Genomic DNA, 54,673 nt, shown 5'->3' with positions numbered 1-54,673 from the left:
GAGCCAGTAGGGCCGATGCGTCCAGCCGCCATAGCCGTCGCTGCCGCCGGGTTCGGCATCGCCACGCTGCTCGTCACCTTTGGCGGGCACAGATTGGCAGCCGTTGAAGCACCCTCAGTCGATGCCATCGATGAGGACGACCTTCCCACGGACGATGGCATCGCTGCGGTGGATCCATCACAGACTGAGCAGCAGGAGCCTGAAGCCACTGTCCCTGATACTGCCGAGCCGCCTTCGACGGCGCAGGGAGGCTTGTCGCGGGAGGCTCCTCGCGCTCCACTGAGCGACCTCAGCCTCGCCTTGCCGCCGAAGCCGAAGGCAGATGAGGGCACCACGCTGTTCCATCCGGTCGCTTCCGCTTCCGGGCTGATAGAGGCCAAGGGCCTGCACGTGGCGATATCTGGCGTTGCCAGGCTGGATGCTGGCGAAACTTGCTCTTTCGAAGGCAAGGAATGGAATTGCGGGACGCGAGCACGGACGGAATTTCGCAGCTTCTTGCGGAGCCGGGCCGTGGTCTGCGACGTGCCGGCTGACGCGGCTCAGGGCGAGGTTGTCGCCAAATGCCGGATCGGCAAGCAGGACGTTGGCGAGTGGCTGGCGGCAAACGGTTGGGCCAAGGCCGATGCAGGCGGACCCTATGCCGACATCGGCAAGAAGGCCGAGACCGAGAAGAAAGGCATCTACGGGCCACCGCCGGAATTGATCGAAATGACGCTCTCGCCTGACGGCACGAGCTTGCCCTCTGTCGAGCCGACGGTCGAGGCTCCAGCTCAATAGCCCAAGCGTCTTTGAGGCAAGTTCAGCTTTGTTGCGATCCGGGCCGCTACAGCCCCTTCATGGCGAGCCTATCGAACCATGGTTCGACAGGCTCGCCATTAGGGTTTTGGGGAAGCCTGGAAGGACGCGGTGCTCGGCTTACGCCGTCAGTTCGCCTTCAAGTGCCTTGCGGATCAGCGCGCGCGTTTCTTCGATACCGTAGAGCGCGGCGAAAGAGCCGAAACGCGGCCCGCGTTCCTGGCCGATCAGCACCTGGTAGATCATCTGGAAGAAAGCGCCCGATACGCCGGGACCACCTTCCGGGCTCTTCTTGGAATGATCCTGGTAGCGCTCGATCTGGCGGGCGATGTTGAGCGAGGCGTTCTGGATCGCTTCGCCGTCGGCACCTGCAGGCAGGGCGCCGAGTGTCTTTTCGAGCGTTGCCAACGCTTCGCGTTCGACCTCGTCGGCCGCACGGAAGGTTTTCGTCGGCTTCACGAAATCGTCGAAATAGCGGATCGCATAGCCGGTCAGCCTGTCGAGCTCGGGATGAGTTGCAGGCGTGATGCCAGGCGCATGGCGCGAAATGAAGCCCCACAAGACGTCCTTGTTCTGGGCATTGGAGGCGCTGACCAGGTTGAGCAGCATCGAGAACGGCACCGGCATGTCGATGGCAGGCGGGTTGCCGTCGTGCATGTGCCAGACCGGATTGCCCAGGCGCTCTTTCCACTCCTGACGGGGGTAGGCAGAGAGGAAGGTGTAATATTCGTCCACCGCCCGTGGAATGACGTCGAAATAGAGCTTCTTGGCCTGGCGGGGCCGCTGGTACATGTAGAGCCCGAGGCTTTCGGTCGGCGCGTAGGTCAGCCATTCGTCGATGGTCAGGCCGTTGCCCTTTGACTTCGAGATCTTCTGGCCGTTCTCGTCGAGGAACAGCTCGTAGACGAAATGTTCCGGCGCCCGCCCGCCCAGGATGTTGCAGATGCGGTCGTAGATGATCGCGTTGGTCTGGTGATCCTTGCCGAACATCTCGAAATCGACGCCGAGCGCTGCCCAGCGCATGCCGAAATCCGGCTTCCACTGCAGCTTGACCCTGCCGCCGGTGACCGAAAGCGTCGTTTCGGTGCCTTCGTCGTCGAAGGTGATGGTTCCGGCCTTGGCGTCGACATGCTTCATCGGCACGTAGAGCACGCGGCCACTCTTCGGTGAAATCGGCAGGAACGGGCTATAGGTCGCCTGTCGCTCTTCGCCCAGCGTCGGCAGCATCACCTTCATGATGTCGTCGTACTTCTCCGCGGCCTTCAGCAGCATCGCGTCGAACTTGCCCGACTTGTAGTAGTCGGTGGCGCTGGCGAACTCGTAGTCGAAGCCGAACGTGTCGAGGAAGCGGCGCAGCATCGCGTTGTTGTGGTCGCCGAAGCTGGCATAATCGCCGCCGAAGGGATTGGGCACCGCTGTCAGCGGCTTGTGCAGATGTGGCTCCAGGAAGGCGCGGTCCGGCACGTTGTCGGGGATCTTGCGCATTCCGTCCATGTCGTCGGAGAAGCACAGAAGCTTCGTCTTGACCTTGTCTTCGGTCAGCACGCGAAAGGCATGGCGCACCATGGTGGTGCGCGCCACTTCGCCGAACGTGCCGATATGCGGCAGACCCGAGGGACCGTAGCCGGTCTCGAACAGCACCGTCTCGGGGAAATCCCTGCCTGTGTAGCGCTCGACAATTTTTTTGGCCTCCTCGAACGGCCAGGCTTTGCTTTCAGCCGCTGCCGCGAGGATTTCAGAGTTGAGATCTGTGATGCTTGATCTCGTCATGTCGAGAGCCCTTTTTCGTTGGGCGGAATGTCCGCCGAAGACGGCATGCTCTATGCGCGCATGCCTCGGGCGTCAACGATTCCGGCCATTTTTCATTGCGGCGGCGCCGTCGCGTTCCTAAATTCGGGCGGCAAATCAACTGTCTGGAGACTTCGATGCCCTTGCCGACCGCCCACGAGGCGCTGATTTATCTGATGGTCGTCACGTCCGCCTCTGACCGTGACATGACCGATGTCGAGCTGGCGCGGATCGGCGAGGTGGTCAGGACGTGGCCGGTGTTCATGGATTTCGACGCCAAGCGGCTGATCTCGGTTGCCCAGGATTGCCAGCTTTTGCTGCACGCCGACAATGGCCTCGACGACATCATGGATACGGCGCGCAGGGTAATCCCAGAGCGACTGCACGAAACCGCCTATGCCGCTGCTTTCGAAGTCGCGTCGGTCGATCTCGAAATGCGCATGGAGGAGCTGCGCGTGCTGCAACTGATGCGTCAGAACCTGAGCGTGGATGCCCTGACGGTCGCCGCCATCGAACGCGCCACCAAGGCGCGCCACCGCACGCTCACCTAGCAGTTTCAGAAGAAACTGACCGGGAAGTAGCGCAGATAGAGCTCGGCGAAGGTACCCTTGGCCGAGATCTGGTGCAGCGCGTAGTCGAAGGCTGCGGCCAGCGGTTCATTGTCCGGCTTGGTTGCGATCGCCAGGCCGGTGCCGAGATATTCGGGCGCAAGATAAGGGCCGCCGGCAAAGCGGCAGCAGCCGGCTGCATCAGTGCCGCTAAGCCAGAACGACAGGCGCATGCCGTCGCCAAAGACGGCGTCGAGCTTGCCGTCCTTGAGGTCGGTATTGAGCCAATCTGACTTGGAATAGGTGACGACCTTCACATTGCCGAAATAATCCCTGAGCACGCGCTCATGCGCCGAGCCGGCAAGCACGCCGACACGCTTGCCCATGAGCTTGTCGGCGATTGGCTCGCTGACGGCCTGGGCTTTTTTCATGATGAAGCGTGCGGGGAACTGCAGATAGGGCCGCGAGAAGGCATATCTTTCGCGTGTCTCGGCCGTTGCCGGTACACCCGCTATGAGCGCTTCGCCTTCGCCGGAGTTCAGCGCGCCGTCGAGTTCGGCCCAGGGCAATGCCTGGATCTGGCATTTCTCGGCAATGCCGAGTTCAGCGCAGATGGCGCGTGCGAGATCGATGTGGAAACCTGACAGCCGACCGCTCTTGTCTATGAAGTTGAAGGGCGGAAAATCGGTCGTCGTCAAGAAGCGCAAGCGCGGCAGTGTTGAAAGGTCCGGCTTCTGCAGCCGCTCCTTGCTGTCCCATAGCACCGGCACCTGCGGTTCGGCAGCCTTGGCCGGGCCGAGCAGGGCTGCCAGCGACATGGTGATCGCGAGCATCAGCGGTGCGGGCTTCATGTTTGCTCTGGCCCTCGGTGGACGCGCCGCCAAAAAGGCGGCGACAGGCATTCAAGTCGTAAACTTGCAGAAGCTTTACCGTCGCGATGGCCATCAGGCAAAGCGATTGTGAAGCTTTGCACGACAAGGCGGGATAAGTCGGGGATGGGTATAATAAATTATATCAATTGGCCGATATCTCACCCATTCGGGGCATGGTCTCAGTGAGGGCGATATGCATTATTGCCCCGGGGAATTGCAGCATTTGGGGGTGTTGCAATGGAACTGGACCGGTCGCCTTGGGGAGGATGCACGTTCGCGTGCGAGCTGCATAATGCAGCTGGCGTGGCTTGGTTCGATTACTGTCGTAGTATCCAAATTTACGGCTCGCAGGCCGTGGGTGCGTGATGGTTACGCTTGACTCCAGTCACGTGACCATCCGCCCCGCTTTTTCCGAGGATCTGCTCCCCGAGCATCATCCAATCAAAGAAGCGAACGACAACAGCCTCAACGCCTATGAGCTGGCACTGGCGTCCGTGCCCGAAATGCAGTCGGCCCTCGACAGGCTTGGCATTTCCGAGGCCAACCGCCTTAGGCTAGGTTCCCGCGCGCTCTTCCATGGCACGACCTTCCAGGCTGAGTTGCTTGTCTCGGGGCTGGTTTCCGAGCAGGCATATTTTGCCGCTATGGCGCGTGAGATCGGTGTCGAATGGCTGAAGTCGATCGATCCGGGTCGGCTTTTGATGGACGAGAAGGCCTGCTGGGCGCAGTTCGATCGCTGCGGCCGCGCCATGTCTGCCAAGCTGTGCGAGGCGCCGGGGCAATACACCTGTGTCGTGGCGCCCGATCAGGCAGGCTGGGCCCTGCTGAAGAAGCATTGCCTGGCCAGCCCAGGCCTGGGTCGCCGCATCAAGGTCGTCGCCCCATCGGTGCTCAGGGCGGCATTGTTGATGAACGCGCAGCCCATGCTGACGCGGCTCGCGCTCAACAAGCTGCATGACAGCCAGCCGGAACACTCCGCGCGCGACGTGTTCTGGCCCTGGCAGACCTACAGCCTCGGCATGTTGACGGTGCTGCTGCCCGTGGCGTTTGCCACCGGACCCATGTTGGCGCTGTTTGTCGCGCACCTGGTCATGGTCATCTTTTTCATCGCATGCGCGGCCTTGCGAGCCGTTGCGGCGGTTTCGATACCTCCGTCGACAACTTCGCGGATTTCGCTTCCGCTTTCGCCCGACTTGCCGGTCTATTCCGTCCTCGTGGCGCTCTACAAGGAGTCCGAGGTCGTGCCAGACCTGCTGGTAGGGCTCAGCAAGCTGCAATGGCCACGCAGCAAGCTTGAGATAAAGCTGATCTGCGAGGCAGACGACACCGAGACCATCGCGGCGATCACCGCCCATCCGCTGCGTTCCTATGTCGAGGTTGTTCTGGTGCCGCCGTCGCTGCCGCGCACCAAGCCCAAGGCACTAGCCTATGCGCTGCCTTTGACGCGAGGCGAGGTGATCGTGCTGTACGATGCCGAGGATCGCCCGCACCCGATGCAACTCGCCGAGGCGTGGCAGCGCTTTCAAAGCTCCGGGCGCGATCTTGCCTGCCTGCAGGCGCCGCTTGAGATATCCAACCGCAGCGCGAACATGATCGCCAACATGTTTGGCTTCGAGTATGCGGCGCTGTTTCGTGGCCTGCTTCCCTGGCTCGCCCATAACCGGATCACGCTTCCACTCGGTGGCACCTCCAACCATTTCCGGCGCGAAGTGCTGGAAGAGATCGGAGGCTGGGATCCTTACAACGTCACCGAGGATGCGGATCTCGGGCTGCGTCTCGCCCGTCATGGCTATCGCTGCGAGACGCTGACTTGTCCGACCCGGGAGGAGGCGCCGGAAGACCTTGTGTCATGGCATCACCAGCGCGTGCGCTGGTTCAAGGGCTGGATACAGACATGGCTGGTGCATATGCGCGAGCCCCGCGCACTCGCTGCCGAATTGCCGACGATGTCCTTCATCGTCACGCAAATCCTGTTCGCAGGCATGGTGCTGTCGTCGTTGCTGCACCTGGTATTGATTGCGATGCTTGCCGGACTGGCCGTGCAGATCGCATTCGACGTGCCGATGGGGCTTTGGCAGTCATCACTGATCGCCCTGGATGTGATCAGCATCCTGCTTGGCTACAGCGCGTACCTGATGCTGGGCCGGCTCGCGCTCAAGCCCAAGGAAAAGCGCGGCTTCTGGAAGGTCTGTCTGTTTACCCCGGTCTACTGGACGATGCTGTCGGTTGCGGCATGGTGCGCCTTGTTCGAGCTGTGGCGGCGTCCGCACCACTGGTCAAAGACGCCGCATCGCAAGCGTACCATCCGGGCGACGGCTTGAGCGCCAGTCAATCCTTCAGGAACTTCATGCCTTCGGCGATGATCTTGCCGTCGGGCCGGCCGACCTTGTCGAGGTCGCGCCCCTCATAAGGCAATGCCCGCAGGATGTGCCTGATCACCGCGACACGGCAGCGCCGCTTGTCGTTGGCCTGGACGACGATCCATGGCGCTTGCTGGGTGTGGGTCTTTTCAACCATCAGCTCGATCGCCTTGGTGTAATCGTCCCACTTGCTGATGCCGGCTACGTCCATCGGCGAGAATTTCCAGCTCTTCAGCGGGCTGTGGCGCCGGTCGTGGAAGCGCTTGAGCTGCATTTCCTGGCTAATGTCGAGCCAGAACTTGAAGAAATGAACGTTCTCGTTGACGATCATCCTTTCGAATTGCGGCGTCTCGTCGAGGAACTGACGGTGCTGCTCGGGCGTGCAAAAGCCCATCACCGGCTCGACGCCGGCGCGGTTGTACCAGGAGCGGTCGAACGTCACGAATTCGCCCGATGTAGGGAATTGCGCCACGTAGCGCTGGAAATACCACTGGCCGCGTTCGGTTTCGGTCGGCTTGGTCAGCGCCACGTTGCGCGCCGTGCGAGGGTTCATATATTGGCGCAGCACGAAGATCGTGCCGCCCTTGCCAGCTGCGTCGCGGCCTTCGAACACCGAAAGGACACGCTTGCCGGTGGCTTGCAGCCAGGCTTGAAGCTTGACCAGTTCGACCTGCAACTGCTCGATGGTCTCGTCGTATTCCTTCTGCGGCAGCTTGTCGTCATAGGGATAGTTTCCCGACTTCAGCGCCTTCTTGTCAATCCAGTCCGGCAAGATGGGGTCGTTGACGTCGAAGGACCTGATGTCCTTGCCGATCTTGACCTCGATTGGCCCGGCCGTAGGCACCGCATCGGCCATCGCCGCTGCTTCGGCAGCATTCCCCTTCTTGCTTTCCTTGTCTTTTTTCATGACTTCGACACCTTTCCAGCTCGGCAAGTCATGCTATGGGGTGGCTTGGGAGTGGTCCAGAGGCTTCTTGAAGGCGCTGTCGCGGCGGAAAATCGTATGGCTGAGACCAGCACGCAGACAAGGGCACGGCGAACGGCGAGGCTAACGGCAGGCCGGCTCTACCAGAACCGCTGGATGCTCACCGCCGCCGTCACAGCCGTTCTTGCTGTACATTTTTTTGGTGCGGCTTCCGCGAACTTTACGGCGCTGGTCATCGCAGCCCTTGTCCTGTTCGCGCTCGTTGCGCCGCGCACGCCGGCGGCACGCCGGCTTGCCGAAGCAAATACGCGCGTCGAACGCTCGCCGCTCGACAGGCTTTCGGGCGAAAAGCTGGCCGCGGCGGTTGCCGATCCGCTCATCATTTTCGATCGCGGCGGCACGGTGGTGCACGCAAATGCCGCCGCCGAGACGGCCTTTGGCGCGATCAGGCCCGAACTGCCTTTGCTGCTGAAGTTCCGGGCGCCGGAAATGCAGGCCCTGATCGAGGCCGTGCTAAGCGGTGGAGGAAATGGACAAGCGACCGATTATGTCGAGCGCGTGCCCTTCGAACGGGTCTATCGCGTGACCGCTTCGGCGGTCGGGCGCGGCACCGGGCTGTTTGTGCTTGCCTTCAAGGATCAGAGCGAGGCGCGTCGCATCGACCGCATGCGTGCCGACTTCATCGCCAACGCCAGCCACGAACTGCGCACGCCGCTTGCCTCGATCGCCGGTTTCGTCGAAACGTTGCGCGGCCCGGCCCGCAACGACCCTAACGCACGCGACCAGTTCCTGCAGATCATGCAGAACCAGACCGGCCGCATGGCAAGACTGATCGACGATCTCTTGTCGCTGTCGCGGCTGGAGATGAAGCCTTATCTGAAGCCGGGCGTGCGCGTCGATCTGCGCCAGACTATCGAGGCGGTCATTGCATCGCTCGCTCCGCTCGCCAGCGAGACAGGCGTGGTCGTCGAGCGCGATTTCGCTGACGGCCCGTTCGAGGTTCATGGCGACCGCGACGAGCTGTTTCAGGTGTTTCAGAACCTGCTCGAAAACGCCTGCAAATATGGACAGTCGGGCGGGCGTGTTCTGGTTACTATGCACCGAGCCAGCGAAGGCGGCGAACCGGAGTTCGAGGTCACGGTCCGCGACTTCGGGCCGGGCATTCCTGCCGAGCATATCCCGCGTGTCACCGAGCGCTTCTATCGGGCCGACGTTGAAACCAGTCGTGCCCAGAAGGGTACGGGACTGGGGTTGTCCATCGTCAAGCATATCCTGACCAGGCACGGCGCACGGTTGTCGATCCGCTCGAAGCTGGGCGAAGGCGCAGCCTTTACCGTGCATTTCCCCGTCGCCTGACCACAATCCCGCTCAGCCACCTCTCGCCAGCTCGTTTACGCTTGGCTTCATATTTCGCCTTGACTCTAATTAGAGGAATATCTAATTATAGTCAGGCGCAAACAATGGCGGCCAGATGGGTATCAATGCGGTCTTCGAGGCACTTTCGCATCCTGTGAGGCGCAGGATCCTGGCGCTGCTCAAGGATGGGCCGCGCAGCGCCGGCGAACTCGCTGCACATTTCGACCTCACCAAGCCAACGCTGTCGGTGCATTTCAACAAGCTCAAGGAAGCCGAGCTGGTCGCCGTCGAGCGGCGTGGCACGAGCCTGATCTACCATCTCAACACATCGATCCTCGAAGAGGCCCTGGCTGGGCTTCTCAGCCTGAAGGACCAGGACACATGAACCAGGCATTGTTTTCGCGCACCAACTCGGTGCTGCTGGCCGCGTTGGCCGCCGTCACGTTTGCCGGTTATGCGCTCATTCCAGCAGACATGAGCCTGCCGATTCATTGGGGACCGAATGGTGAGCCAGATACATTTTGGCCGCGCAACGCAGCCCTTCTGATGGCGCCGGCGATGGTGATGGTCCTTTCATTGTTGTTCACTCTGGTAGGTCGTCGCGTCGATCAGTCTCAGATAGCCTCCAGCAAGCATGCCTTTGCCACGGTGATACCGGCTATGACCGGACTGGCTTTGGCCATCCAGTCCGCGATTGTGCTGATTGGTCTTGGGTATCCCGACCAGATGGTTCGCGTTATCACGATTGCCATCGCGGTCATGCTGATCCTGCTTGGCAATGTCATGCCAAAGACGCAGCCCAACACGCTGTCTGGCGTGCGTCTTCCGTGGATCATGAACGACCCGGCCCTCTGGCGTGCGACACAGCGCCTGACCGGCCTGCTTTTCGTCGCAGGCGGCACTCTGCTGCTGCTCTGCGCGGTGCTGGTCAAGGAGCCTGTCTGGCTCTTCATCGCATTGCTTGCGGCCGTGCTGACGCCAATTGCGATAGGTAGCCTCTACAGCTACCGGTTGGCGCATCGCAGCTGAGCGACGTCGAGGCGTCGATGTTCGATGGCTTGAGTCAGGCGATGGCCGAAAGCCGGCTACAGTGAAAACCAGCCGTTTCGGCGATTTCTTTATTCCGTCACGCAGCTAGCTTAGGGTTGCGGATTCAGAAGCATGATTCATCCGTAACTCGGGAGGCCCAGAGCAGAAATGCAGTCCGTTCACATCGTCAGCGCCTATGACGGGGAATTGAAGTTCCTCGCACGCAAGATCGCGGCCATGGGCGGCCAGGCCGAACGCATGGTCGATCAGGCGATTGCCGCCCTGGTCAACGGCGATCCGGAACTCGGACGGCGTGTGGTCCAGGACGACGTCTTGCTCGACGAAGCCCAGCGCGAGATCGACGACAAGGCGATCCTGATCATCGCCAGGCGCCAGCCGATGGCCACCGATCTGCGCGAGATCATCGGAGCGATCCGCATTTCGGCGGATCTCGAGCGCGTCGGCGATCTCGGCAAGAACATCGCCAAGCGCGTGTCGGCGGTGGCCGAAGGGCGCCAGCCCAACAGCCTGTTCCGCGGACTGGAAGCCCTGGCCGAACTGGCGCTGACCCAGCTCAAGGAGGTGCTCGACGTCTATGCCTCGCGTTCGGTCGAGCGCATCGGTTTCGTGCGCGACCGCGACGAGCAGATCGACGCCATGTACACCTCGCTGTTTCGCGAGCTGTTGACCTACATGATGGAAGATCCGCGCAACATCACGCCCTGCACGCATCTGCTGTTCGTGGCCAAGAACATCGAGCGTATCGGCGACCACGCCACCAACATCGCCGAGACGATCTACTACATCGTCACCGGCGATCAGATGCCCCCCGAGCGCCCCAAGGAAGACAAGAGCCATCGCGTAACCCTGTCGGACGATGGCAAATCCACTTGAACCGGCGTCCAATAAGGCTCTTCTGCGCGGGGTAGCGAAGGTTTAGGATAGCTCCGATCGGCGGGGCGCATGCCCCGTAGGGGTGCAGCATGACCGAACTTGCCAGAAAGTTCGACAAGGGCCCCAAGCTGGAAAGCGGCGTCGTCGCTTCCAGCGTCTACCTTGGCGGCCGCCGCATAGCCGACATCGCCATCGAAGAAGCCGGCGACTGGGCGGCCAAGGAAGGCCACGTCGTGTGGATCGGCCTGCTTGAACCGAGCCGCGAACTGCTGTTGCGGGTCCAGCAGCAGTTCCACCTCCACGATCTCGCCATCGAAGATGCCGAACATCCCCACCAGCGGCCCAAGATCGAGCAGTATGGCGACGCGCTGTTCATTGTCGCGCGCACGGCCCAGCTCGTGCAGGGGAGGGTGAATTTCGGCGAGACCCATATTTTTGTCGGCAAGGGCTACATCGTCAGCGTTCGCCACGGCGTTTCGACTTCCTATGCCGCGGTGCGCCAGCATTGGGAATCCTGTCCCGCGGCGCTCGCCAAGGGCGAGGATTTCATCCTCTATGCCATCCTCGATTTCATCGTCGACAATTACATGCCGGTGCTCGAGCAGATCGAAGAGGAGGTCGACGCCATCGAAGATGGCGTTCTGGCACGGCCGATGACCTCAAGGGACATCGAGCGGCTTTACATGCTGCGCCGCGACCTGTTGCGCCTGCGCAATGCGGCGGGCCCGCTTGTCGAGGTTTGCAGGCGACTGACGAGCGCCGACCTGCCGCAGTTGCGCCCTGCGATGCATCCCATGTTCCGGGACGTCACCGATCACATTCGTACGGTGGTGGAAAAGGTGGACAACCTGCGCGAGGTGCTTGCTTTCGCCTTCGAGGCGAGCCTGCTGGTTGGACAGAGCCAGGAGACCGCGATCGCCAAGAAACTCGCTTCCTGGGCTGCGATCCTGGCCGTTCCGACCGCGCTCGCCGGCATCTATGGCATGAATTTCTCCGACATGCCGGAGCTGCATTTCGAATACGGCTATCCGACGGTGCTTGTGGCGATCGTAGCCATCTGCTCGATCCTCTACTGGCGGTTCAGGAAGAATGGCTGGCTGTAAGAAGAGCGAATAGCGAACAGTGAGTAGCGAATAGAGAGGCCCCGGAACGCTTGACGATCCGAGGCCCTGACAATGTCTGCTATTCGCTATTCGCTATTCGCTCAGCGCGAGCGGCGGCGCTCCGAAGCCGGCTGGAAAGCCACCTTCGAGTGATAGCCGCAGTAAGGTCCGCTTTCGCCGGCCTCGTTGCCGCAGAAGCTGAAGTCTTCGCTCAGCGGGTCGCCGTTCGGCCACTTGCAGGTGCGCTCGTTGAGCTGGACCAGCTGAAGGCGGCGCGAAATCGGAACGACGACATTTTCGACCGGGCGGATATACTGGCGTGCAACCGGCTCGACGTCGAACTGCGCCTGTAGTGCCGTGGCGCCGATGCTGGCGGTCACCGTGCGCGTGGCTGTCACCGTGCGCTGCACCGTCTTGGTTGCGGCTGCTACCTGTGTCGTCTTTTTCTGGCGTGCCGGTGCCGCTGTCGCGCGCCCTCGGCTCGACAGCTTCAGGCGATGAACCTTGCCGATGACGGCATTGCGGCTCACGCCACCCAATTGCGCGGCGATCTGGCTCGCGCTCAGACCCTCCGACCATAGTTTTCTGAGAAGTTCGACCCGCTCGTCAGTCCAGTTCATGAGACCGTGCTCCTGATTTAACGTGCGGAAAGCGGAATCCTTTTCCGTCCCGGCAAGCCGGGTGGACACCACATCTATTCGGTGAATATGTCCGCCGCACGAAATCTAGTTATTTCTCAATTACAATTATCGATACGCTGACTCCGTGACAAGAGTCCGAGGGGTCGTGACGAATCGGTTTTTGTGGTTTTCCCCAACTTGCCGATGCGGCGTGACTGCATGGCAACGGACGGGTTTGGTCACATCGGCTTATGTGACGTTTTCGTTGACTTCATGGCAGAAAAACCTGATATAGCCGCAGGCCGCCGCTCTGAGGCGGCTTTTTGATTTTCCGGGTTCGGAGACGCATATAATGAGCGGATCAGCGCTTTACGAGACCTTTGCTCGTGCACCCCTGGCCTTCGAGCGAGGTGAGGGCTCTTGGCTGATCACCGACAAGGGCGAGCGATATCTCGATTTCGCTGGTGGCATCGCGGTTAATTCGTTGGGCCACAGCCATCCGCATCTTGTCCAGGCGCTGACCGAGCAGGCTGCCAAGCTCTGGCATGTCTCCAACCTCTACCAGATCCCGGGCCAGAGCCGGCTGGCCGAGCGCCTGGCCGAAAGCTCGTTTGCCGACCGTGTCTTCTTCACCAATTCGGGCGCGGAAGCGCTGGAATGTGCGATCAAGACCGCGCGCCGCTACCAATTTGCGAACGGTCATCCGGAACGCTATCGCATCATCACCTTCGAAGGCGCCTTCCATGGACGCACGCTTGCGACCATCGCCGCTGGCGGGCAGGCGAAGTATCTCGAAGGTTTCGGCCCCAAGGTCGACGGTTTCGATCAGGTAGCCTTCGACGACATCGATGCGGCGGAAAAGCTGATCGGCCCGGAGACGGCCGCGATCCTGCTTGAGCCGGTGCAGGGCGAGGGCGGCATCCGTCCGTTCCCGACGCAGTCACTGAAGCGCCTGCGCCAGCTTTGCGACAAGCACGGCCTGCTGCTCATTTTCGACGAAGTCCAGTGCGGCATCGGTCGCACGGGCAAGCTTTACGCCTATGAGTGGGCCGGCGTTTCGCCCGACCTGATGGCAATCGCCAAGGGTATTGGCGGCGGCTTCCCGGTCGCCGCTTGTCTCGCCACCGAAGAGGCAGCGAAGGCGATGACGGCAGGCGTCCATGGCACGACTTTTGGCGGCAATCCGCTGGCCATGGCGGTCGGCAACGCCGTACTAGACATCGTGCTCGAAGAGGGTTTCCTCGAAGAGGTCAGCCGCAAGGCGCTGCTGATGAAGCAGGGCCTGGCCGCCATCGCCGACGAGTTCCCCGACGTGATCGAGGATATCCGCGGCACCGGCCTGCTGCTGGGCATCAAATGCGCCATGCCAAACACCAAGGTGAACATGGCGCTGCGCGACCAGAAGCTGCTTGCTGTGCCAGCGGGCGAGAACGTGTTGCGCCTGTTGCCGCCGCTGACGACGACCGACGCCGACATCCAAGAGGCGCTGGCGCGCATTCGCGCCGGAGCTGCCAGCCTCTCCAAGGCCGCCGCCAACGGCGGCTGAACCCAAGGAAGTTACATGACCAGCGGGATTCGCCATTTCACCGACCTCTCGGCACTTTCCGGGAGCGACCTTCGCGGGATTCTGGACGATGCGGCGGTGCGCAAGGCGCGCCTGAAAGCCGGCGAGCGATCCAAGCCCCTCGAAGGCAAGGTGCTGGCGATGATCTTCGACAAGCCGTCGACCCGCACGCGCATCTCGTTTGACGTCGGCATGCGCCAGCTTGGCGGCGAGACCATCATGCTGACCGGCACCGAGATGCAGCTCGGCCGTTCGGAGTCGATCGCCGACACCGCCAAGGTGCTGTCGCGGTATGTCGACGCGATAATGATCCGTACCACTGCCCATGAGCGGCTGATCGAACTGACCGAGAACGCCACCATACCGGTGATCAACGGGCTGACCGACGACACCCATCCGTGCCAGCTGATGGCTGACATCCTCACCTTCGAGGAGCACAGGGGCCCGGTGCGCGACAAGACTTTCGCCTGGACCGGCGACGGCAACAATGTGTTGCATTCGCTGCTCGAGGCTTCTGCCCGCTTCAGCTTCAACGTCAACGTGGCGGTGCCGGAAGGCAGCGAGCCGGAACAGAAATACATCGACTGGGCCCGCGCCAATGGCGGCAAGGTCATGATCACTCGTTCCGCCGAAGATGCAGTGCGCGGCGTCGATGCCATCGTCACCGATTGCTGGGTGTCGATGGGCCAGGAGCACCGTGCGCGTGGCCACAACGTATTCCTGCCCTATCAGGTCAACTCCGACTTGATGAAACTCGCCAAGCCGGACGCGCTGTTCATGCACTGCCTGCCCGCGCATCGCGGCGAGGAAGTGACCGACGGGGTCATCGACGGGCCAAACTCGGTGGTCTTCGACGAGGCCGAAAATCGCCTCCACGCGCAAAAGGCCGTGCTTGCCTGGTGCCTGGGCGCTTGAATGCCTGATCTGCCGCTCCTATCTGGTGCGGGATCAGTTCAACCTATTGGCGTTAACGCCTTGTTCTGCGACCATCGGCTGGCCCGAGGGTCGCAGAGCCAATCATATGGGATAAGTTCCAGTGGCTGAGACCGAACGCAAGCTCGGCGAATTTGGATTCGCCGGCGACGACCATGTTGTTCCCTTCGCGGTGGAGCCGCTCGACGTGCGCGGCCGCACAGTCCAGCTCGGCCCATTGCTCGACCAGATTCTCGGACGGCACGACTATCCGGAACCGGTGGCGCGGCTTTTGGCCGAGGCCTGCGTGGTCACAGTCCTGCTCGGCACGTCGCTGAAGTTCGAAGGCAAGTTCATTTTCCAGACCCGCACCGACGGGCCGGTGGACATGCTGGTCGCCGACTTCACCACGCCGCAAGCCCTGCGCGCCTACGCACGTTTCGACCCTGACCGCGTCGAGGCCGCGATCGGTGCCGGCATGACCTCGCCCGAGGATCTTCTCGGCAGCGGTGTTCTTGCGCTGACCATCGACCAGGGCGAACACACCCAGCGCTACCAAGGCATCGTCGAACTGAACGGCATCACGCTTGAAGACGCGGCGCGCGCCTATTTCCGTCAGTCGGAGCAGATCCCCACCGACGTGCGTCTGTCAGTGGCAAAGCTTGTTCTGCCTGCCGAGGGCGGTCCGCGCGAGCATTGGCGCGCCGGCGGCCTGTTGGCGCAGTTCCTGCCTGATTCACCCGAGCGCCGGCGTGTCCAGGACATTCATGGCGGCGACGGCGACGAGCGCGATGTCGCCATACATCCCGACGACAATTCCTGGCAGGAGCTTCTGGCGCTGGCCGCGACCATCGAGCCAACCGAGCTGATCGACCCGACAGTCGGCACGGAAAGGCTGCTTTATCGGCTGTTCCACGAGCACGGCGTACATGTCTACGAAGGCGTGCGCGTCGCCGACGAATGCTCGTGTTCGGACAGGAAGATCAAGGGCATCCTGAAGGGCTTTACGGCCGAGGAGATCGCTGAAAGCGTCGAGGACGGCGTCATCCGCGTCGCCTGCGAATTCTGCTCCAAATCCTACGAGTTCGATCCGGCCGAGTTCGTGCCAGCGCAGTAGTGGTTAGTTCAGCCGGGGCCTAGCGTCGGGCATGTCGAGCGAGAAGGCGGGGATGGCTACGTCGAACATCTCGCCCGCTTCGTTGCGCATTGTATAGCGCCCGACCATGATGCCTGACGGTGTCGCGAGCGGGCAGCCGGATGCATATTGGTAGCTGTCGCCGGGATTGAGTTCGGGCTGGTCGCCGACCACGCCCGGGCCGCGGACTTCCTCGACCCGCCCCGATGCGTCGGTGATATGCCAGTAGCGCGACAAAAGCTGAACGAACTCATCCGAGTTGTTCTCGATCGTCACGCGATAGCCCCAGACATAACGGTTTTCCGAAGGCTCGGACCGATCCTCCAGATAGAACGGCTCGACCTCGACCGCGATGTTGCGGGTGACCGCGCGATACATATGCTGCGCTCCTTGGCCTGCACAATGACAGAGTCCGCCGCGCGAGGCGGCGGGTCAACCGCCGTTTTTCGTTTTCACGCCAAATGTGATGATTGTGCGGGCAATTTCACCTCGCCGACGTATCCGCCTCACCCCGCCGACGGAGGATGGCGCTCCGGCTCGCCGGAGCGCCATTTTTCTCAGCGCGCTGCCTTCAGCGCATTTTCGATATCGTTGAGCAGGTCGTCGGCATCTTCGAGGCCGACCGACAGGCGCAACGTGCCATCGTCGATGCCGAGTTCGGCGCGGGCCTCGTCGGTGAGGCTCTTGTGCGTCGTCGTCGCCGGATGGGTGATCAGGCTCTTGGAATCGCCGAGATTGTTCGAGATCAGGATGATGTTGAGCGCATTTTCGAAGGCGAAAGCCGCCTTCTTACCGCCCTTTACGTCGAAGCAGAGCAGGGTCGAACCGCCACTCATCTGCTTCTTGATGATGTCAGCCTGCGGATGGTCGGGGCGGCCCGGATAGATCAGCCGCGACACTTCCGGCCGCCCGGCCAGGAAGTCGGCGATCTTGGCGGCAGTCTCGGTCTGCTGGCGCACGCGCACTGGCAGCGTCTCCAGGCCCTTGAGCAGCGTCCAGGCGTTGAAGGGTGACAGGCTGGGGCCGGTGTGGCGGAAGTAGTCGTGCAGGTTTTCGTCGATCCACTTCTTGTCGGACAGGATGATGCCGCCGAGGCAGCGACCCTGGCCGTCAATATGCTTGGTCGCCGAATAGACCACGACATGGGCGCCGAGTTCGAGCGGCTTCTGCTGCAGCGGGGTGGCAAAGACGTTGTCGACGACCAGGCGCGCGCCGATCGAATTGGCAAGTGCCGCGACGGCCGCGATATCGACCACCTCGAGCGTCGGGTTGGTCGGGCTTTCCAGGAAAAACAGCTTGGTGTTCGGCCGGACGGCCTTTTCCCAATTCTCGGTCAGCGTGCCGTCGACCAGCGTCGCTTCGATGCCGTATTTCGGCGCCAGCGTCTCGACGACCCAGCGGCAGGAGCCGAACAGCGCGCGCGCGGCGACGATATGGTCGCCGGCCTTGAGGCTGCACAGGATCGCGGCCGTGACCGCAGCCATGCCCGAGGCGGTGGCACGGGCATCTTCAGCGCCTTCGAGGGCGCACATGCGCTTTTCGAACATGTCGACGGTGGGGTTGGCGTAGCGCGAATAGATGAAACCCGGGCTTTCGCCCTTGAAGCGCGCTTCGGCGCTTTCGGCGCTGGCGTAGACATAGCCCTGGGTCAGGAAGATCGATTCAGAGGTTTCACCGAAGCCGGATCTCAGGGTTCCGCCATGGATGAGGGTGGTCTGGGGTTTCCAGTTGCGCTGCTTCTCGGAGGTCATAGCCAAATCCAAATACAAAAAAACCGGCCGCGAAAGTCGCAACCGGTCCGTCAACGGCCCTTTAGCGACTTGTTTAACGTGGCTGCAAGCCGACCGGCCAAATCACCACGGGATAAAAGTCCTTTAGACCCGTAGCCTGCTTGCGTCAATCGTGGGGTCGACTAAACCATTTGTACCATAGGAGCGAGAAATTGCGGCAGTCGGGCATTCTTCCGGATCAGGATATCGCGGCATTGTTCGCGTCGGGCGCGCTTTTGGCGCCGCCGCTCGATGCCGACCAGATCCAACCTGCGAGCCTGGATCTCAGGCTTGGCGCAACGGCATTCCGCACCCGCGCCAGCTTCCTGCCGGGCCCCGGCCACCTGGTGTCGGAGAAGCTCGACCGCCTCAAGCTTCACGAGATCGACCTGACCAACGGTGCAGTTCTGGAGACCGGCTGCGTCTACATAGTGCCGCTGCTCGAAGGCCTGGCGCTTCCGGCCGACATTTCGGCCTCCGCAAATCCCAAGAGCTCGACCGGTCGCCTCGACATCTTCACCCGCGTGATGACCGACCGCGGCCAGGAGTTCGACAAGATCCCCGCTGGCTATACCGGACCGCTCTACCTCGAAGTCAGCCCGCGGACATTCCCGATCGTCGCACGAAAGGGCTCGCGGCTGTCGCAGATCCGCTTTCGCAAGGGCAATGCGCTGCTTTCTGAGGCAGAGCTTCACGCCCTGCATCTGTCCGACCGGCTGGTCGCGATCGACCCGCCCAACATCTCGGGCGGCGGCATCGCACTGTCCATCGATCTGGCCGGCGCGCCGGGCAGCATCGTCGGTTATCGTGGCAAGCACCACACGGGCCTCGTCGATGTCGACAAGCGTGCAGCGCAAGACGTCGTCGATTTCTGGGAGCCGATCTACAATCACGGCGCCGAGGAACTGGTTCTCGACCCCGACGAGTTCTACATTCTCGTCTCGCGCGAGGCCGTGCATGTGCCTCCGCTCTACGCCGCAGAGATGACGCCTTTCGATCCGCTCGTAGGCGAATTCCGCGTGCATTACGCCGGCTTCTTCGATCCCGGCTTCGGCCATTCCGGCGCCGGAGGCACAGGCAGCCGTGCCGTCCTCGAGGTGCGCAGCCACGAAGTGCCCTTTATCCTGGAACACGGCCAGGTGGTGGGGCGCCTGGTATACGAGCACATGTTGGCGCGCCCGCGCGCGCTCTATGGTACCGACCTCGGCTCCAACTATCAGGCCCAGGGGCTCAAGCTCTCCAAGCATTTCCGCATGACCTAAGGTCAACTGGGCCTATCCCTCAGTCTGCTTGTCCATTGCCGGCCGCTGTGATTGGCTGAGCCAGGGACGCTCGGAAAGAGCGCCTGGTAAATGGAGAGGAAAATGCAGATTTCGCGGAAATTCGCATACTCGGCCGCCTTCGCGGCGCTGCTGTTGGCAATGGGGAGTGCCTCGGCGCAAGAGGGCGGCAAGCTCAAGATCGGAACCGAAGGCGCCTATCCGCCCTTCAACAACCTGACTGCCGACGGCAAGCTTGTTGGCTTTGACGTCGACATCGCCAATGCGCTGTGCGCCCAGATGAAGGTCGAATGTGAAATCGTCGCCCAGGATTGGGACGGCATCATTCCGGCGCTGCAGGGCAAGAAGTTCGATGCCATCGTCGCTTCGATGACCATCACCGACGAGCGCAAGAAACAGGTCTCGTTCACCAACAAGTACTACACCACGCCGTTGGCGCTGATCGCCCCGAAGGATTCCGACCTTGCCTCGCCCGAGCCCGACGCACTCAAGGGCAAGTCGGTCGGTGCGCAGGCGTCGACCACGCAGAGCATCTATGCCGAGGACCACTACGCCAAGGCGGGTGCAGACGTGAAGCTCTATCCGACGCAGGACGAGGCGGTGGCCGACCTTACCAACGGCCGCCTCGACGCGGTCGTCGCCGACAAGTTCGTGCTCGTCGACTGGATGAAGACCACCGGCCAGGATTGCTGCAAGATGATCGGCGATCTTAAAGGCACCGACTCCGAGACGGGCATTGCCGTGCGGCTGGAGGACACGGCCCTGCGCGACAAGCTCAACGCTGCGATCGACGCCATCGTCAAGGACGGCACCTACGCCAAGATCAACGCCAAATATTTCGACTTCGACATATACGGCGCCAAGGACTGATGGGCTGAATACAGGCGGGCCGGGCGGCGATGACGTCCGGCCTGGCTGTTCGATATCCTGGTGCGGGCACGGCCGGCGTTGGCTCGGCTGGTTTCAAATACTTGTCCCGCTGCCCAATACTGGAAATCTTACTGGGACCCACTGGCAGATTGGACCGATCGGGTGCATCATTTGCCTGATCGGAGGTAAGGGCCATGCGTTATGTGTTCATCCCGCTGGCGATCGGCCTGACGATGTCTTTGTCCGGCTGCATGTCGGACAATTACGACTATGTCAGTTCCTTTCAGCCTGATTACTACAACAATAGCGGCCTGAGGTTCGGCTATTCAGCCGGGCAAAAGGACCACCACCTGCGTGATCTCAGCAGTTTCCGCACCCGGGAACTGCGACCGTAGCAGGGTGTAGTCTCGACGTAGTTCTGGCTGTTGCTGGAGCGGGTAGCGGGAATCGAACCCGCGCGTTCAGCTTGGGAAGCTGACAGGCTACCATTACATCATACCCGCGCGGGCACTTGGTTAGCATTCGCGATGCGGCTCGGCAATCGGGAAACGGCTTGATCCTACCAAACGATGCCGGTGCGGGGACGGCGCGATTTCCGTTTCCGCAAACCCAAAAGGGCTCTCCGCAGATGAGCCAGCGCTATTTCGCCATAGGCGCGTGCGTTGAGCTCTCCGCCGAGCCCCCTGCGCAAGATGTTGCGTGCCTGGCTGCCGGAGAAGCGCGCCAGGATTTCGCGGCAAAAAACGCGCTCTGGAAATTCGGCCGCGAGCTGAGGCGCGTGGGCCAGGAACATCTCGAAGAGCGGTGGGTCGCGATAGAACCTGCGCAGGTGCCGCGGTGCTTCCCTGGTAACCTGATCCAGGACTTGCCAGAACGTGCCGTTGAGCATCCAGGCGTACTTGCCGACATTGGCCAGGAGGAACTCGATATCCGTCAGTGTCGCTTGCGCGGCCTTGAGATTGTAAGCGGGACCGCCCGACACGAGCCAGGCGGAGCGTTCACGCGCCGAGAAGTAGTTTGCGCCATGCAGGCGGTATCCCGAGGCGATGACATCGATCAGCGCGCTCCCGGCAAAAGCATTGCACATGAAATTGAAGTAGCCGTCGGCCGAGCGCATGTGGGTGCCTTCTCGGCGGACCAGACGCAGGATGGAAGCGCGGTACATGTTGGCGGTGCCCGGCCCCCAATGCCAGCCGAAGACGGGTCTGGGGAGGATGGCGGTCCTGGCAGACAGGACATCGAAATCCGTAGGGGCAACTGACGGCACCCGCAGTGTAGCGTCCGCTGCGCGCAAGCCGCGCGCCAAGTTCGCGTCGCTGATGTCGACGCACGCACCCGCGGCCGTCAGCGCGTTGCCGAACGTATCCACTTCCGCCACGCTTGAAGACGTAAAGGCGACGCTGTGCGGCAGCGCCAGATGCGCCTGAACGTGCATCGAGGCAAAGTTCGCAAACAGCACGTCGTCCGCGTCGACGAAGGTAACGAAACCGCCCCTGATCTTGTCCAGCGCCCAGAATGCGGCGCCCAGTTGTCCCAGGTTTTCGGAAAGCGTGGCGACGGCGAAGCGGCTGTCGCCCTCGACGTGGCTGGCAATCACCTCGGCGCTGTCGTCGGTCGAGCCATTGTTGATGACCAGGCATTCGAAATGCGGGTAATCCTGTTTCTTGATCGAGTCGATCGCGGCACCGACAAACTGGGCGTAGTTCCAGCAGATGACGACGAAGCTGACGAGCGGCGGCTTGATCGCGTTGTCAGACAGTTGCGCGATGCTGCGGCCGCCGATGCTGAAATCTGTTGCGGGATGCTCGACCTCGCTATCCCCACGGGAAGCCTTGCCCTCGAAGTCGTTCATTCGGTATTGGCCTTGAACCATGAGCTTATAGATGCGGCTTGGGAAATCGCCCACGCCGATATATCAGCCTGCGCCAATAGCGAAAGTACAAGGCAACATGCATCCTGGTAAACGGGTACTTGTGACGGGCGGCGCCGGCTTTCTTGGTTCGCATCTTTGCGAAAAGCTGCTCGATGCCGGCGCGCAAGTTTTGTGTGTCGACAACTTCTACACCGGCGCTGCCGAAAACATCGAGCATCTAGGCTCTCGTCCTCGGTTCAAGTTCTTGCGCCACGACGTGTGCCTGCCCCTCCATGTCGAGGTCGACGAGATCTACAACCTCGCCTGTCCGGCCTCGCCGATCCACTACCAGCGCGACCCGGTGCAAACGACAAAAACCAGCGTATTGGGGGCGATCAACATGCTTGGCCTCGCCAAGCGGCGCGGCGCCAGAATACTCCAGGCGTCCACGTCCGAGGTCTATGGCGACCCGACGGTTCATCCGCAGCCTGAGAACTACTGGGGCAACGTCAATCCCATCGGCCCGCGCTCCTGTTATGACGAAGGCAAGCGCTGCGCTGAAACGCTGTTTTTCGACTATCAGCGCCAGCACGACCTTGAGATCAAGGTCGCCAGGATCTTCAACACCTACGGTCCGAGGATGCAGCCGAACGACGGACGCGTCGTGTCGAACTTCATCATCCAGGCGCTCGCAGGCGACAGCATCTCGATCTTTGGCGACGGCGCGCAGACGCGGTCTTTCTGCTACGTCGATGATCTTGTCGACGGCCTGATCAGGCTGATGGCCTCGCCGAAGGCGTTTACCGGTCCTGTCAATCTGGGCAATCCGGAAGAATTCTCGATGCTCGAGTTGGCCAAGGCAGTGCTGGCGGAGACGGGAAGCATGTCACGTCTGGAGTTCTTCCCCTTGCCCGTCGACGACCCGAGGCAGAGGCGGCCGGACATCGCCTTGGCCGGAACCTTGGGCTGGCAGCCGCGAACCGCGTTGACCGAAGGCTTGCAGCGTACGGTGGCTTATTTCCGGGAACTGCAAGATGAGGGCCAGCGTGCCCGGCGCGCGCCAGTTCCGGTTTCCTGATCCAAGAGGCAAGAAGTCGAAATGCCAGCCTGTATGGTGGGTATCCGCATCTTGAAGCAGGCGGCGTTATCACGATATCCCTGTTGGGCCAGAATCGCAGGAGACTGAACTTGTCCGGATTGACGCGTTTTCTCGGAGACACTCCGCTTCGGGTGTCCATCAAGCTCCTGGTCATCTCCTTCCTCGTCGGCATCGTCATGAGCGCCTTCGGCTGGTCCCCCTTCGATGTGCTCTACGGCATCCGCGACTTCTTCGTCGACATCTGGCGCATGGGCTTCCGGGCCATCGACCGCTTCCTCGGCTATTTCCTGCTGGGTGCTGCGATTGTCGTCCCGGCCTTCATCATTCTCAGGCTGTTCAGCTACCGCAAATAGCTGTCATCTTGCTTGAGCACGATCCTTTCGGGAAAGGGCTGCCCTGTTCCGGGATAATGCTCAGGCGAAGGCGCTTGCCGTTTCGAACAGGATCGCGTGGCGTGCTGCCAGCGCTGCGACGTCGGTCGAATAGCCACCGCCGATTACGGCGCACAGCGGAATGCCGGCATCGCGAAAGTGCTCGATGACCATGCGCTCGCGTCGGCGCAATCCATCGTCGCTCAAGGCGAGGCGGCCGAGCCGATCCTCGCGATGCGGGTCAACGCCGGCATTGTAGAACACAAGGTCCCATTCCCCGCGCCGCGATAGCCGCGCCAGGGCTTCGACCAGGATCTCCAGGTAAACGTCGTCGCCGGTGCCGTCGGGCAATCCAATGTCGAGGCCGGAGGCGACCTTGCGCACCGGGTAATTTTTCTCGGCATGCATGGAGAAGGTGAAGACATCTGGGTTGCCGCCCAGGATTTCCGCCGTGCCGTCGCCTTGGTGGACGTCGAGATCGACAACGAGCACGCTACCGACGAGCCTGCCGTCAAGCAGTGCAAGGGCTGCGATGGCCACGTCGTTGAAGGTGCAGAAACCGGCGCCTTGGGCGCGGCGCGCGTGGTGGCTGCCTCCGGCGGCGTTGCAGGCGACGCCGTGGGCAAGCGCAAGATGTGCTGCGGCCAGCGTGCCGCCCGCCGCAAGCTGTGCACGGCGCGACACGCGCTCGCCGACTGGAAATCCGATCTCGCGCTCGATATGCGCGGGCACGGAACAGGCCAGTACCTGTCCGACGTAGTCGGCGTCATGGGCCAGATGAAGCCTAGCGGCCGCGATCGGTTCTGCCTGGGTGAGGCCGCCGATCAGGCCAAGTTCGCCGAGCCGATCCATGAGATGGCCGTATTTGCTCATTGGAAAACGATGCTCCGGCGCGAAACCGGCGTCATAGTCGGGATGGCTGACGATCTGAAGCGGCATGGATGACTGCTGAACCAGCGGACCAATTCGATTGGATCGGCAACTTAAATGGTTGCGGGCGTTAGGGAAACCGGGGCATGTGCCCGAACGGGAGATTCGGCAACAGGGAGGAATTCGTTGGACAGCGTATCGCCAGAGGGCCGCGTGACGCCTTTTTCCGTCACCAACCGCTCGGTGCTGGCGATTGCCGTGCCAATGACCCTTGCCTATCTGACGACGCCCTTCATCGGCCTTGTCGGTACCGGCGTCGTCGGCCAGTTCGGCGATGCCGCCTTGCTCGGTGGGCTGGCCGCGGGTGCCGTCGCCTTCGACGTGGTCTTCACCAGTTTCAACTTCCTGCGAGCGGGCACGACCGCCCTCGTGGCCCAGGCCTTTGGCCGCAATGATGCGGCGGAAGAGCAGGCCGTCTTCTGGCGCGCCGTGGTGATCGCGCTGATTGCCGGCATCGTGCTGGCGCTGACCGCACCTCTGACCTCGCTCGCCGGGCAATGGTTCATGCAGGCCGAGCCGCGTGTCAACGAGACGCTCGACCACTACGTCCGCATCCGCATGCTGGGCGCGCCCTTTGCGCTGATCAACTACGCCATCCTCGGCTACATTCTGGGGCGGGGCGAGGGCGGCTTCGCGCTGTTTTTGCAAGCGACCCTCAACGGCGTCAACATCGTGCTTTCGATCCTGCTGGGCCTGCATTTCGGATGGGGTGTCGAGGGTGTCGCCTGGGCCGCCGTTGCGGGCGAGGCGGCGGGCATGGTCATCGGCCTTGCCGTGCTGTTGCGGCGCTTCGGGGGACAGCCGAAGCTGGCGCGCGGGCGCATCTTCGACGCCGCGGCGTTCCGGCGCTTGTTCGTGCTCAATCGCGACATCATGATCAGGTCGCTGTCGCTGCTCGTCGCCTTCGCCTTGTTCACGCGCCAGGGGGCCCAGTTCGGCACGGTGACTCTTGCGGCAAATGCAGTGCTGATGAACTTCTTCATTGCGGCCGGGTTTTTCCTTGACGGCTTTGCCGCCGCAGCCGAGCAGCTTGCCGGCCGCGCCGTCGGTGCGCGCTACGAGCCGGCTTTCCGCAAGGCGGTCTATCTCTGCTCGATCTGGGGTTTTGCGCTGGCCGGCAGCATGACGGCGGCACTCATGGTCTTCGGCGTCGATCTCATTGCGCTGATTTCGACGGCCGAGGATGTTCGCGCCGCGGCCATCGCCTTCCTGCCTTGGGCAGCGTTCACCGCGCTGAGCGGCGTGCTCGCCTTCCAGATGGACGGCATCTTCATCGGTGCCGCATGGTCGCGCGACATGCGCAACATGATGGTGATTTCGCTTCTGGTCTTCGTCGCGGCACTGCTGGTGCTGCCGTCGCATTACGGCAATGCCGGCCTATGGGCGGCACTGCACCTGCTGCTGATCGTGCGCGGCGTGTGCCTGCTGGCGATCCTGAAGCCGCGAGCGCGGGCGACCTTTCAAAGCGGTGCCGCCGACCACTGATCGAGCTTGCTGTCGCGTAGCTCGGAGATGTTCGTGAGGCCTTCGCGCGCGGCGAATTCCGACATGCCGCGCACGATGCGCGCCGGCAGTGAGGGACCGGCATAGATCATGCCGGTGTAGAGCTGCACGAGATCGGCACCGGCGCGGATTTTCTCCAGCGCGGTTTCGGTCGAGTCAACGCCGCCGACGCCGATGATGGCCCGCTGTGGGCCGAGCAGCTTGCGCATGCGCGCGAGCACAGCCGTCGAACGTGTAAACAGCGGCTTGCCTGACAGGCCTCCTGTTTCACCGGTGTGCGTCGGGCTGCGCAGGGTCGGTCGGGTGATGGTGGTGTTGGAAACGATTACGCCGTCGATCGCCTTTTCGGTGACTTCTGCCGAGATGTCTTCGAGTTCGGCCTCATGCAGGTCGGGCGCGATCTTGAGGAAGATCGGGACCGGCTGCCCCGCCTCGGCGCGAGCGATCATCACACTTGCCAGCAGCTCGGCGAGCTGTTCGCGCGCCTGCATGTTGCGCAAGCCCGGCGTGTTGGGCGAGGAGATGTTGACGGTGAGATACGAGGCGTAGCGAGCGAAGCGCTTCACGCCGCTGATATAGTCACTAATGCGGTTGGTACTGTCCTTGTTGGCACCGATGTTGACGCCGACGATGCCGGGTCGTCCCGCGCGCGCGATGAGCCGCTTTTCGCAGGCGTCATGGCCTTCGTTGTTGAAGCCGAGCCGGTTGATGACGGCGTCATCCTCGACGAGACGGAAGATGCGCGGCCTGGGATTGCCGGCCTGCGCCAGCGGTGTCACCGTGCCGATTTCGGCGAAGCCGAAGCCGAGGCCGAGCAGGGCGTCCGGCACCTCGCCGTTCTTGTCGTAACCCGCGGCCATGCCGAGCGGATTGGGAATGTCGAGGCCGGCGACCCTTACCCTCAGGCGGGCGTCGCGCGGGGCGCGTCCGCCCACCGGCAGGTTGCAGCGCAGCGCCTTGATCGACATGCCGTGCGCGGTCTCGGCATCGAAGCTGAACAGCAGGTGCCGGCCAAGACGGTCGAATGCGCTCATGCCTCAAGCTCCGGGAAATCGTGGGTGCCATTGGCCGTCAGTGGCAAGGCACGAACCCATTTGGCGGCACTCGTTTCGAGCGGCGCGAAAAGGTGCGGAAACAAGGCGCCGCCACGCGAGACTTCGTACTTCAGCGCCGGTCCGAGCCTGTCGGCGTCGATGGCGACGAGCAGGAGATTGTCCTGGCCGGAAAAATGCTTTGCCGCCGTCTCGACAACCTGTTCGGCGGTCGAGAAGTGGATGAAGCCGTCAGCGAGATCGATGGGCGCGCCGTGGAAAAATCCGCTCTGCTCGGCTTGCCGCCACATCGGTTCGGGGCAGATCTTGTAGATGGTCTTCGTCATATCCGCGCTATAGGCTGAAAGCATCATGCGCGAAAGGGCGGCTTGGCTTGCCCCACCGCAATTTGGGCCTATTGCGGCGCGACAATTCGTACAGTCCGCAAATGGAGACAGTCATGCGCCGCGCCTTATTGATGTTTGTTCCACTGCTTGCTGGCCTCGGTTCCACCTCGGCATTTGCCGCCGAAGGGCAGCGGTTCCAGATGGAAAAGACCGACAGGGGATATGTCCGCATGGACACCCAGACCGGCGAGATGTCGATCTGCGAGGAGCGCGACAATCAACTGGTGTGCAAGCTTGCCGCCGACGAACGCTCGGCGCTGCAGGACGAGATCGGCCGCCTGCAAGGTGACATCAAGACGATTGAAGATCGCGTGCTAAAGCTCGAGAATTCGCTGACCGCCCGGATGGAATCGAAGTTGCCCACCGAAGAAGAATTCCAGAAGAGCATGGGATACATGGAGCGCTTCTTCCGTAGCTTCATGGGTATCGTCAAGGACATGGAAAAGGAAGACAAGGCGCAGCAACCCGAACCTGCACCGAACAAGACCTGAGCACTGTCCGGTGTGCTTGCGACCGAAATTTGAGCATGAAGCGCTGCTTTGGTGATCCTTTTGACTTTAACTGCTTGAAAAGCCGGCACCGGATCGCATAATCGCACCCGACGGTCCAAGGCGCACAGAACGGTCGGGACCTCGGGAGGGATATTTGCCAGCAGGCCACAAGTTCGTCATCGCGGACGACCATCCGCTTTTTCGCGGAGCACTCAAACAAGCCATTGCCGGCCTAGCCGATGTTTCCAGCGTGCTGGAAGCCGGCGACTTCGAGAGCGTCAAGGCGATCGTTGGCGCCCATGAAGACATCGACATCGTCCTGCTCGACCTGTCCATGCCCGGTGCCTCCGGGCTTTCCGGCCTGATCTCGCTGCGCGGCATCCATGCGACGGTGCCCGTGGTCATCGTGTCGGCTCATGATGATCCCGAAACCATCCGCCGCGCACTTGAGCTGGGTGCTTCGGGATTCATCTCGAAATCGGCGAGCATGGACGACATACGAGCTGCCATCGAAGCGGTGCTGTCGGGCGAAATCTCGGCTCCGGGCGACATCGATCTCGGCGTCGAGCGGGACCCCGAAATTTCCGACCTGATCAAGCGGCTGCAATCGCTGACCCCCCAGCAGACGCGGGTGCTTGGCATGCTGGCCGAGGGGTTGCTCAACAAGCAGATCGCCTATGAACTCGGCGTGTCGGAAGCCACCATCAAGGCGCATGTGTCGGCGATCCTGCAAAAGCTCGGCGTCGATAGCCGTACACAGGCCGTCATCCTGCTGTCCAAGATCGGCGGCGAACCGCGTGCGTCGGCATAGGGCAAGACTATTCGGCGGCGTGGGCCATGCGCCGCATCCGGTTCATCATCGATCGCAGCACGGCGGGTTTTAGCGGCTTGTTGAGCACCGCGACGTCGATCTGGTCGGCCGCCGCGCGCACTTCGTTGGAACGGTCGGCTGTGATCAAAACCGCCGGGACCGCTTCGCCATAAGCGCCGCGCAGGGTGCGGATGACGTCGAGGCCGTTTTCGCCGTCGAGGTGATAGTCGGCAAGAATGATCTCCGGTGCCGGCCCTGCCGTCTGGTCGGCCTCGAACGCTTGTGACCCGGAGTAGGTTCGAACGCTGCAACCCCAGCCTTCGAGCAACAGCCGCATGCCTTCAAGGATGCGGGGATCGTTGTCGATGCACACGACCGTCAGCCCGCTCAGCGCCGCCGCAGCCTGGATGCGGGGGCGGGCCGTCGTCGCGGCCGGCAGTTCCGCAGCGGTGGTGACGGGCAGGATCACTGAAAACCGCGTGCCTTGCCCCTTGTGCGATTCGATCTGGATCTCGAGCTTGAGCACGCGCGCGATACGGTCGACGATCGACAGGCCCAGCCCAAGGCCCTGCGCCTCGCGCGCACCGTCATCGAGGCGCGTGAACTCCTGGAAGACGGTGCCAAGCTTGTCGGCGGCGATGCCGATTCCGCTATCGATCACCTGGATTTCGACGAGTTCGCCGCGGCGCCTGACGCCGACGAGAATGCGACCGGTGCGGGTGTATTTGATCGCGTTGGACACCAGATTCTGGATCAGCCGGCGCAACAGGTTACGGTCGGTATTGACGGTCGAGGTCGATGGCACGATCACCAGTTCCAGGTTCTTGGCGCGTGCCATGGGCAGGAAGTCGGTGCCGATCTGGCGCAGCAGTCCATCGAGGCGGAACACTGTTTCGGCCGGCTTCATCGCACCTGCGTCGAGCCTGGAAATGTCGAGCACGGCGCCCAGGATAGTCTCGACCGATTCAAGCGAGGATTCGATATTGCGGGCGGCAATGCCGGCGTTGCCCTTGGCTGCCTTTTCGATCAGCGACGAGCAGTAGAGCCGGGCGGCGTTGAGCGGCTGCAGGATGTCGTGGCCTGCCGCGGCGAGGAAGCGCGTCTTGCCGAGATTGGCCTCTTCGGCGAGCATTTGTGCCTGGGCCAGTTCCTCGTTGACCCGGGTCAGTTCGGCGGTGCGGTTCTTCACCCGCTGCTCCAGCGACTCATTGGCCCGTTTCAGTGCCAGATCGGCCGCGACCCGCGCGGAGATGTCCGTGTAGGTCGCAACGATGCCGCCATCGGGCATGGGGTTGGAGCTCATCTCGATGATCCTGCCGCTGGTTTGCAGCTCGATCTGCCAGGGCCCTCCGAAACTGGTCAGGCGGTTGAGGGTCGTCAGGCGCGAGGTTTGCGGGATATCGCCGCGCGCGACGAGATAGCCGAGGATGCGGTCGATCGAAACGCCGACCTGGCCCATGTCGTCGGGCAAATCGAAAAGTGCGCGGTATTGGCGGTTCCAGCAGATCAGGCGGAAATCCTGGTCGAAGACGGTAATGCCTTGCTCCATCTGGTCGAGCGCGATCTGCAGGAGGTCGCGGTTGTGCTGCAGCGCCTCGGTGGCGTCATCGAGCAAGCGGAACGTGTCTTTCGAGGAGTTGTCGCCACGCTTGAACAGCAGCGACAGGATCAGCCGCGCCGAGGACGAGCCGACGGCGCTTGCCATCAGTTGCTCCGAAAAGCGGATGACGTCCATGCCGGCCGGATCATTGCCGTTGAGCTTGCTGCCGCTTTCGTTCTGGAACGTCTGGAACGAGCGTTCGGTGCGTTCGACGCCGAGATAGCGCGCAATGGTGTCCTTGAGGTCGTTGACCGTGATGGTGGTGCGGAAGCGGCGCAGCGAAGGCATCGGGCTTGCGTCGCGTGGCACGAAGATCGATGCCTGGATGCGCTCGAGCGGCACTGAGGCGCGCGACAGCGAGCCGAAGAAGAAGAACAGCGCGTTGATCGCAAGGCTCCACAGAACGCCGTGATTGAGCGGTTCTGCGACCGTGCCGAACAGCGCCTGCGGCCTGAGTGCCTCGATGCCGAAAAGCCCGATCGTGATGATCGAGGTGTCCGGGCCCGCGAGCGTTGGCAGCATCAGCGTGTAGCACCACACGGCGATGCCGGCGGCCATGCCGAGGGCGGCACCGCGCGCATTGGCACGGCGCCAGATCAGGCCGCCGATGAAGGACGGTGCAAACTGGGCGATGGCCGCAAACGACATCAGACCTATGGAGGCGAGCCGCGTGTTGTTGGTGCTTTCGCGATAATAAAGGAACGCGACGAACAGGATGATGAATATCGAGGCGCGGCGGATGTTGAGGATGATCGCCGACCAATCTTCGGTATCGCCGGACTTGATCTTGATCAGCCGGCGCACGAAGATCGGTATGACGAGATCGTTGGAGATCATGATCGACAGTGCCACGCTTGCCACGATGACCATAGCGGTGGCCGCCGACAGGCCGCCGATGAAGGCGACCATGGCGAGCAGGTCGTGGCCCTTGAGCAGCGGCAGCGACAAGACATAGAGGTCGCTCGTCGTTGCGGTGCCTACGGTGGACAGGCCGGCAAAGGCGATCGGCAGCACGAACAGGTTGATCGCTACCAGATAGGCCGGGAAGACCCAGGTCGCCGTGCGCAGCTCGCTTTCGCTGCGGTTCTCCACGATCATGACGTAGAACTGGCGCGGCAGCATGATGATGGCAAAGCCGCTGATCACGGTCACCACCAGCCAGGTGCCGAGCGAGGTGCTGTAGCCCATGGCGTCGCCGACCTGCTCGGTGGCGGCGAAGCTCTTGAGCATGTCGCCGGGCCCGTCGAACAGGGCGAAGGTGACGAACAGCCCGACGGCGAGGAAAGCGACCAACTTGACGATCGACTCGACTGCGACCGCAAGGACCAGCCCGTTCTGATGCTCGGTTGCGTCGGCATGGCGGGTGCCGAACAGCGTGGCAAACAAGGCAAGCAGCAGCGCCACGACCAATGAGATGTCGCTGACGAAGGGATCGAAGGAGGGCGGCGAGCCGGTGTAGTGCTCGACCATCAGGCTGACCGAACCCGAAATCGCCTTGAGCTGCAGCGCGATATAGGGGATGGCGCCGACGGTAGCGATCAGCGTCGCGATCGAAGCGACTGCGAAACTCTTGCCATAGCGCGCGCCCAAGAAGTCGGCGATCGATGTGATCTTTTCCGCCTTGGCCAGCTTGATGATGCGGCTGAGCAGCGGGAAGCCGAACATGAACACCAGCACCGGGCCGATATAGATGGCGAGGAATTCGAGCCCGCGCTCGGAGGCGAGCCCGACCGAGCCGAAGAAGGTCCACGACGTGCAGTAGATAGCAAGGCTGAGCGCATAGATGAACGGCCGCGGCCGGCCCGGGCCCCAGCTGGCGGCCCGGCGATCGCCAATGCTCGCGATGGCGAACAAAAGCGTGACATAGGCAATGGCGATGAGGACGACGGCCAGGCCCTGCACTCTAAGTTCTCACTCCCTTGGACGGCCCATTGCCTCCGAGGTGAGGCAATCACAGCTTGGCTGGCAAGTCTATTATCCTTGTCTCCTACATGCGGTGATGCCCGTCACTGGTGCGCCCGTCTGGCGGTCGACATTGCCGGGTTTTGCAACTGGCGGTTTTTGCTATGGTGGCGGCAATTGGCGGCAGGCAGGGTGTCTCGATTCGCCGTCTCGCGGACCACGACAAGGAGGGTTCTATGCTCAAGGAATTCCAGGAATTCATTTCCAAAGGCAATGTGATGGACCTTGCCGTCGGCGTCATCATCGGCGGCGCCTTCGGCCTCATCGTGTCGTCGCTGGTCGCCGACATCATCATGCCGATCATCGGCATGGCTGGAAGCGCGGATTTCTCGAACTATTTCCTCCCGCTTTCGGATGCGGTGACCGCGACTTCGCTGGCGGAGGCAAGAAAACAGGGACCAGTCTTCGCGTACGGCAATTTCATCACCGTGGTCATCAATTTCCTGATCCTTGCCTGGATCATCTTCCTGATGGTCAAGGGCGTGAACACCATGCGACGCAAGCTGGAGAAGCAAAAGGCTGCCGAGCCGGCCGCGCCGTCCGCTGATGTGGTGCTGCTGACTGAAATCCGCGACCTGCTGGCCAAGAAGTAACGACTGAGCGCTGTCTCGCTCTGGCATGCTGAATAACCCCCGGCTGGCTGGTCCACCGGGGGTTCTTTCATTCGTGCGGGCGCGCTAGGACTTGGATCCAGAACAGACATTCAACCTGGGATGATCATGAGCCTTATCGATATGGTTCGCGCGGAAGCCCGTCTCGCGCCCGTCAGCGGCATTGAGGCAGTGGCAAACTACGGGCGCGACCGCGCCGGCCTCATACCGCTATGGTCCGGCGAAGGCGACATGCCGACACCGGACTTCATCAGTTCGGCTGCCGCGCGCGGGCTCGCCAATGGCGAAACCTTCTACACCTGGCAGGCCGGCATTCCGGAATTGCGCCAGGCGCTCGCCCGCTATCACAAGCGCCATTTCGGCATGGACTTTTCCGAGGACGAGTTCATCGTCACCATTGGCGGCATGCAGGCGATCACCATGGCGTTGCAGGTGGCCGTGGGTGCTGGCGACGAAGCGCTTTATCTCGCGCCAGCCTGGCCGAACTTCGCTGGTGCGGCGGGGGTCGCCGGCGTCAAGCCGGTACCGGTGCTGCTCGACATGACCGACAATGGCTGGAGTTGCGATGTCGAAAAGGTCGCCGCTGCGATTACCCCGCGCACCAAGGCGATCTTCGTCAATACGCCGTCCAACCCGACAGGCTGGACCGCCGACCGCGAAACCCTGCAGGCCATTCTCGAGCTGGCACGCAAGAACAATCTGTGGATCATCGCCGACGAGATCTATGCGTTGTTCCATTTCGGCGGGCATCGCGCGGCCTCGTTCATGGACATCATGGATCCGGAAGACAAGATCCTGTTCGTCAATACCTTCTCCAAGAACTGGGCGATGACCGGCTGGCGCGTCGGCTGGCTGCGCTCGCATCCTTCGCTCACCCGCACCTTCGAAAACCTGGTCCAATATTCGACTTCGGGCGTGGCGCAATTCATGCAGCGCGGTGCGATCGCTGCGCTCGACGAAGGCGACGACTTCATCGTCTCGCAGGTCGAACGTGCCCAGCAGGCACGCGACATCGTCTGCAAGGTTCTGGGCGATACTGGCAAGGTCCGCTTCTGCGTGCCCCCCGGCGCTTTCTACCTGTTCTTCTCGGTGGATGGCATGAAGGATGCCGAGGCGGCCGCCTTCGACATCGTCGACATGGCGGCTGTCGGCGTTGCGCCCGGCACTGCTTTCTGTGCCGGCGGCGAAGGTTTTCTCAGACTCTGCTTCCACCGGCGTCTCGACCAGGTCGAGGAAGCCTCGCACCGGCTGGCGAAGTGGATCAACGCGCAATAGGCGGATAGTTCTGCGAACAAAAAAGGCCCGAAACCGATCCGGTTTCGGGCCTTTTGATAAGTTGGCTTGCCGCTCAGCCGCCTGATTGCGGCACCAGCAACGGGACGATCCGTTCGCTCTTGGCAACCCCGGTATGGCCCGCGGTGCGGTATGGGATGCCGAGCGCATTCCACGTCTCGACCAGCGCATCCTTGAGCGACTCGATCAGCGCGTCGTCGTGGAACGGCGTCGGCGTGATGCGCAGGCGCTCTGTGCCGCGCGGCACTGTCGGATAGTTGATCGGCTGGATGTAGATGCCGTGGACGCCGAGCAGGCGGTCGCTGGCCATCTTGCACAACTCGGGATCGCCGACCAGGATCGGCACGATGTGCGTCGGTGACTCCATGACGGGGAGCCCCGCACCGGCGAGCACCTGCTTGGCGTGCCCAGCCTGGCGCTGCTGTGCGTCGCGCTCTGCCTGCGAGTTCTTGAGATGGCGGATCGATGCGGTGGTCGCCGCCGCGATCGCCGGCGGCAGGGCGGTGGTGAAGATGAAGCCTGGTGCGTAGGAACGAACGGCATCGACCAAAGCCCGGGTGCCTGTAATGTAGCCGCCCAGCGTTCCAAACGCCTTGGCCAGGGTTCCCTCGATGATGTCGATGCGATGGGCCAGGCCCTCGCGCTCGGTGATGCCACCACCGCGCGGTCCGTACATGCCAACCGCATGGACCTCGTCGATGTAGGTCATCGCATTGTACTTCTCGGCGAGGTCGGCGATCTCCTTGATCGGCGCGATGTCGCCGTCCATCGAGTAGACGCTTTCGAACACGATCAGCTTGGCGCGCTCGCGGCCTGCCGCCTGCAGCAGGCTTTCAAGATGAGCCACGTCGTTGTGACGGAAGATCTTCTTTTCCGCGCCCGAGCGGCGCACGCCCTCGATCATCGAGGCATGGTTGAGTTCGTCGGACAGGACCAGGCAATTGGGCAGGAGCTTGGCGATGGTCGAGATCGCGGCTTCGTTGGAGACGAAGCCCGACGTGAAGACGAGGCCGGCTTCCTTGCCGTGGAGATCGGCGAGCTCGTGCTCAAGCTCGACCAGCGGATGGTTGTTGCCGGAAATGTTGCGCGTGCCGCCTGCACCGGTGCCCATGTTGCCGGCTGCCTTCTGCATCGCCGTCACCACGTCCGGGTGCTGGCCCATGCCGAGATAGTCGTTCGAGCACCACACGGTAATTTCCTGCGCTCGACCGTTGGAACGCCAGATCGCGCGCGGGAACTTGCCTACGATGCGCTCCAGATCGGCGAACACGCGATAACGGCGTTCGGCGTGGATTTGGTCGATCGCTTCTTCGAAAAACCGTTGGTAGTTCATGTGGACGTCCCAATTTTTCAACCGCGAGCATAATCAACGGCCGGTTCGGCGTCCATCAACCGTTTTTGGTCAAAATGCCACGCCCTCGACGTCCCAAACGATCATGGAACGCCGAAAAGTCCCTTGATGTGGATCAAACCCGGCCGCGACAGAATGATCCGTGCGCAGGCCGCCTCGCATTTGCCCGATCTTTTGCGTTAGAGAGAAAAAGCGAAATCTGAAGCGGAGTTATTCGATGGCGGTACTGGTGACGGGCGGGGCGGGTTACATCGGCAGCCACATGGTCTGGGAACTGCTGGATGCCGGCGAGCAAGTCGTCGTCCTCGACCGCCTTTCGACCGGCTTCGAGTGGGCCGTCGCACCGGAGGCAAAACTGGTCCGGGGCGACGTCGCAGACCAGGAACTGGTTGGCAAGCTGATCCGCGAACATGGCGTGGACGCCATCATCCATTTCGCCGGCTCGATCGTGGTGCCGGAATCGGTCGCCGATCCGCTGGGCTACTATGAAAACAACACCTGCAAGACCCGCGGTCTGATCGAGACGGCGGTGCGCTGTGGCGTGAAGCATTTCATCTTTTCGTCGACGGCTGCCGTCTACGGCGCGGCTGGCATGGAACCGGTGGTCGAGGACGCGCGCCTGGCACCGGAATCGCCCTATGGCCTGTCCAAGCTGATGAGTGAATGGATGCTGCGCGATGCGGCGGCGGCGCACCCGCTGCGCTACACAGCGCTGCGCTACTTCAACGTCGCGGGCGCTGATCCGAAGGGACGCACCGGCCAGTCGACCAAGGGAGCCACGCACCTGATCAAGGTTGCTTCCGAGACAGCGCTCGGCAAGCGCGCCGCGATGCAGGTCTACGGAACCGACTATGCGACGCCTGACGGCACCTGCGTACGCGACTATATCCACGTTTCGGATCTCGCAGCGGCGCACCGGTTGGCGCTTGCCCGACTGCGGGCAGGCGGCGGCAATCTGGTCGCCAACTGTGGCTACGGCCACGGCTACTCGGTGCTCGAAGTCATCGACAGCGTGCGGCGCGTGCATGGCGGCGATTTCAAGGTCGAGATGGGGCCCCGCCGAGCCGGCGACGCGGCCTCGGTCGTTGCCAATGCGGACCTGGCACGCGGCGAACTCGGTTGGGCGCCCAAGCACGACGATCTCGACGCCATCGTGGGCGACGCGCTCAACTGGGAAAAGCTACTCGGCCGCAAGAACTCCGTCGGCGATTGAAGCTGGCTCAGCCGATTCCTGATGGGATCTCTCGAAATGCCGCACGGCAACGGCTAGTGGTGCCTCGTGGAGTTGAGTTCCCGGCGGTCGTGGGTTCCCGGTCAGAGCCCGATATCAACTTGGGTACGAAATGAAGATCCTGGTTCTCGGCGCAGGCGTGGTCGGAACGGCGGCCGCCTACTATCTCGCCCGCGACGGCCATGAAGTCACCGTGCTCGAGCGGCATCCGGCCGTGGCACGTGGAACCAGCTATTCCAACGCCGGCCTGGTCTCGCCCGGCGACGCCACTGCCTGGGCTTCGCCCGCAGCGCTCAAGACCTTCCTCCGCTCGCTCTACACGCCCGACCTTGGCATCAAGGTCAGGCTGCGGCTCGATCCGTATTTCTATGCCTGGAGCCTCCGGTTCCTGTTTCAGTGCACGACCGCGCGACTGCGCGCAAACAGCGAGGTCAAACTCAGGCTCGCGCTCTATGCGCGCCAGTGCATCAACGACATTTCGGCGGAGACCGGCCTTGCCTATGACGAGCGCCGCCGGGGCATCCTCTATTTTTTCCGCTCACAGAAAAGTCTCGACGAAGGCAGCGAAAACTACCGTTTCCTGGCCGAACATGGCCTGCCCATCGAGATCGTCGATCGTAATCGCATGGTCGAACTGGAGCCCGGCCTGGCCGCAGCCAAGGACGGCATATCAGGTGGTGTCTATTCGCCGATCGACCAGACCGGCGATTCCCGAATGTTCGTTGAAAATCTCGGCGCTTACGCCACCGAGCGCCTCGGCGTGAAATTCATGTTCGACACTGCCGTCGAAGACCTGGTCATCGACGGCGATCGGGTGAGTGGCGTGAAGACTGCAGCCGGTGTTGTCACCGCCGACGCCGTGGTCATCGCCATGGGGCCGGAAAGCGGATTGCTGGGCCGCCCCCACGGCATTGACCTGCCGGTCTATCCGGTCAAGGGGTACACAGCGACCGTGCCGCTCGACGATCCCGAAAAGGGCCCTACGATGGGCGGTGCCGACGAGGACAATCTGATCGCCTATTCGCGGCTCGGCGACCGCCTGCGGCTGGCCTCTACCGCCGAATTTGCCGGTTTCGACCGCAGCTACAAGCCACAGGACTTCGCGCGATTGTTCAGGGCCGGCAAGGAGCTGTTCCCCGGAGCCTTCGATCCAAGCAAGGCCGAACTGTGGGCCGGCCTCAGGCCGATGATGCCAGGTTCGGTGCCGGTCATGGGCCGCGCACGCTTCAAGAACCTCTATCTCGACACGGGCCATGGCCATGTCGGCTGGACCATGGCCTGCGGTTCCGGCAAGTTCCTCGCCGACCTGATCGCGGGGCGTAAGCCCGAGATCGATCCGGAGGGACTGGTCTACAAGGGCTGACGGCTAGCGCCGGCCGACGCTCTGCCTGGATTCGTAGAGATATTGCAGGCCGATGATGACGGCTGCGATCAAGAGATAGAACACCGACACGACCAGCAGCACCTCGATGGCCTTGTAGGTCTCCGAGATGATGACGGTAGAGGCCGCCGTCAGCTCGTCGATGGCGACCAGGCTGGCGAGCGAGCTGCCCTTGACCATCTGGATGGCGTTGGAAAACAGCGACGGGGCCGCGAGCCTGTAGGCCTGTGGGATCATCACCTTCCAGTAGGTCGCGAACGGCCTGAGTCCGAGCGACCTGGCGGCGTCGAGCTGGCCTGAGGGGATGCTCTCGAAGCCCGATCGCAGGAATTCGAGATTGTACGCGGTCGAGGCGAAGATGAGGCCGATCAGCGCCGACGGCACCGGCTCCAGATAGATGCCAAGGCGCGGCAGGCCGTAATAGAGCGCAAACAGCAGCGCCAGCACGGGCGCTGCGCGGGCAAAGAAGCTGTAGCCGATGATGAGGCGGCGAAACGCGCCCGCGGGCCGCTGCATGTAGATGGCCAGCGGCAGCGCCAGCAGATTCGATACGATGATGACGATGATCGAGATGAGCAGCGTCAACGCCAGCCCATCGAACAGCATTTGCCGGTAGGTCGGGTCGAGCAGGATGTTCATCGTGCCACCAGCTGCTTGGGCTTGCGCTCGTTGAAGACGAGCAGCGGCGTGACGATAAGGATGTAGAGGCCGACGGCGAGCGTCAGGAAGGTGAAGGGCGCGTTGGTGGCGGCGATACCCTGCTTGGTAACGTAGAGGATTTCGCTGACCGAGACGGCCGAGGCGATGGACATGCGCTTGACCGTGCCGATGGCGTAGGTGATCCAGCCCTTGCGCGCGAGCGGCAGGACTTGCGGGATCAGCACGCGCAGGAAGACGATCCGTTTCGGCAGCCCGAGCGCGAGCCCCGCCTCGTACTGGCCGAAGGGGATGGCCTTGAGCGCGCCTTTGAAAACCTGGTAGTCGAAGGCAATGCCAACCAGCGCAAACGCGATGATGGTCGAGCCGATGGGGCCGAAGTCGATGCCGACCTGCGGTCCGCCGAAGAAGAACAGGAACAGCACCACCAGTTCCGGCACCGAGCGAAAGAAGGCACTGAACGCCTCGATGGCCTTCCTGGCGTAGGATTTCTCGCGGCCGTAGTGGACCAGCGACAAAAGCAGGCCGAAGACCGCCGACAGGGTGAATACTACTGCCGACAGCCCAATGGTGAGGGCTGCCGCAACCAACAGCCGCGGCAGCCACGCAAGTGCGATTTCCATTTTCCGTCGCCCCTCGCGGAGAGCCCTTTTACTGCGACTTCGACCAGTCGATGGAGGCGCCGAACCACTTGTCGGCCAGGCCCTGCAGGGTGCCGTCCTTGCGCCAGGTCTCGAATTGGGCGTCGATGGCGTCGGCCAGCGGCTTGTTCTTGTTGTTGACCGCGACGCTCTGGGTGATGGTCGAGAGCAGGTCGTCGAGGGTGACCGTGCCGGTCAGCTTGCCCGACTTGGCGAGATATTTCGGGCCAAGGAAGTCATGGGCGGCGAAGTCGATACGGCGGTTCTCGAGATCGAGAAACAGCTCGGTCGCGCCGGGATATTCGCGGCTCTTGGTGACGCAATCGGCCGGCAGCTTCTCCTTGGCGACCTTCTGGAACGCGCCGCCGCGCACAGCACCCATGGTCTTGCCGCAGACGTCCTTCCAGCTGGCGATATCGGCGTCGGCCTCACGGCGGGTAATCGCCGCGCCGTTGACGATATAGGGCGACAGCAGGAAGAAGTCCTGCGAGGCCAGGCGCTCCGGCGTGCGGGTGACGCCCGAGGCGATCAGGTCGAAGCGACCCGCGGTGAGGCCTGGCAAAAGCCCGGCGAAGTCGAGCTTCTCGAACTTAGCGGTGAGGCCGAACTGCTTGGCGACCAGGTTCACGACGTCAATGTCGAAGCCTTCGAGCTCGCCAGCGGCGTTGGTCATGCTGAACGGCGGAGCCGAACCCGACGTGCCGACCGTGATGGTGTCGGCATTGACGAGGGCGGCCTTGTAGTCCTGCGCACTTGCCGCGCTCACGCCGAAAACCGCGATGAGGGCCAGCAGAGCTGTCCGCGCAATTCCCATGATCACTCCTTTGATGGGCTGCTTGAAAACTGTATTGACGGGTTATATCGCAAACCCGGAGGGCCACCAAGGACGGCAACCCTCCAATGTTAGGATAGTTTCTTGCGAAGCTGTTTCTCAAGAACGGCCGTTTCGAAAGTTCGAGGATTTGTGGAATGGAGCTGCGTTTCAAGCTCAACTACCTGTATCAAGGGCAGAATTCGCCGTTCTTGCACGCCGTCGACGCCGGCTATTTCGCCGATCACGGCCTGTCCTGCACCTTCGTCGAGGGCTTCAGCTCGTCGCTGGTGACGCGCGCCCTGGTGGGCGGCGAGGCGGACATCGGATTCGGCGACGTTTCGTCGGTTTTCGAGCGCGCGCTGCGCACCGGCGAGCCCGAGATTTCGTGCCTCGTGCCGATCTACGAGCACACCCCCTGCTGCCTTGGCTATCTCTCGGACGGCAAGCGCCTGACGCTGGCCGACATTCCCGGCAGCACGCTCTGTGGGCCCAACGGCGACACCTCGGCGCGACTTTTGCCGCTGCTGCTCAAGCGCAACGGTTTTGCCCCCGATAGCTACGCCTATCACGGCGTCCAGCCAGAGGAGCGCGACCGCCTGGTTGCCTCGCGGTCCGTGCTGGCCGCGACCTGCTTCGACGCGACGCTGAAATTCGCCATGCAGATGCGCGGCTACGATGCCAGCACCCTCGACTTCCTCTATTTCGCCGATAACGGCCTCGACATATATTCGGGCGCGCTCGTGGCGCTCAATACGGTGCTGGAGCAGGAGCCTGGGCTCGCAAGCAAGCTGCAGGCGATCACCCGCCAGGCCTGGCATGATTGCCTTCGCGATCCGCAGCTCGGCGTCGACGCGGTGATCAGGCGTTCGCCGGACATGGATTCTGAAATCGTGCGCAACCAGCTGACCTGGATACTCGAGCGCCAGGTGTTCCCCAACGGGCCGCGGCAGATGGAATTCGACCTCGCTGGCGCCAAGATGGCCGACACGCTGGAATGCGCGACTTTCTCGGTGGGGGCCGAGGCGAAGCGCGGTGCGGAAGGGCTGGCTGCGGAAGTCTGCCGGAACTAGCCGGTCTCGAAGTCGCCCGGCTGCGGCGGGGCGATCGGCTTGAACAGGCTGCGGTCGGGCTTGAGGTCGAGCAAGGGTGTGCCGTCGAGGCAATCCATGCCACGTACGTTCAATATGTTGGCCTCGACGCTGACGAGCTCGACAATCGAGGTGCCGATCGGGTTGGGCCTGACAGGCGAGCGCAAGGCAAAAGTACCGCGCGAGGTCCCGTCATTGGCCGGGCTCTGGCGCAGGAGATCACGCCTGGACATATGCAGCCAGTAGAGCACTTCGAGGCGCTCGAACCTTTCGACACCATCGAGGGCAGCCTGCCAGGGCTCGAAGATCTCGATGCGGCAGATGGGGCCATCGGCACGGCCCTGGCGCGGTGTCATCAGTCGCGAGGTCCAGGGTGTGTGGATGCGTCCGATGAACACCAGTCCGGCGTCGAATTCGGTGGGGTACGCGACCGCGCTTTCGCCGTCGCGGATCTCGTTTTCGCGGGCCATGCTCAGTCCACCGCCACCATGACGTCGGATGCCTTGATGACCGCGTAGGCGTCCTTGCCCACGGCGAGTTTCAGTTCATCGACCGCAGCGTTGGTGATCGAAGCCGTGACGACGGCACCGCCGATGTCGATGCGGACATGTGACGTGGTTGCTCCCTTGGTCACTTCGACGATCTTTCCCTTGATCTGGTTGCGGGCGCTGATCTTCATGATGCGTTCCTTTCGGTCAGGGTTGCGGCAGCGACGACGACGACGCGGATCCGGCGCGTTTCGACGCCGAGCGCACGCGCCTCCTCGTCGTCGAGGGTCATCAGGTTCATGCGCCAGCACAGTAGCACCATCGGCACCAACGCGACGATGACGGCGGGAATGATCGAGGCGAGGTCGCGACCTCGCGCAGCGATTTCGGCGTGTTGGCAAAGGTGCCGTCGATGAGCAAGTAGGGAATGCCGGGCTGTTCCTACACCTTGTCGGCGAGCGAGGCATAGGTCGGGTTGACCGTGCCGACGTCGAGGATGATGTCAGGCTTCATCGCCAGTACCGCTTGCATGTTGGCGGTGTCGCCCTTGCCGGTCAGGCGTCCATGCACCGGCAGTGCGCGGTAGGCTCGGCGATGAATTCCTTCTCGTCGTCCTTGAATTCGCGCACCCAGCCGACCAGCTTTTCGGGCGCCACGGAATAGAGCAGGACCGAAGCGGGCGGGCCGGCGGCCATGACACGGGTGATATTCGCCGGCAATGCCACCTTGCGGCCTGCCGCGTCGGTGAAGGTGCGCTCTTGGCCAGCCGCCACAGCGGTGAAGCCGTTGACGACCGCGGCCACTGTTACAAGCGAAAGCAAGATGTTGCGACGGTTCATGAGCACGGTCCGATGTGTGATGAGTTACGGCTATATCCAACGGAATATAGCGCATCGCATTGTTATGTTTGCGCGGATATAGCGGTCAAGCGATTTTCGATGCTCTGACCCATCCGATTTGGCGTGGCCTTGCCTTGACCCGGGCGTGTTCGCCGGGCGAGGCTGCCGACAGAATCTACAGCCCATGGAGACCTCGTCATGTACGCACATATTCTCATCGCCACCGACGGTTCGGAACTGGCGCAGAAGGGCCTCGACCATGGCTTGAACCTGGCCAAGGGCCTCGGCAGCAAGGTGACGGTGATGAGCGTCACCGAGCCGGCGCCGATCTTCGCATCGGCCGGCATGTATGGCCCTGTCGCCACCGCCGAAGACATTGTTTCCTACCAGAGGGCCGGCGAGGAATACGGCGCCAAGGTGCTGAACGCCGCCAAGGCCCAGGCCGACAAGCTCGGCGTCAACGCCGAAGTCGTGCATGTGGAGGAGATGTGGGCGGCCGAGGCGATCAACCAGGTCGCCAAGGATCGCGGCTGCGACCTGATCGTGATGGCCTCGCATGGCCGTCGCGGGCTTGGCCGGCTCATTCTTGGCAGCCAGACCGTCGAGGTCTTGACCAACAGCCAGGTGCCGGTGCTCGTCGTTCGCTAGGCGTCGTTCAGACTATCTTGCCGCGCGCCGGAACCGGCCACAGTTCGGGCGCGCGATCCTTGCCATAGGCGTAGACCCCGTCGACCATGTTGGTCACCACGCAGGCATGGTTGGGTACGATGCGCAGCCGCTGGCCGACGCTCAGGTTGATGTCGCCGTCGGTCCTGAGCCTGCCATGTTCCTCCGACAATTGGTCGATGGAGATGTCGGGACGGCCAAGCACATGGCCGTGGCCCTTGAGGCCGAGCAAATCCGAGGTCAGCGTCTTGGAGCCGGCATCGATGATGGCGCGATCGGGCGCGGGCACCGAAACGACCGTGGCAAGCACGGTCAGTGCGCAATCGTCCCAGTCGCAGACACCACGCGCCACCAGCGAACGATCGTTGTAGACATAGGTGCCGGGTCGGTATTCGGTAGCGACGGGCGCCAGGTGCGCTGACATCAGGTCAGGCGAGCCGCCCGACGTGACTGTAGGCACCGCAATGCCCTTTGCTTCGATCAGTGCTTTTGCCTCAGTCATGAGGGCCTGAACCCGGGGGGCACCGCCAACGGGCGGATAGGTCATCAACCCGGCGAAATGCAGTCCAGGTGCGGCTGCGATGCGTGCGGCGAGTTCAGCTGCCGCCTCGGGCGAGCCGACGCCGCAGCGGTCGGCGCCGGTGTTGCATTCGACCAAGACGTCGAGCGAAGCACCTGCGGCAGCGAATGATGCCGAAAGCCCATCGACGACAGTGGCATTGTCGGCAACGACGGCGAGCCGCACCTTGCGCGACAGCTCCAGAAGACCGGCGATCTTGGCGTCGCCAATGATGTTGAAGGTGATCAGCACATCGGTGATGCGGTCGCTGCCGGCGACCATCGCCGCTGCTTCCGAAACCTTCTGGCAGGTGATGCCGACAGCACCAGCGGCGAGCTGCAGTTCCGCGATGCGGGGAAGCTTGTGCGTCTTGATATGGGGCCGGGCCTTGAGGTCGTGGCTGTCGGCATAGGCCTGGAAGCGTTCGATGTTGCGCTTGGCCAGATCGATGTCCACCAGCACGGCGGGTGTCTGGATTTTGTCGAACATGATTGCACTGCCTCCAACTCGATACGTCGGACGACCTTGCCTCCGAAGCGCTTGACAAACAATGGCACATGCATTCTCATGTGACAATCCATTATTCAGGACACGTGTCCATAATAATGGACATCGATCAAGAGTTTTTCTGGGAGGATTGGTGAGATGAAGGCGTATCTCCTGGCGGCCGTGGCCGCCGTCGCGCTGATGAGCGCAGTGCCTGCAGGCGCGCAGGAAAAGCAAAGCAAGCTCGATGAGGTTCTGGCGCGTGGCCATCTGGTCATGGGTACCGGCAGCACGAATGCGCCGTGGCACTTCAAGAGCGCCGACGACAAGCTTCAGGGCTTTGACGTCGATATGGGCCGTATAGTCGCCAAGGCGCTGTTCGGCGATCCCGACAAGATCGAATACGTCAATCAGTCGTCGGATGCGCGCATCCCCAACATCACCACCGACAAGGTGGACCTGACCTGCCAGTTCATGACGGTGACCGGCGAGCGCGCCCAGCAGATCGCCTTCACCATTCCCTACTACCGCGAGGGCGTCGGCCTGATGCTGAAGGGCGACAGCAAGTATGCCGACTACGCGGCGCTGAAGGCGGCCGGTTCGGGCGTGACCATCTCGGTGCTGCAGAATGTCTATGCCGAATCGATGGTGCATGCAGCATTGCCGGAGGCGAAGGTCGACCAGTATGAATCAGTCGACCTGATCTACCAGGCGCTGGAATCGGGCCGGGCCGACGCGGTCGCCACCGACCAATCGTCGCTGGCCTGGTACATGAAGCAGAACCCCGACCGCTATAAGGACGCCGGCTATGGCTGGAACCCGCAGACCTATGCCTGCGGCGTCAAGCGCGGCGACCAGGACTGGCTGAACTTCGTCAACACCGCCCTGCATGAAGCGATGACGGGGGTCGAGTTCGACTTCTACGCAAATTCCTACAAGACCTGGTTTGGCAAGGAACTGGCTCCGCCGCAGATCGGCTTCCCGGTCGAGTACAAGTAAGCTCGCCCATGGGCGCGGCACCGGTTTTGCCGGCCGCGCCTACCTTTCCGATCGGAACCTGACGGCACCATGGGTTACACGCTCAATTTCTCGGCGGTCTGGCGTAGCTTCGACCAGCTGCTCTGGGGCCTTGCGCTCAGTCTGGGGCTCGCCTTCGTGGCGATCGCCATCGGCTGCGTGCTCGGCCTGATAACGGCTTTCGGGTTGTTGTCGAAGCGCGGAATGCTGCGCCACCCCGCGCGCATCTATGTCACCATCATCCGCAACACCCCGATCCTGGTGCTGGTGCTGTTCACCTTTTTCGCGCTGCCCCAGCTAGGCATCCGGCTCGGCAAGATAGAAAGCTTCGTATCGACGCTGGCGATCTATTCCGGCGCTTATCTCGCCGAGGTGTTTCGTGGTGGCCTGCTCGCAGTGCCCAATGGACTGAAAGAAGCGGGCCTTGCTATCGGCCTGACGCAATCGCAGATCCGCAACTCGATCGTCATGCCGCTGATGCTGCGCAATGTCCTGCCTTCGCTCTCAAGTACGCTGATCTCGCTGTTCAAGGACACGTCCCTGGCCGCAGCGATAGCTGTGCCGGAACTGACCTTCGAAGCGCGCAAGATCAATGTCGAGACCTTCCGTGTCATTGAGACCTGGATCGTCGCTAGCTGTCTTTACGTCGCCACCTGCTCCGTGCTCGCAGCCCTGCTGCGCCAGCTCGAGCGGCGCATGTCCATCCCGAGGTGATCGACATGGAACTCGTGACATTCTTTGAAACGCTGTGGCTCGCCCGTATCCCCATCCTCAAGGGCATCGGCGTCACCGTCTCCATCTCGGTCCTGGCGATCCTGGTGGGCACCATACTGGGCGTTGGGGTCGGTCTCGCGCTGACCTATGGCGCCCGGCCTCTGCGCTGGCTGGTGCGCGGCTACACCGATTTCATCCGCGGCACTCCGGTGCTGGTGCTGGTCCTGGCGAGCTACTACGTGCTCGGCACCGTCGGCATTGATCTCGGACCGTTCCAGGCGGGTGTGCTGGCGCTTGCCGTGTTCTGCAGCTCGCATGTCGGCGAGATCGTGCGCGGCGCACTGCAGTCGATCCCCAAGGGCCAGACCGAGGCGGCAAAGGCGATCGGGCTGACTTTTCCCCAGACCTTCGCCTATGTGCTTGGGCCCCAGGCCCTGCGCCAGGTCCTGCCGGCCTGGGTCAACACGGCGGCCGAGATGGTCAAGGCTTCGACGCTGTTGTCGATCATCGGCGTCGCCGAGCTTTTGCTGAGGACGCAGGAACTGATCTCGCGCACCTTCATGAGCCTCGAATTCTATTTCTTCGCGGGCTTCCTCTATTTCGTCATCAACTACGGCATCGAGCGTTTCGGCCGCTACGTTGAACGCAAAACCGCCATTCCATCGTGAGGCCGCAGCAATGACCGGCAACCTTCTCGAAATCCGCGACCTGCACAAGCGCTACGGCGAAGTCGAAGTGCTCAAGGGCGTCGATTGCACCATGGCCCAGGGCGATGTCATCTCGATCATCGGCTCCTCGGGTTCCGGCAAGACGACGATGCTCCGCTGCATCAACATGCTGGAGGAATTCCAGGGCGGCTCGATCCGTATCGACGGCGAGGAAATCGGCTATGAGACCGCGGGTGGCACACGCCGCCGCAAGAAGGAAAAGGAAATCGCCCGCCAGCGCGCGATGACCGGCATGGCCTTCCAGCAGTTCAACCTTTTTCCGCATATGAGCGCGGCCGAGAACGTCATGCTCGGCCTGGTCAAGGTCAAGAAGATGTCCCGCGACGAGGCGCGCAGCGTTGCCGAGAAGTGGCTCGACCGCGTCGGCCTTGCCGAGCGCCGCGACCGATTTCCGAGCCAGCTCTCCGGTGGCCAGCAGCAGCGCGTTGCCATTGCTCGCGCCATCGCCATGAACCCCAAGCTGATGCTGTTCGACGAGGTGACTTCGGCGCTCGATCCCGAACTCGTCAACGAGGTGCTGCAGGTCATCAAGGACCTCGCCCGCGACGGCATGAGCATGCTGCTCGTCACTCACGAAATGCGATTCGCCTATGAAGTGTCCTCGCGCGTCATCTTCATGAACCAGGGCCGCATCGGCGAAGAGGGCAACCCGCGCGAGATGTTCCACAAGCCCCAGACCGAGCGGCTGATGGAATTCCTCAAGACCTCAACCTTCAACTAGCATTCGGAGAATCAACATGACGATCAAACGCTACGGCACCGGCCAGACCGGGGCGGGCAAGCAGGCATTGCCCTTCGCCCGCGCCGTCGAGGCCGATGGCTGGCTGCACGTTTCGGGACAGGTTGCCATGGAAAATGGCGAGATCGTCGGCGGCGGCATCATTGCCGAAACGCGCAAGACGATGGAAAATCTGATCGCCATCCTTGAAGAGGCAGGGTATGGCCTGGAGCATGTCGTGCGCGTGGGAGTCTGGCTCGACGACCCCAGGGATTTTTGGTCGTTCAACGGTGTATATGCCGAGTATTTCGGCGATCACCCGCCGGCCCGCGCTTGCGTCCAGTCGAGTATGATGGTCGATTGCAAAGTCGAAATCGACTGCGTCGCCTACAAGGCGCCGTGACAAACAAGATTCTACTTCGGCATTTCGCCGAGGAGCGCGCATGGACGAAGTTGCGGACGATATCATCAACAGGCGGGCACGCGGTCTCGACCGCGCCTTCGAGATATTGAACTATCTGCGCCTGAAGCGGCAGCCGCTGCGTCCCAACGAGATCGCCCAAGGCATCGGTGCGCCGCGCTCCTCGGTCTACGAATTGGTCAACCTGTTGATGCGCCAGGGCGTCCTGGAATATCGCGGCGAAGACGGTCGTGTGTTCCTCGGCCGCAAGCTCTATTTCCTCGGCGTCGCCTATTCCGAGCAATTCGACCTGATGCGCGAATGCGACAAGTTGCTCACCCACATCGCCGAGGAAACGCGCGAGACGGCGCAGATGTGTCTGCTTGAGGGCAACAAATACACTGTCGCCCAGATGAAGGAAGGGCTGCGCCCGTTTCGCATCTCCTCCAATGTCGGCGACCCGGTGGCGATCCCGTGGACGGCTTCGGGCCGCCTGCTTGTCGCGCATATGAGCGACGAAGAGATCCTCGAATTCATCCCGAAGGACGATTTCCGCTTGCCTAACGGCGAGTGGCTCGATCCGGCGGTATTCATCGCCGAGGTGCGCGAGGCGTCCCGTGTTGGCTACTACACGTTCAACAGCGCGGTCGAGACCTTCACCCACTGCTTTGCCGTTCCAGTCTATCAGGCCGACCGCATCTGCGTGGCGACCTTGTGCCTGGTTGCGCCGCGCGAGGACGGGCTCAAGAACCACGCCAGTTATCTCAAGACGCTACTCGATGCGGCAGCCGATCTGTCGAGCCGACTTGGGCACGCCGCCGACGAGGACGGGCATGGCGTTGCAGGGCGCGGCCGTCCGGCAATGAGCGCCTGACCTCAACCAAATCAACCATGGATTGGCCGCAAAGCATGGCGGGACGCGTTCTTTCAATCGGCGAATGCATGGTCGAGCTCAGGCAGGCCGAAGGTGGGTTGCTGCGGCAGGGATTTGCCGGCGACAGCTTCAATACCGCCTACTATGTCAGGGCCTTCCTGCCCGAACTCCAGCCGGTCGACTATTTCACCGCAGTCGGCACGGACACGATTTCCGATGAAATGCTGGCCTTCGTCGAAGGCACCGGCATTGGTACGAGCTTTGTCCGCCGCGTACCGGGACGCAGCCCGGGCCTCTACATGATCCATCTCAAGGACGGCGAGCGCAGCTTCTCCTACTGGCGTTCGGCTTCCGCCGCGCGGCTTCTGGCCGACGATGGCGATGCGCTGCGCAAGGCAATCGACCCGTCCGAGGTGATCTTCTTCTCCGGCATCACGCTTGCGATCCTCGCACCCGAGGCTGTCGCAACCTTGTTGGCCGAAATCGGCCGCGCCAAGGCGGCGGGCAAGTTGGTCGCCTTCGACCCCAACATCCGCCCTCGCTTGTGGGACGACGCCGAGACAATGCGGCGCACGATCACCGCTGGGGCTGCTGCCGCCACCGTCGTCATGCCGAGTTTCGAAGACGAGGCGACGTATTTCGACGACGCTTCCATCGAGGCGACCATCGCGCGATACCGCGCCTTGGGCATCGACAAGCTTGTGGTCAAGAACGGTGCCGAGGGCATTACGCTCAGCGTCGGTGGCAATGAAACCTTCGTGGCGTCGGTCGCGGCAAGCAAGGTCGTCGACACGACCGGTGCCGGCGACAGCTTCAACGGCGCCTTCCTGGCAAGGTACATCGAAACTGGCGATCATGTCGGCGCTGCGGAATTTGCCGCCCGCGTCGCTGCAACCGTCATAGTCCATCACGGTGCCTTGCTCCCGCCCGCCGAGTTGCGGGGGTTCGCCCTCGCCTAGTCCAGACTTCTCGGCTATCGCCAACATTGCCACGACTTTGAGCAATTTGCCTTCGCTTTGATCGGCGGGGCTTGATTTCGTGTGAAAAAACTTTACCACTGGTGAAATGTTGTTTTTGCGCATTGTCATGGCTGGGGATCACTAGAGTGAAGGAAGACCGATTGTCAGCCGTCGGTAGCGCCGACGGCAAGAAGGTACCCGCCGCAGTCGCGGCAAAGGCCCGCCCGGTCCCATTGCTACAGGACCCGCATGCGGTACGCGACACGCCCGAAAAGGTGCTGGAAGTGGCGCTTGGCCACGAAGTGCGCGCCTTTCGCAAGAAGCTCGGCATCACCGTCGCCGACCTGGCGGCGATGACCAACATTTCGCTCGGCATGCTGTCCAAGATCGAAAACGGCATCACGTCGCCGTCGCTGACAACGCTGCAATCGCTGTCGCGCGCGCTGGGCGTGCCGCTGACAGCGTTTTTCCGCCGCTTCGAAGAGGAGCGTAATGCCGTCTTCGTCAAGGCAAATGAGGGCGTCGACGTCGAGCGCCGCGGCACCCGCGCCGGTCACCAGTACAATCTTCTCGGCCACATCGGCTCCAACACCGCCGGCGTCGTGGTCGAGCCCTACCTGATCACCCTGTCGGAAGATTCCGACGTTTTCCCGATGTTCCAGCATGAAGGCATGGAGTTTCTCTACATGCTCGAGGGCGAGGTCGTTTACCGCCACGGCAGCAATCTCTACCGGATGACGCCGGGCGACAGCCTGTTCTTCGACGCCGACGCCCCGCATGGACCGGAAGAGCTGACGACATTGCCGATCCGCTATCTCTCGATCATTTCTTATCCGCAGGGCAGCGGCAGCGAATAAGCTACGGCCTTGATCGACCTCTGCATGGTTTCTGCTTCCCCGTGATAGCCCGGCTGGGATCGGGCATTCGTTGCCGGCTAGCGAAAGCAATCGCCCGCTTGTGCTCACCAACCAAAACGCCGCGCATCCTGGGACACGCGGCGTTTGGCAATTCAAGCTCGGGCCGAAGCCTATTCCGGGCTGAAGCCGGGCGAGGTCGGTGCCCCGTCGTCATATTTCGACAGCCACTCGACCGTGGTCTGGCGATAGCGCGTCAGACCCTTGTACTCGGCGAGTTCCACCGGCAGGTCGCGCAGGACGCGATGGAAGCGGCGCGCCCACTTCGGCACCGTCACCAGCTCGTCCATCTTGAGCAGGTAGCAGCGGATCGGGAAGACCAGCGCGTTGGAGCGCGGCAGCCGGAAGAAGGTCTGCAGCTCAACGCGCAGATGCACCTTCTGCCCGACGTTCTCCGGCGTTACCGTCAAGCGGTCGCTGCCCCATTTGTGGAAGTTTTCCGGGCTGGTATCGAGCCTTGGGTTGATCGTCATCGTCCAATTCAGGCGCCGTGCCGGCTGGCCCTGCTGGATGTTGGTCAAGAACTTCAGTGCGCGGGTGAAGACACCCATTTCATGCGCCAGCGGCACTGGCGCATGCCATTCGAAAAAATTCATGCCGATGTCGAAATCAAGCGACCAGTCGGCCTGCGTGGTGACCATGCCGGCATCCATCCACAGATTGCCGTCGCGCTGGTCGAGGATGGCGAAGTCACCCTGGCTCTGGCGGGTGATGTACTCCATCGGCCCGTAAGGCAGCGTGGAGACGTCACCGAAAGTGAAGGTGTCGTCGATACCCAGCGGCCGGTTGATCCAGCGCCACCGGTCGCCGTCGCGCGTCAGCGTGAAGTGCTCGGGATAGCCCTTGGCCATCTCGGTCATCAGGAGTTCGAGCAGGTCCCAGCCGGCGAGCGTCATGTGCGGCAGCGACTGGCAGCGCAGAGGATCCTCGGCCAGGACCATGGCGCGATCCTGCATTTCCGAGACATAATGCTCGTCGACGTCGATCAGGTGTTCGAACACGCTGTTCTTCGGCCCCGGCACATGCGGCTCGATGTTGACCGAGTACATGTAGGCGTCTTCATGGTAGGGAAAGGGAAACCGCCTGATGTTCTCCGGACTGTTCCTGAAGGTAAAATCGTCGCGGAACGTTTCTTTCCTGAAGTTAATTCCCATCAATTCCTCCCTCTTCCGGAGCGTTGGACGCTCCAGGATGTTCTACCGTTCCAGGACCAGCGAGCGGCCCTCGAAGCGCGAAACGCATGGCATGATCTTCTTGCCCGAGCAGTGCTCCTCATCGCTCAGCCAATGGTCGTTGTGCTTGAAGGTGCCGTCATACGAGATGACGTTGGTTTCGCACTGGCCACAGACGCCGCCGCGGCACAGATAGGGCGGATCGACACCCGCCGCCTCGATAGCTTCGAGCAGGCTCTGCTGTTCGCCGACCCGGATCTCCAGCCCGCTCACCGCCAGCTTGACGTCGAAGGGCGTACCCGGTTGGGGTGCAGCGAAATGCTCGTAGTGCACCGCATCGTCCGGCCAGCCGTGGGCGGCGGCGGAATCGCGCACCCATTTGATCATGCCTGCGGGGCCGCAGACATAGATATGGGTGCCGAGTGGCTGTGTGGCGAGCAGGCGCTCAAGCGGGATGCGTTCGTTTCGCTCGTCGAGATAAAGGCTGACGCGGTTGCCGTAGCGCTCGCGCAGCACATCGGAGTAGCTGCCGAGCGCTTCGGAGCGGCAGGTGTAGTGCAGCTCGAAATTGCCGCCATACGAAGCCAGTTGGGCCGTCTGGGCGAGAAACGGCGTGATACCGATGCCGCCGGCGATCATCAGATGCTTCTTGGCGCGCAAATCCAGCGAAAACAGGTTCACCGGATAGCTGATCACCATTTCCATGCCACGCTTGACGCGGTTATGCATGAACAGCGAGCCACCCCGGCCGACATCGTCGCGGCGCACCGAGATGGTGTAGTCGCGGGTGCTGAGCGGCGAACTCATCAGCGAATAGGGATTGAGGCGGGTGATGTCGCCGTCGCGCATTTCGACGACAACATGGGCGCCGCCGGAGAAGGTCGGCAGGTTGCCGCCGTCGGTGCGCTCGAAGTGAAACCGCTTGACCAGTTCATTGACCGCGACCACTTCGGTCACGGTGACGTTCAGCTTGTTTGTTCCCGCGCTCACCGGAAAATCTCCTCTTTCTGAGGGATCTCGGTCGGATCCTCGGCATTGATGCAGACGCCCTGAAAGGCGGCATGGCGCTTGGAGTAGTGGTCGCGGACGAGAAGCAGCAGGCCGCAATGCGAGCAGGTTGCCGGCTGGGTGGTGACGTTCTCGGTAATGCCCTTGCAGTGGACGCACTGCATCCTGCGTGCCCACGAGCCGCGATGCTCGGTCTGGATCGAGGCAGGGTCGATGCCGGCTTCGAGTGCTGCCTGCATCATCTGGCCGATCAGGCCTTCAGTCCCGGCGAGATACATGCGCAAGCCCATATGGGCGTTGGCAAGTACCCAGGTCAGGCGCGGCAATGCTGCCGCGACCGACGGGCCCTCATAGTACTGGGCCGGCTTCAAGGCTTTCAAAGCGTTCTGAAAGCTGTCTCCGGTCCGGCCCGGTATGAACATGATATGTGCGTTGGCGAAGAAGTCCTCTGGAGCCTTCTTCGCCAGGTCCAGGATTGCGGACGCCCCTTCGGCGTCCGCGATCAGAAGGTGGCTCTTGCCGGCCTGCGGTGACAATGTTCCGTAGACCGGGCGACTGAGGATCGTCTTCACCGGTGCACTGTCCAAGGTCTCAGCCCTTTGCCGTCCGCTTCAGCTTCTTGGGATCGTCGAACGGCAGCGACTGGGCGGTTGCCTTCACGGTGCCGCTGGCGTTGCGGATCTCGAGCGGCGTACCGACAATGGCGCAGTCGACGTCGAGACGGGCGATACCCATCGACTTCTTGACCAGCGGCGAATACATCGCACAGGTCACGACACCGACGTTCTTGCCGTCGCGCCAGATCTCGGCACCTTCGTCAGCTGCCTTGTCGCTGTCGAGAAGCACGCCGAAGATCTTGAAGCGCTCCTTGCCCTTGAGGCGATAGTGCTCTTCAGCGCCGCGGAAGCCGGTCTTGCCTGGGCTGACGGTGAAGTCGAGGCCGAGCTCCCACAACGTATCGCCAGGGCCCTCGTTTGCGAACGGGTACTTCTGCGAATTGTCGTACGGGTAAAACAGAAGGTAGCTCTCGACGCGCAGCATGTCGAGCGTCGTGAAGCGCGTGGGGATGATGCCCATCGACTTGCCTTCTTCGACGATGGTGTCCCAGATCTTTCCGGCATCCTGGCCGCGGCAGAAGATCTCGTAGCCGCGCTCGCCGGTATAGCCGGTGCGCGAGATCATGACCGGCAGGCCGAACAACTGGGTCTGCATATGGTGGAAGTAGTTGAGGTCGCGGATGCCGGGCACGTGCTTGGCGAGGTAGTCGACGGCGAGCGGGCCCTGCAGGGACAGGTCGTGCAGATTGTCGTCGAAGCGCACCGAAACGTCGCGGCCGATCGAGGCGCGGGTGAGTTCCTCATGGCCCGAACCCGAGCCATGCACGACCATCCAGGAGTTGGTCGAGATGCGATAGATGACGCAGTCGTCGGTGAACTTGCCGGCGTCGTTGAGCATGCAGGCGTAGACCGACTTGCCGGGATAGATCTTCTCGACGTCGCGAGTGGTGCACAGGTCGATCAGGTGCGAGGCATGCGCACCGGTGATGTGGACCTTCTTGAGGCCCGAAACGTCCATCAGACCGGCCTTGGTGCGGATCGCGACATATTCCTCGTTCGCGTCCTTGTCATAGCTCCAGGCCGTGCCCATGCCGCTCCAGTCTTCCAGTTTGGAACCAAGCGCGCGGTGGCGGTCACCCAACGTCGAAAAACGCCAAGAAGCTGTCATTTTCGGTACTCCTCCATATTGTACCCCGCCCTTGGCCTTGCCGTGCGGCGGACATTGTTGGGAACATTTGAACCCAAAATTGCCGCTAGGGCAATATCCAAGTGCAAGAAATTTTACTGATAGGCAACATTTTGCCTTTCGCGAACATAAGGCCCGCATCCGAGTCATGTCTCCCAAACATGGCTCGACGGTTGGCGGAAAAAAGGCCTGGCAAGAGATGCCAGGCCTTGAAAAGGCGCTCCGGGCCTGGGGGACAGGAGGGTGGTTGGGAGCGCCGTGGGAGAAAGCTTTCGCCTAGAACAGGCCTTCGATCTGGCCCTGTTCGTTGAGGAAGATCTTTTCCGACGATGGGGCCTTGGGCAGGCCCGGCATGGTCATGATCTCGCCGCAGATGGCAACGACGAAGCCGGCACCTGCCGACAGCCTGACCTCGCGCACCGGCACGACATGGCCCGTCGGAGC

Annotated in this window: 60 protein-coding genes, 1 tRNA gene and 1 riboswitch (1 of these 62 cut by a window edge); of the genes, 34 read left to right on the top strand and 27 right to left on the bottom strand. The window is 62.2% G+C overall.

Annotated elements, in window-relative coordinates:
- Together C8K44_RS22485 and C8K44_RS22480 are read left to right on the top strand one after the other, a co-directional pair.
- A protein-coding gene (locus C8K44_RS22485) for a helix-turn-helix transcriptional regulator (protein ID WP_109578005.1) crosses the window boundary here: on the top strand, positions 1-10 show its final stretch. It extends 641 nt beyond the left edge of the window; 10 of the gene's 651 nt are visible here — the last part of the coding sequence; its start codon lies beyond the left edge, outside the window; it ends in the stop codon at positions 8-10.
- A gap of 5 nt (positions 11-15) precedes the next feature.
- Positions 16-777: a thermonuclease family protein gene (locus C8K44_RS22480; RefSeq protein WP_109578004.1), complete on the top strand. Its 762-nt coding sequence runs from the start codon at positions 16-18 to the stop codon at positions 775-777.
- A 138-nt stretch (positions 778-915) separates the two neighbouring features.
- Here the strand turns inward: C8K44_RS22480 and C8K44_RS22475 are convergent, their stop codons facing one another.
- The gene (locus C8K44_RS22475) at positions 916-2,565 is read right to left on the bottom strand and encodes a lysine--tRNA ligase (protein WP_109578003.1); all 1,650 of its coding nucleotides are present in this window, start codon (positions 2,563-2,565) and stop codon (positions 916-918) included.
- Positions 2,566-2,720: 155 nt separating this feature from the next.
- Between C8K44_RS22475 and C8K44_RS22470 the strand changes: the two genes are divergently transcribed.
- Positions 2,721-3,134 (top strand): tellurite resistance TerB family protein, encoded by a 414-nt coding sequence (locus C8K44_RS22470; RefSeq protein WP_109578002.1) that lies wholly within the window; start codon positions 2,721-2,723, stop codon positions 3,132-3,134.
- A 5-nt stretch (positions 3,135-3,139) separates the two neighbouring features.
- On the opposite strand, the gene C8K44_RS22465 is transcribed toward C8K44_RS22470, so the two are convergent.
- Positions 3,140-3,964 (bottom strand): transporter substrate-binding domain-containing protein, encoded by an 825-nt coding sequence (locus C8K44_RS22465; RefSeq protein ID WP_199227183.1) that lies wholly within the window; start codon positions 3,962-3,964, stop codon positions 3,140-3,142.
- A 404-nt stretch (positions 3,965-4,368) separates the two neighbouring features.
- On the opposite strand from C8K44_RS22465, the gene C8K44_RS22460 reads away from it, so the two are divergent.
- The gene (locus C8K44_RS22460) at positions 4,369-6,324 is read left to right on the top strand and encodes a glycosyltransferase family 2 protein (RefSeq protein WP_109578000.1); all 1,956 of its coding nucleotides are present in this window, start codon (positions 4,369-4,371) and stop codon (positions 6,322-6,324) included.
- Positions 6,325-6,331: 7 nt separating this feature from the next.
- Here the strand turns inward: C8K44_RS22460 and ppk2 are convergent, their stop codons facing one another.
- Positions 6,332-7,219, bottom strand: coding sequence for a polyphosphate kinase 2 (ppk2, locus tag C8K44_RS22455; protein ID WP_245417591.1), 888 nt, complete (start codon positions 7,217-7,219; stop codon positions 6,332-6,334).
- Positions 7,220-7,366: 147 nt separating this feature from the next.
- Here ppk2 and C8K44_RS22450 point away from each other — a divergent pair, with 147 nt between their 5' ends.
- The 5 genes from C8K44_RS22450 to C8K44_RS22430 all read left to right on the top strand — a co-directional run bounded on the left by C8K44_RS22450 (position 7,367) and on the right by C8K44_RS22430 (position 11,670).
- A complete protein-coding gene (locus C8K44_RS22450; protein WP_109577998.1) occupies positions 7,367-8,644 on the top strand; it encodes an ATP-binding protein in 1,278 nt (425 codons plus the stop codon).
- A gap of 115 nt (positions 8,645-8,759) precedes the next feature.
- Positions 8,760-9,029, top strand: a complete 270-nt coding sequence (locus tag C8K44_RS22445; protein WP_199227179.1) for an autorepressor SdpR family transcription factor — start codon at positions 8,760-8,762, stop codon at positions 9,027-9,029.
- Positions 9,026-9,673 carry an SdpI family protein gene (locus C8K44_RS22440; protein ID WP_109577997.1) on the top strand — a complete coding sequence of 216 codons (648 nt, stop codon included), beginning with the start codon at positions 9,026-9,028 and terminating at the stop codon, positions 9,671-9,673. Before C8K44_RS22445 ends, C8K44_RS22440 begins: the two co-directional genes overlap by 4 nt.
- 168 nt (positions 9,674-9,841) lie before the next feature.
- Positions 9,842-10,567: a phosphate signaling complex protein PhoU gene (gene phoU / locus C8K44_RS22435; RefSeq protein ID WP_109577996.1), complete on the top strand. Its 726-nt coding sequence runs from the start codon at positions 9,842-9,844 to the stop codon at positions 10,565-10,567.
- Between the two features lie 89 nt (positions 10,568-10,656).
- The gene (locus C8K44_RS22430; RefSeq protein WP_109577995.1) at positions 10,657-11,670 is read left to right on the top strand and encodes a magnesium and cobalt transport protein CorA; all 1,014 of its coding nucleotides are present in this window, start codon (positions 10,657-10,659) and stop codon (positions 11,668-11,670) included.
- 101 nt (positions 11,671-11,771) lie between these two features.
- Here the strand turns inward: C8K44_RS22430 and C8K44_RS22425 are convergent, their stop codons facing one another.
- On the bottom strand, positions 11,772-12,290 hold the full coding sequence (locus tag C8K44_RS22425; protein ID WP_109577994.1) for a GcrA family cell cycle regulator: 519 nt from the start codon (positions 12,288-12,290) through the stop codon (positions 11,772-11,774).
- A 352-nt stretch (positions 12,291-12,642) separates the two neighbouring features.
- Here C8K44_RS22425 and C8K44_RS22420 point away from each other — a divergent pair, with 352 nt between their 5' ends.
- The 3 genes from C8K44_RS22420 (at position 12,643) to C8K44_RS22410 (ending at position 15,883) form a co-directional block, all read left to right on the top strand.
- On the top strand, positions 12,643-13,836 hold the full coding sequence (locus C8K44_RS22420) for an aspartate aminotransferase family protein (RefSeq protein WP_109577993.1): 1,194 nt from the start codon (positions 12,643-12,645) through the stop codon (positions 13,834-13,836).
- A gap of 15 nt (positions 13,837-13,851) precedes the next feature.
- Positions 13,852-14,769, top strand: coding sequence for an ornithine carbamoyltransferase (argF, locus tag C8K44_RS22415; protein ID WP_109577992.1), 918 nt, complete (start codon positions 13,852-13,854; stop codon positions 14,767-14,769).
- Between the two features lie 121 nt (positions 14,770-14,890).
- Positions 14,891-15,883, top strand: coding sequence for an Hsp33 family molecular chaperone (locus C8K44_RS22410; RefSeq protein WP_109577991.1), 993 nt, complete (start codon positions 14,891-14,893; stop codon positions 15,881-15,883).
- Between the two features lie 3 nt (positions 15,884-15,886).
- Here C8K44_RS22410 and apaG read toward each other — a convergent pair whose 3' ends face one another.
- Positions 15,887-16,279, bottom strand: a complete 393-nt coding sequence (gene apaG / locus C8K44_RS22405) for a Co2+/Mg2+ efflux protein ApaG (RefSeq protein ID WP_109577990.1) — start codon at positions 16,277-16,279, stop codon at positions 15,887-15,889.
- A gap of 179 nt (positions 16,280-16,458) precedes the next feature.
- Entirely contained in the window at positions 16,459-17,652 is a 1,194-nt protein-coding gene (locus C8K44_RS22400) for an O-succinylhomoserine sulfhydrylase (protein WP_109577989.1), read from the bottom strand.
- 41 nt (positions 17,653-17,693) lie between these two features.
- Positions 17,694-17,771: riboswitch (SAM riboswitch) on the bottom strand.
- A 72-nt stretch (positions 17,772-17,843) separates the two neighbouring features.
- Here C8K44_RS22400 and C8K44_RS22395 point away from each other — a divergent pair.
- From C8K44_RS22395 to C8K44_RS22385, 3 genes are all read left to right on the top strand, one after another.
- On the top strand, positions 17,844-18,932 hold the full coding sequence (locus C8K44_RS22395; protein ID WP_109577988.1) for a 2'-deoxycytidine 5'-triphosphate deaminase: 1,089 nt from the start codon (positions 17,844-17,846) through the stop codon (positions 18,930-18,932).
- 159 nt (positions 18,933-19,091) lie between these two features.
- Positions 19,092-19,820: an ABC transporter substrate-binding protein gene (locus tag C8K44_RS22390; protein ID WP_348626350.1), complete on the top strand. Its 729-nt coding sequence runs from the start codon at positions 19,092-19,094 to the stop codon at positions 19,818-19,820.
- A gap of 194 nt (positions 19,821-20,014) precedes the next feature.
- Complete coding sequence (locus tag C8K44_RS22385; protein WP_109577986.1) at positions 20,015-20,215, top strand: hypothetical protein; 201 nt, start codon at positions 20,015-20,017, stop codon at positions 20,213-20,215.
- Between the two features lie 34 nt (positions 20,216-20,249).
- Here the strand turns inward: C8K44_RS22385 and C8K44_RS22380 are convergent.
- Together C8K44_RS22380 and C8K44_RS22375 are read right to left on the bottom strand one after the other, a co-directional pair.
- A tRNA-Gly gene (locus C8K44_RS22380) sits at positions 20,250-20,323 on the bottom strand.
- A 56-nt stretch (positions 20,324-20,379) separates the two neighbouring features.
- Positions 20,380-21,672, bottom strand: coding sequence for a glycosyltransferase family A protein (locus tag C8K44_RS22375; protein WP_158282776.1), 1,293 nt, complete (start codon positions 21,670-21,672; stop codon positions 20,380-20,382).
- Positions 21,673-21,769: 97 nt separating this feature from the next.
- On the opposite strand from C8K44_RS22375, the gene C8K44_RS22370 reads away from it, so the two are divergent.
- The gene (locus tag C8K44_RS22370; protein WP_109577984.1) at positions 21,770-22,750 is read left to right on the top strand and encodes a UDP-glucuronic acid decarboxylase family protein; all 981 of its coding nucleotides are present in this window, start codon (positions 21,770-21,772) and stop codon (positions 22,748-22,750) included.
- A 110-nt stretch (positions 22,751-22,860) separates the two neighbouring features.
- Complete coding sequence (locus C8K44_RS22365; protein ID WP_109577983.1) at positions 22,861-23,124, top strand: DUF6460 domain-containing protein; 264 nt, start codon at positions 22,861-22,863, stop codon at positions 23,122-23,124.
- Positions 23,125-23,184: 60 nt separating this feature from the next.
- Here the strand turns inward: C8K44_RS22365 and C8K44_RS22360 are convergent, their stop codons facing one another.
- A complete protein-coding gene (locus tag C8K44_RS22360) occupies positions 23,185-24,081 on the bottom strand; it encodes a histone deacetylase (protein WP_109577982.1) in 897 nt (298 codons plus the stop codon).
- Between the two features lie 117 nt (positions 24,082-24,198).
- Between C8K44_RS22360 and C8K44_RS22355 the strand changes: the two genes are divergently transcribed.
- Entirely contained in the window at positions 24,199-25,557 is a 1,359-nt protein-coding gene (locus C8K44_RS22355; RefSeq protein WP_109577981.1) for an MATE family efflux transporter, read from the top strand.
- Here the strand turns inward: C8K44_RS22355 and C8K44_RS22350 are convergent.
- Entirely contained in the window at positions 25,533-26,609 is a 1,077-nt protein-coding gene (locus tag C8K44_RS22350) for a quinone-dependent dihydroorotate dehydrogenase (RefSeq protein ID WP_109577980.1), read from the bottom strand. The two genes, C8K44_RS22355 and C8K44_RS22350, sit on opposite strands and share 25 nt — an antisense overlap.
- The gene (locus tag C8K44_RS22345) at positions 26,606-26,953 is read right to left on the bottom strand and encodes a DUF952 domain-containing protein (protein WP_109578026.1); all 348 of its coding nucleotides are present in this window, start codon (positions 26,951-26,953) and stop codon (positions 26,606-26,608) included. Before C8K44_RS22345 ends, C8K44_RS22350 begins: the two co-directional genes overlap by 4 nt.
- A gap of 113 nt (positions 26,954-27,066) precedes the next feature.
- On the opposite strand from C8K44_RS22345, the gene C8K44_RS22340 reads away from it, so the two are divergent.
- Both C8K44_RS22340 and C8K44_RS22335 read left to right on the top strand, forming a co-directional pair.
- Complete coding sequence (locus C8K44_RS22340; RefSeq protein ID WP_199227178.1) at positions 27,067-27,504, top strand: hypothetical protein; 438 nt, start codon at positions 27,067-27,069, stop codon at positions 27,502-27,504.
- Between the two features lie 154 nt (positions 27,505-27,658).
- Positions 27,659-28,315 (top strand): response regulator transcription factor, encoded by a 657-nt coding sequence (locus tag C8K44_RS22335; protein ID WP_109577978.1) that lies wholly within the window; start codon positions 27,659-27,661, stop codon positions 28,313-28,315.
- Between the two features lie 7 nt (positions 28,316-28,322).
- On the opposite strand, the gene C8K44_RS22330 is transcribed toward C8K44_RS22335, so the two are convergent.
- Complete coding sequence (locus C8K44_RS22330) at positions 28,323-31,817, bottom strand: PAS domain-containing hybrid sensor histidine kinase/response regulator (RefSeq protein WP_109577977.1); 3,495 nt, start codon at positions 31,815-31,817, stop codon at positions 28,323-28,325.
- A 236-nt stretch (positions 31,818-32,053) separates the two neighbouring features.
- On the opposite strand from C8K44_RS22330, the gene mscL reads away from it, so the two are divergent.
- Both mscL and C8K44_RS22320 read left to right on the top strand, forming a co-directional pair.
- Positions 32,054-32,470: a large conductance mechanosensitive channel protein MscL gene (mscL, locus tag C8K44_RS22325; RefSeq protein ID WP_109578025.1), complete on the top strand. Its 417-nt coding sequence runs from the start codon at positions 32,054-32,056 to the stop codon at positions 32,468-32,470.
- A gap of 126 nt (positions 32,471-32,596) precedes the next feature.
- Positions 32,597-33,763 (top strand): pyridoxal phosphate-dependent aminotransferase, encoded by a 1,167-nt coding sequence (locus C8K44_RS22320; protein WP_109578024.1) that lies wholly within the window; start codon positions 32,597-32,599, stop codon positions 33,761-33,763.
- 73 nt (positions 33,764-33,836) lie between these two features.
- Here the strand turns inward: C8K44_RS22320 and hemA are convergent, their stop codons facing one another.
- Positions 33,837-35,114 carry a 5-aminolevulinate synthase gene (hemA, locus tag C8K44_RS22315; RefSeq protein ID WP_109577976.1) on the bottom strand — a complete coding sequence of 426 codons (1,278 nt, stop codon included), beginning with the start codon at positions 35,112-35,114 and terminating at the stop codon, positions 33,837-33,839.
- 235 nt (positions 35,115-35,349) lie between these two features.
- Here hemA and galE point away from each other — a divergent pair, with 235 nt between their 5' ends.
- Both galE and C8K44_RS22305 read left to right on the top strand, forming a co-directional pair.
- Entirely contained in the window at positions 35,350-36,345 is a 996-nt protein-coding gene (galE, locus tag C8K44_RS22310) for a UDP-glucose 4-epimerase GalE (RefSeq protein WP_109577975.1), read from the top strand.
- A 130-nt stretch (positions 36,346-36,475) separates the two neighbouring features.
- Positions 36,476-37,726, top strand: a complete 1,251-nt coding sequence (locus C8K44_RS22305) for a D-amino acid dehydrogenase (protein ID WP_109577974.1) — start codon at positions 36,476-36,478, stop codon at positions 37,724-37,726.
- 3 nt (positions 37,727-37,729) lie between these two features.
- Here C8K44_RS22305 and C8K44_RS22300 read toward each other — a convergent pair whose 3' ends face one another.
- Genes C8K44_RS22300 through C8K44_RS22290 form a run of 3 tightly spaced genes read right to left on the bottom strand, consistent with a single transcriptional unit; the run spans position 37,730 to position 39,856 of the window.
- Positions 37,730-38,383: an amino acid ABC transporter permease gene (locus C8K44_RS22300; protein WP_109577973.1), complete on the bottom strand. Its 654-nt coding sequence runs from the start codon at positions 38,381-38,383 to the stop codon at positions 37,730-37,732.
- The gene (locus C8K44_RS22295; protein WP_109577972.1) at positions 38,380-39,024 is read right to left on the bottom strand and encodes an ABC transporter permease subunit; all 645 of its coding nucleotides are present in this window, start codon (positions 39,022-39,024) and stop codon (positions 38,380-38,382) included. The genes C8K44_RS22300 and C8K44_RS22295 overlap by 4 nt, the downstream gene beginning before the upstream one ends.
- 28 nt (positions 39,025-39,052) lie before the next feature.
- Positions 39,053-39,856, bottom strand: a complete 804-nt coding sequence (locus tag C8K44_RS22290) for a transporter substrate-binding domain-containing protein (RefSeq protein WP_109577971.1) — start codon at positions 39,854-39,856, stop codon at positions 39,053-39,055.
- A gap of 155 nt (positions 39,857-40,011) precedes the next feature.
- Here C8K44_RS22290 and C8K44_RS22285 point away from each other — a divergent pair, with 155 nt between their 5' ends.
- Positions 40,012-40,926 (top strand): ABC transporter substrate-binding protein, encoded by a 915-nt coding sequence (locus C8K44_RS22285; RefSeq protein ID WP_109577970.1) that lies wholly within the window; start codon positions 40,012-40,014, stop codon positions 40,924-40,926.
- Here the strand turns inward: C8K44_RS22285 and tsaA are convergent.
- The 5 genes from tsaA to C8K44_RS28245 all read right to left on the bottom strand — a co-directional run bounded on the left by tsaA (position 40,923) and on the right by C8K44_RS28245 (position 42,271).
- Positions 40,923-41,414 (bottom strand): tRNA (N6-threonylcarbamoyladenosine(37)-N6)-methyltransferase TrmO, encoded by a 492-nt coding sequence (gene tsaA, locus C8K44_RS22280; protein ID WP_109577969.1) that lies wholly within the window; start codon positions 41,412-41,414, stop codon positions 40,923-40,925. The genes C8K44_RS22285 and tsaA overlap by 4 nt on opposite strands.
- A 2-nt stretch (positions 41,415-41,416) precedes the next feature.
- Positions 41,417-41,623, bottom strand: a complete 207-nt coding sequence (locus C8K44_RS22275; protein WP_109577968.1) for a molybdopterin-binding protein — start codon at positions 41,621-41,623, stop codon at positions 41,417-41,419.
- Complete coding sequence (locus tag C8K44_RS28255; protein WP_199227177.1) at positions 41,620-41,754, bottom strand: iron chelate uptake ABC transporter family permease subunit; 135 nt, start codon at positions 41,752-41,754, stop codon at positions 41,620-41,622. The genes C8K44_RS22275 and C8K44_RS28255 overlap by 4 nt, the downstream gene beginning before the upstream one ends.
- A gap of 119 nt (positions 41,755-41,873) precedes the next feature.
- Complete coding sequence (locus tag C8K44_RS28250; RefSeq protein WP_348626349.1) at positions 41,874-42,002, bottom strand: hypothetical protein; 129 nt, start codon at positions 42,000-42,002, stop codon at positions 41,874-41,876.
- Positions 41,987-42,271, bottom strand: coding sequence for a hypothetical protein (locus C8K44_RS28245; protein WP_199227176.1), 285 nt, complete (start codon positions 42,269-42,271; stop codon positions 41,987-41,989). The genes C8K44_RS28250 and C8K44_RS28245 overlap by 16 nt, the downstream gene beginning before the upstream one ends.
- 198 nt (positions 42,272-42,469) lie before the next feature.
- On the opposite strand from C8K44_RS28245, the gene C8K44_RS22265 reads away from it, so the two are divergent.
- Positions 42,470-42,919 (top strand): universal stress protein, encoded by a 450-nt coding sequence (locus C8K44_RS22265; RefSeq protein ID WP_109577967.1) that lies wholly within the window; start codon positions 42,470-42,472, stop codon positions 42,917-42,919.
- Between the two features lie 7 nt (positions 42,920-42,926).
- On the opposite strand, the gene C8K44_RS22260 is transcribed toward C8K44_RS22265, so the two are convergent.
- Positions 42,927-43,985, bottom strand: a complete 1,059-nt coding sequence (locus C8K44_RS22260) for an alanine racemase (RefSeq protein WP_109577966.1) — start codon at positions 43,983-43,985, stop codon at positions 42,927-42,929.
- Positions 43,986-44,141: 156 nt separating this feature from the next.
- Here C8K44_RS22260 and C8K44_RS22255 point away from each other — a divergent pair, with 156 nt between their 5' ends.
- The 8 genes from C8K44_RS22255 (at position 44,142) to C8K44_RS22220 (ending at position 50,249) form a co-directional block, all read left to right on the top strand.
- Complete coding sequence (locus C8K44_RS22255; RefSeq protein WP_109577965.1) at positions 44,142-44,981, top strand: transporter substrate-binding domain-containing protein; 840 nt, start codon at positions 44,142-44,144, stop codon at positions 44,979-44,981.
- A gap of 69 nt (positions 44,982-45,050) precedes the next feature.
- Positions 45,051-45,713 (top strand): amino acid ABC transporter permease, encoded by a 663-nt coding sequence (locus C8K44_RS22250; protein WP_109577964.1) that lies wholly within the window; start codon positions 45,051-45,053, stop codon positions 45,711-45,713.
- A gap of 5 nt (positions 45,714-45,718) precedes the next feature.
- Entirely contained in the window at positions 45,719-46,381 is a 663-nt protein-coding gene (locus C8K44_RS22245; RefSeq protein ID WP_109578023.1) for an amino acid ABC transporter permease, read from the top strand.
- Between the two features lie 10 nt (positions 46,382-46,391).
- Positions 46,392-47,162 (top strand): amino acid ABC transporter ATP-binding protein, encoded by a 771-nt coding sequence (locus C8K44_RS22240; RefSeq protein WP_109577963.1) that lies wholly within the window; start codon positions 46,392-46,394, stop codon positions 47,160-47,162.
- Between the two features lie 16 nt (positions 47,163-47,178).
- Positions 47,179-47,562, top strand: a complete 384-nt coding sequence (locus tag C8K44_RS22235) for a RidA family protein (protein ID WP_109577962.1) — start codon at positions 47,179-47,181, stop codon at positions 47,560-47,562.
- Between the two features lie 40 nt (positions 47,563-47,602).
- Positions 47,603-48,433 (top strand): IclR family transcriptional regulator, encoded by an 831-nt coding sequence (locus tag C8K44_RS22230; RefSeq protein ID WP_109577961.1) that lies wholly within the window; start codon positions 47,603-47,605, stop codon positions 48,431-48,433.
- 35 nt (positions 48,434-48,468) lie between these two features.
- Positions 48,469-49,392, top strand: coding sequence for a sugar kinase (locus tag C8K44_RS22225; protein ID WP_109578022.1), 924 nt, complete (start codon positions 48,469-48,471; stop codon positions 49,390-49,392).
- A 161-nt stretch (positions 49,393-49,553) separates the two neighbouring features.
- Positions 49,554-50,249, top strand: a complete 696-nt coding sequence (locus C8K44_RS22220) for a helix-turn-helix domain-containing protein (protein WP_109578021.1) — start codon at positions 49,554-49,556, stop codon at positions 50,247-50,249.
- A gap of 170 nt (positions 50,250-50,419) precedes the next feature.
- On the opposite strand, the gene C8K44_RS22215 is transcribed toward C8K44_RS22220, so the two are convergent.
- The 5 genes from C8K44_RS22215 to C8K44_RS22195 all read right to left on the bottom strand — a co-directional run.
- On the bottom strand, positions 50,420-51,460 hold the full coding sequence (locus tag C8K44_RS22215) for a DUF3445 domain-containing protein (protein WP_109577960.1): 1,041 nt from the start codon (positions 51,458-51,460) through the stop codon (positions 50,420-50,422).
- Between the two features lie 42 nt (positions 51,461-51,502).
- Positions 51,503-52,468 (bottom strand): PDR/VanB family oxidoreductase, encoded by a 966-nt coding sequence (locus tag C8K44_RS22210; RefSeq protein ID WP_109577959.1) that lies wholly within the window; start codon positions 52,466-52,468, stop codon positions 51,503-51,505.
- Complete coding sequence (locus tag C8K44_RS22205) at positions 52,465-53,058, bottom strand: dimethylamine monooxygenase subunit DmmA family protein (protein ID WP_245417589.1); 594 nt, start codon at positions 53,056-53,058, stop codon at positions 52,465-52,467. Before C8K44_RS22205 ends, C8K44_RS22210 begins: the two co-directional genes overlap by 4 nt.
- A 19-nt stretch (positions 53,059-53,077) precedes the next feature.
- A complete protein-coding gene (locus tag C8K44_RS22200) occupies positions 53,078-54,211 on the bottom strand; it encodes an aminomethyltransferase family protein (RefSeq protein ID WP_109577957.1) in 1,134 nt (377 codons plus the stop codon).
- Positions 54,212-54,505: 294 nt separating this feature from the next.
- The coding region (locus C8K44_RS22195; RefSeq protein ID WP_146203921.1) for a formate--tetrahydrofolate ligase at positions 54,506-54,673 on the bottom strand (168 nt) is incomplete at its 5' end.

This window comes from Aminobacter sp. AP02, from assembly GCF_003148805.1.
In the GTDB taxonomy this organism is placed as follows: domain Bacteria; phylum Pseudomonadota; class Alphaproteobacteria; order Rhizobiales; family Rhizobiaceae; genus Aminobacter.
Note: the sequence above shows the minus strand (reverse complement) of the source record. Positions and strands in the feature narration are given on the sequence as shown.

Bases quoted from the DNA above. Each gene is read 5' to 3' on its own strand.
- C8K44_RS22480 (WP_109578004.1), top strand. From the start codon at position 16: ATGCGTCCAGCCGCCATAGCCGTCGCTGCCGCCGGGTTCGGCATCGCC.
- C8K44_RS22475 (WP_109578003.1), bottom strand. From the start codon at position 2,565: ATGACGAGATCAAGCATCACAGATCTCAACTCTGAAATCCTCGCGGCA.
- C8K44_RS22470 (WP_109578002.1), top strand. From the start codon at position 2,721: ATGCCCTTGCCGACCGCCCACGAGGCGCTGATTTATCTGATGGTCGTC.
- C8K44_RS22465 (WP_199227183.1), bottom strand. From the start codon at position 3,964: ATGCTCGCGATCACCATGTCGCTGGCAGCCCTGCTCGGCCCGGCCAAG.
- C8K44_RS22460 (WP_109578000.1), top strand. From the start codon at position 4,369: ATGGTTACGCTTGACTCCAGTCACGTGACCATCCGCCCCGCTTTTTCC.
- ppk2 (WP_245417591.1), bottom strand. From the start codon at position 7,219: ATGGCCGATGCGGTGCCTACGGCCGGGCCAATCGAGGTCAAGATCGGC.
- C8K44_RS22450 (WP_109577998.1), top strand. From the start codon at position 7,367: ATGGCTGAGACCAGCACGCAGACAAGGGCACGGCGAACGGCGAGGCTA.
- C8K44_RS22445 (WP_199227179.1), top strand. From the start codon at position 8,760: ATGGGTATCAATGCGGTCTTCGAGGCACTTTCGCATCCTGTGAGGCGC.
- C8K44_RS22440 (WP_109577997.1), top strand. From the start codon at position 9,026: ATGAACCAGGCATTGTTTTCGCGCACCAACTCGGTGCTGCTGGCCGCG.
- phoU (WP_109577996.1), top strand. From the start codon at position 9,842: ATGCAGTCCGTTCACATCGTCAGCGCCTATGACGGGGAATTGAAGTTC.
- C8K44_RS22430 (WP_109577995.1), top strand. From the start codon at position 10,657: ATGACCGAACTTGCCAGAAAGTTCGACAAGGGCCCCAAGCTGGAAAGC.
- C8K44_RS22425 (WP_109577994.1), bottom strand. From the start codon at position 12,290: ATGAACTGGACTGACGAGCGGGTCGAACTTCTCAGAAAACTATGGTCG.
- C8K44_RS22420 (WP_109577993.1), top strand. From the start codon at position 12,643: ATGAGCGGATCAGCGCTTTACGAGACCTTTGCTCGTGCACCCCTGGCC.
- argF (WP_109577992.1), top strand. From the start codon at position 13,852: ATGACCAGCGGGATTCGCCATTTCACCGACCTCTCGGCACTTTCCGGG.
- apaG (WP_109577990.1), bottom strand. From the start codon at position 16,279: ATGTATCGCGCGGTCACCCGCAACATCGCGGTCGAGGTCGAGCCGTTC.
- C8K44_RS22400 (WP_109577989.1), bottom strand. From the start codon at position 17,652: ATGACCTCCGAGAAGCAGCGCAACTGGAAACCCCAGACCACCCTCATC.
- C8K44_RS22390 (WP_348626350.1), top strand. From the start codon at position 19,092: ATGGGGAGTGCCTCGGCGCAAGAGGGCGGCAAGCTCAAGATCGGAACC.
- C8K44_RS22385 (WP_109577986.1), top strand. From the start codon at position 20,015: ATGCGTTATGTGTTCATCCCGCTGGCGATCGGCCTGACGATGTCTTTG.
- C8K44_RS22375 (WP_158282776.1), bottom strand. From the start codon at position 21,672: ATGAACGACTTCGAGGGCAAGGCTTCCCGTGGGGATAGCGAGGTCGAG.
- C8K44_RS22370 (WP_109577984.1), top strand. From the start codon at position 21,770: ATGCATCCTGGTAAACGGGTACTTGTGACGGGCGGCGCCGGCTTTCTT.
- C8K44_RS22360 (WP_109577982.1), bottom strand. From the start codon at position 24,081: ATGCCGCTTCAGATCGTCAGCCATCCCGACTATGACGCCGGTTTCGCG.
- C8K44_RS22350 (WP_109577980.1), bottom strand. From the start codon at position 26,609: ATGAGCGCATTCGACCGTCTTGGCCGGCACCTGCTGTTCAGCTTCGAT.
- C8K44_RS22345 (WP_109578026.1), bottom strand. From the start codon at position 26,953: ATGACGAAGACCATCTACAAGATCTGCCCCGAACCGATGTGGCGGCAA.
- C8K44_RS22340 (WP_199227178.1), top strand. From the start codon at position 27,067: ATGCGCCGCGCCTTATTGATGTTTGTTCCACTGCTTGCTGGCCTCGGT.
- mscL (WP_109578025.1), top strand. From the start codon at position 32,054: ATGCTCAAGGAATTCCAGGAATTCATTTCCAAAGGCAATGTGATGGAC.
- C8K44_RS22320 (WP_109578024.1), top strand. From the start codon at position 32,597: ATGAGCCTTATCGATATGGTTCGCGCGGAAGCCCGTCTCGCGCCCGTC.
- hemA (WP_109577976.1), bottom strand. From the start codon at position 35,114: ATGAACTACCAACGGTTTTTCGAAGAAGCGATCGACCAAATCCACGCC.
- galE (WP_109577975.1), top strand. From the start codon at position 35,350: ATGGCGGTACTGGTGACGGGCGGGGCGGGTTACATCGGCAGCCACATG.
- C8K44_RS22305 (WP_109577974.1), top strand. From the start codon at position 36,476: ATGAAGATCCTGGTTCTCGGCGCAGGCGTGGTCGGAACGGCGGCCGCC.
- C8K44_RS22300 (WP_109577973.1), bottom strand. From the start codon at position 38,383: ATGAACATCCTGCTCGACCCGACCTACCGGCAAATGCTGTTCGATGGG.
- C8K44_RS22295 (WP_109577972.1), bottom strand. From the start codon at position 39,024: ATGGAAATCGCACTTGCGTGGCTGCCGCGGCTGTTGGTTGCGGCAGCC.
- C8K44_RS22290 (WP_109577971.1), bottom strand. From the start codon at position 39,856: ATGGGAATTGCGCGGACAGCTCTGCTGGCCCTCATCGCGGTTTTCGGC.
- C8K44_RS22285 (WP_109577970.1), top strand. From the start codon at position 40,012: ATGGAGCTGCGTTTCAAGCTCAACTACCTGTATCAAGGGCAGAATTCG.
- tsaA (WP_109577969.1), bottom strand. From the start codon at position 41,414: ATGGCCCGCGAAAACGAGATCCGCGACGGCGAAAGCGCGGTCGCGTAC.
- C8K44_RS22275 (WP_109577968.1), bottom strand. From the start codon at position 41,623: ATGAAGATCAGCGCCCGCAACCAGATCAAGGGAAAGATCGTCGAAGTG.
- C8K44_RS28255 (WP_199227177.1), bottom strand. From the start codon at position 41,754: ATGGTGCTACTGTGCTGGCGCATGAACCTGATGACCCTCGACGACGAG.
- C8K44_RS28245 (WP_199227176.1), bottom strand. From the start codon at position 42,271: ATGAACCGTCGCAACATCTTGCTTTCGCTTGTAACAGTGGCCGCGGTC.
- C8K44_RS22265 (WP_109577967.1), top strand. From the start codon at position 42,470: ATGTACGCACATATTCTCATCGCCACCGACGGTTCGGAACTGGCGCAG.
- C8K44_RS22260 (WP_109577966.1), bottom strand. From the start codon at position 43,985: ATGTTCGACAAAATCCAGACACCCGCCGTGCTGGTGGACATCGATCTG.
- C8K44_RS22255 (WP_109577965.1), top strand. From the start codon at position 44,142: ATGAAGGCGTATCTCCTGGCGGCCGTGGCCGCCGTCGCGCTGATGAGC.
- C8K44_RS22250 (WP_109577964.1), top strand. From the start codon at position 45,051: ATGGGTTACACGCTCAATTTCTCGGCGGTCTGGCGTAGCTTCGACCAG.
- C8K44_RS22245 (WP_109578023.1), top strand. From the start codon at position 45,719: ATGGAACTCGTGACATTCTTTGAAACGCTGTGGCTCGCCCGTATCCCC.
- C8K44_RS22240 (WP_109577963.1), top strand. From the start codon at position 46,392: ATGACCGGCAACCTTCTCGAAATCCGCGACCTGCACAAGCGCTACGGC.
- C8K44_RS22235 (WP_109577962.1), top strand. From the start codon at position 47,179: ATGACGATCAAACGCTACGGCACCGGCCAGACCGGGGCGGGCAAGCAG.
- C8K44_RS22230 (WP_109577961.1), top strand. From the start codon at position 47,603: ATGGACGAAGTTGCGGACGATATCATCAACAGGCGGGCACGCGGTCTC.
- C8K44_RS22225 (WP_109578022.1), top strand. From the start codon at position 48,469: ATGGCGGGACGCGTTCTTTCAATCGGCGAATGCATGGTCGAGCTCAGG.
- C8K44_RS22215 (WP_109577960.1), bottom strand. From the start codon at position 51,460: ATGGGAATTAACTTCAGGAAAGAAACGTTCCGCGACGATTTTACCTTC.
- C8K44_RS22200 (WP_109577957.1), bottom strand. From the start codon at position 54,211: ATGACAGCTTCTTGGCGTTTTTCGACGTTGGGTGACCGCCACCGCGCG.